The 53545-nt window shown below is 73.0% G+C and carries 37 protein-coding genes and 1 pseudogene (1 of these 38 running past the window's edge); 18 read left to right on the top strand and 20 right to left on the bottom strand.

What is annotated here, in order from left to right:
• Window positions 1-54: 54 nt before the first annotated feature.
• Window positions 55-615, bottom strand: a complete 561-nt coding sequence (locus ACFW3D_RS13395) for an NADPH-dependent FMN reductase (RefSeq protein ID WP_500504238.1) — start codon at window positions 613-615, stop codon at window positions 55-57.
• A gap of 105 nt (window positions 616-720) precedes the next feature.
• Here ACFW3D_RS13395 and ACFW3D_RS13390 point away from each other — a divergent pair, with 105 nt between their 5' ends.
• From ACFW3D_RS13390 to ACFW3D_RS13380, 3 genes are all read left to right on the top strand, one after another.
• Window positions 721-1371: a TetR/AcrR family transcriptional regulator gene (locus ACFW3D_RS13390; RefSeq protein WP_500504237.1), complete on the top strand. Its 651-nt coding sequence runs from the start codon at window positions 721-723 to the stop codon at window positions 1369-1371.
• A 370-nt stretch (window positions 1372-1741) separates the two neighbouring features.
• Window positions 1742-5491: a S8 family serine peptidase gene (locus ACFW3D_RS13385; protein ID WP_500504236.1), complete on the top strand. Its 3750-nt coding sequence runs from the start codon at window positions 1742-1744 to the stop codon at window positions 5489-5491.
• Between the two features lie 187 nt (window positions 5492-5678).
• Window positions 5679-6470, top strand: coding sequence for a hypothetical protein (locus tag ACFW3D_RS13380; protein WP_500504235.1), 792 nt, complete (start codon window positions 5679-5681; stop codon window positions 6468-6470).
• A 76-nt stretch (window positions 6471-6546) separates the two neighbouring features.
• Here the strand turns inward: ACFW3D_RS13380 and ACFW3D_RS13375 are convergent, their stop codons facing one another.
• Window positions 6547-9543 carry a S8 family serine peptidase gene (locus ACFW3D_RS13375; protein WP_500504234.1) on the bottom strand — a complete coding sequence of 999 codons (2997 nt, stop codon included), beginning with the start codon at window positions 9541-9543 and terminating at the stop codon, window positions 6547-6549.
• A 205-nt stretch (window positions 9544-9748) separates the two neighbouring features.
• Here ACFW3D_RS13375 and ACFW3D_RS13370 point away from each other — a divergent pair, with 205 nt between their 5' ends.
• Window positions 9749-10735, top strand: a complete 987-nt coding sequence (locus tag ACFW3D_RS13370) for a helix-turn-helix transcriptional regulator (protein ID WP_500504233.1) — start codon at window positions 9749-9751, stop codon at window positions 10733-10735.
• A gap of 85 nt (window positions 10736-10820) precedes the next feature.
• Window positions 10821-11453, top strand: coding sequence for a hypothetical protein (locus tag ACFW3D_RS13365; RefSeq protein ID WP_500504232.1), 633 nt, complete (start codon window positions 10821-10823; stop codon window positions 11451-11453).
• Window positions 11454-11505: 52 nt separating this feature from the next.
• On the opposite strand, the gene ACFW3D_RS13360 is transcribed toward ACFW3D_RS13365, so the two are convergent.
• The 7 genes from ACFW3D_RS13360 to ACFW3D_RS13330 all read right to left on the bottom strand — a co-directional run bounded on the left by ACFW3D_RS13360 (window position 11506) and on the right by ACFW3D_RS13330 (window position 22714).
• Window positions 11506-13686, bottom strand: a complete 2181-nt coding sequence (locus tag ACFW3D_RS13360) for an alpha-galactosidase (protein WP_500504231.1) — start codon at window positions 13684-13686, stop codon at window positions 11506-11508.
• 90 nt (window positions 13687-13776) lie between these two features.
• A complete protein-coding gene (locus ACFW3D_RS13355; protein WP_500504230.1) occupies window positions 13777-15126 on the bottom strand; it encodes an ABC transporter substrate-binding protein in 1350 nt (449 codons plus the stop codon).
• Window positions 15123-16136 (bottom strand): acetylxylan esterase, encoded by a 1014-nt coding sequence (locus tag ACFW3D_RS13350; RefSeq protein ID WP_500504229.1) that lies wholly within the window; start codon window positions 16134-16136, stop codon window positions 15123-15125. The genes ACFW3D_RS13355 and ACFW3D_RS13350 overlap by 4 nt, the downstream gene beginning before the upstream one ends.
• Window positions 16130-18553: a glycosyl hydrolase family 95 catalytic domain-containing protein gene (locus tag ACFW3D_RS13345; protein ID WP_500504228.1), complete on the bottom strand. Its 2424-nt coding sequence runs from the start codon at window positions 18551-18553 to the stop codon at window positions 16130-16132. The genes ACFW3D_RS13350 and ACFW3D_RS13345 overlap by 7 nt, the downstream gene beginning before the upstream one ends.
• A gap of 28 nt (window positions 18554-18581) precedes the next feature.
• The gene (locus ACFW3D_RS13340; RefSeq protein ID WP_500504227.1) at window positions 18582-19508 is read right to left on the bottom strand and encodes a carbohydrate ABC transporter permease; all 927 of its coding nucleotides are present in this window, start codon (window positions 19506-19508) and stop codon (window positions 18582-18584) included.
• Window positions 19509-19520: 12 nt separating this feature from the next.
• Window positions 19521-20564 (bottom strand): carbohydrate ABC transporter permease, encoded by a 1044-nt coding sequence (locus ACFW3D_RS13335; RefSeq protein ID WP_500504226.1) that lies wholly within the window; start codon window positions 20562-20564, stop codon window positions 19521-19523.
• Between the two features lie 68 nt (window positions 20565-20632).
• Entirely contained in the window at window positions 20633-22714 is a 2082-nt protein-coding gene (locus ACFW3D_RS13330; protein ID WP_500504225.1) for an alpha-galactosidase D, read from the bottom strand.
• 422 nt (window positions 22715-23136) lie between these two features.
• On the opposite strand from ACFW3D_RS13330, the gene ACFW3D_RS13325 reads away from it, so the two are divergent.
• Complete coding sequence (locus ACFW3D_RS13325; RefSeq protein WP_500504223.1) at window positions 23137-24291, top strand: ROK family protein; 1155 nt, start codon at window positions 23137-23139, stop codon at window positions 24289-24291.
• A 223-nt stretch (window positions 24292-24514) separates the two neighbouring features.
• Window positions 24515-25141, top strand: coding sequence for a hypothetical protein (locus tag ACFW3D_RS13320; protein WP_500504222.1), 627 nt, complete (start codon window positions 24515-24517; stop codon window positions 25139-25141).
• A gap of 93 nt (window positions 25142-25234) precedes the next feature.
• Here the strand turns inward: ACFW3D_RS13320 and ACFW3D_RS13315 are convergent.
• Window positions 25235-26008, bottom strand: a pseudogene (locus ACFW3D_RS13315) (DMT family transporter); the annotation flags it as partial.
• A 132-nt stretch (window positions 26009-26140) separates the two neighbouring features.
• On the opposite strand from ACFW3D_RS13315, the gene ACFW3D_RS13310 reads away from it, so the two are divergent.
• Complete coding sequence (locus tag ACFW3D_RS13310) at window positions 26141-27055, top strand: LysR family transcriptional regulator (RefSeq protein ID WP_500504221.1); 915 nt, start codon at window positions 26141-26143, stop codon at window positions 27053-27055.
• Between the two features lie 7 nt (window positions 27056-27062).
• On the opposite strand, the gene ACFW3D_RS13305 is transcribed toward ACFW3D_RS13310, so the two are convergent.
• A complete protein-coding gene (locus ACFW3D_RS13305) occupies window positions 27063-27755 on the bottom strand; it encodes a hypothetical protein (RefSeq protein ID WP_500504220.1) in 693 nt (230 codons plus the stop codon).
• A gap of 109 nt (window positions 27756-27864) precedes the next feature.
• Between ACFW3D_RS13305 and ACFW3D_RS13300 the strand changes: the two genes are divergently transcribed.
• The 4 genes from ACFW3D_RS13300 to ACFW3D_RS13285 all read left to right on the top strand — a co-directional run bounded on the left by ACFW3D_RS13300 (window position 27865) and on the right by ACFW3D_RS13285 (window position 31203).
• The gene (locus ACFW3D_RS13300) at window positions 27865-28758 is read left to right on the top strand and encodes an aminoglycoside phosphotransferase family protein (protein ID WP_500504219.1); all 894 of its coding nucleotides are present in this window, start codon (window positions 27865-27867) and stop codon (window positions 28756-28758) included.
• A gap of 164 nt (window positions 28759-28922) precedes the next feature.
• On the top strand, window positions 28923-29297 hold the full coding sequence (locus ACFW3D_RS13295; RefSeq protein WP_500504218.1) for a roadblock/LC7 domain-containing protein: 375 nt from the start codon (window positions 28923-28925) through the stop codon (window positions 29295-29297).
• Between the two features lie 199 nt (window positions 29298-29496).
• The gene (locus ACFW3D_RS13290) at window positions 29497-29871 is read left to right on the top strand and encodes an ArsR/SmtB family transcription factor (protein ID WP_499515780.1); all 375 of its coding nucleotides are present in this window, start codon (window positions 29497-29499) and stop codon (window positions 29869-29871) included.
• A gap of 45 nt (window positions 29872-29916) precedes the next feature.
• Window positions 29917-31203, top strand: coding sequence for an ATP-binding protein (locus ACFW3D_RS13285; RefSeq protein ID WP_500504216.1), 1287 nt, complete (start codon window positions 29917-29919; stop codon window positions 31201-31203).
• 211 nt (window positions 31204-31414) lie between these two features.
• Here ACFW3D_RS13285 and ACFW3D_RS13280 read toward each other — a convergent pair whose 3' ends face one another.
• The 5 genes from ACFW3D_RS13280 to ACFW3D_RS13260 all read right to left on the bottom strand — a co-directional run bounded on the left by ACFW3D_RS13280 (window position 31415) and on the right by ACFW3D_RS13260 (window position 37719).
• Window positions 31415-33244, bottom strand: a complete 1830-nt coding sequence (locus ACFW3D_RS13280) for an alpha-galactosidase D (RefSeq protein ID WP_500504215.1) — start codon at window positions 33242-33244, stop codon at window positions 31415-31417.
• A gap of 65 nt (window positions 33245-33309) precedes the next feature.
• Window positions 33310-34236 (bottom strand): carbohydrate ABC transporter permease, encoded by a 927-nt coding sequence (locus ACFW3D_RS13275; RefSeq protein WP_500504214.1) that lies wholly within the window; start codon window positions 34234-34236, stop codon window positions 33310-33312.
• Window positions 34233-35201, bottom strand: a complete 969-nt coding sequence (locus tag ACFW3D_RS13270) for a carbohydrate ABC transporter permease (protein ID WP_500504213.1) — start codon at window positions 35199-35201, stop codon at window positions 34233-34235. Before ACFW3D_RS13270 ends, ACFW3D_RS13275 begins: the two co-directional genes overlap by 4 nt.
• Before the next feature lie 20 nt (window positions 35202-35221).
• Window positions 35222-36535 carry an ABC transporter substrate-binding protein gene (locus tag ACFW3D_RS13265; protein ID WP_500504212.1) on the bottom strand — a complete coding sequence of 438 codons (1314 nt, stop codon included), beginning with the start codon at window positions 36533-36535 and terminating at the stop codon, window positions 35222-35224.
• Between the two features lie 8 nt (window positions 36536-36543).
• A complete protein-coding gene (locus ACFW3D_RS13260) occupies window positions 36544-37719 on the bottom strand; it encodes an ROK family transcriptional regulator (RefSeq protein WP_500504211.1) in 1176 nt (391 codons plus the stop codon).
• Window positions 37720-37898: 179 nt separating this feature from the next.
• On the opposite strand from ACFW3D_RS13260, the gene ACFW3D_RS13255 reads away from it, so the two are divergent.
• From ACFW3D_RS13255 to ACFW3D_RS13245, 3 genes are all read left to right on the top strand, one after another.
• Complete coding sequence (locus ACFW3D_RS13255; RefSeq protein ID WP_500504210.1) at window positions 37899-40037, top strand: alpha-galactosidase; 2139 nt, start codon at window positions 37899-37901, stop codon at window positions 40035-40037.
• Window positions 40038-40228: 191 nt separating this feature from the next.
• On the top strand, window positions 40229-44170 hold the full coding sequence (locus ACFW3D_RS13250) for a S8 family serine peptidase (RefSeq protein ID WP_500504209.1): 3942 nt from the start codon (window positions 40229-40231) through the stop codon (window positions 44168-44170).
• Between the two features lie 242 nt (window positions 44171-44412).
• A complete protein-coding gene (locus tag ACFW3D_RS13245; protein WP_326570877.1) occupies window positions 44413-44616 on the top strand; it encodes a cold-shock protein in 204 nt (67 codons plus the stop codon).
• Between the two features lie 110 nt (window positions 44617-44726).
• Here the strand turns inward: ACFW3D_RS13245 and ACFW3D_RS13240 are convergent, their stop codons facing one another.
• Entirely contained in the window at window positions 44727-46721 is a 1995-nt protein-coding gene (locus ACFW3D_RS13240) for an AfsR/SARP family transcriptional regulator (RefSeq protein ID WP_500504207.1), read from the bottom strand.
• 136 nt (window positions 46722-46857) lie between these two features.
• Here ACFW3D_RS13240 and ACFW3D_RS13235 point away from each other — a divergent pair, with 136 nt between their 5' ends.
• The gene (locus ACFW3D_RS13235; RefSeq protein WP_500504206.1) at window positions 46858-47736 is read left to right on the top strand and encodes an alpha/beta fold hydrolase; all 879 of its coding nucleotides are present in this window, start codon (window positions 46858-46860) and stop codon (window positions 47734-47736) included.
• 117 nt (window positions 47737-47853) lie between these two features.
• Window positions 47854-48477, top strand: coding sequence for a DsbA family oxidoreductase (locus ACFW3D_RS13230; protein WP_500504205.1), 624 nt, complete (start codon window positions 47854-47856; stop codon window positions 48475-48477).
• 8 nt (window positions 48478-48485) lie between these two features.
• On the opposite strand, the gene ACFW3D_RS13225 is transcribed toward ACFW3D_RS13230, so the two are convergent.
• Window positions 48486-48674: a hypothetical protein gene (locus ACFW3D_RS13225; RefSeq protein ID WP_018563668.1), complete on the bottom strand. Its 189-nt coding sequence runs from the start codon at window positions 48672-48674 to the stop codon at window positions 48486-48488.
• A gap of 328 nt (window positions 48675-49002) precedes the next feature.
• On the bottom strand, window positions 49003-50202 hold the full coding sequence (locus ACFW3D_RS13220; RefSeq protein WP_500504204.1) for an epoxide hydrolase family protein: 1200 nt from the start codon (window positions 50200-50202) through the stop codon (window positions 49003-49005).
• Between the two features lie 219 nt (window positions 50203-50421).
• Here ACFW3D_RS13220 and ACFW3D_RS13215 point away from each other — a divergent pair, with 219 nt between their 5' ends.
• Complete coding sequence (locus tag ACFW3D_RS13215; protein ID WP_500504203.1) at window positions 50422-53229, top strand: helix-turn-helix transcriptional regulator; 2808 nt, start codon at window positions 50422-50424, stop codon at window positions 53227-53229.
• Between the two features lie 163 nt (window positions 53230-53392).
• On the opposite strand, the gene ACFW3D_RS13210 is transcribed toward ACFW3D_RS13215, so the two are convergent.
• A protein-coding gene (locus ACFW3D_RS13210; protein WP_500504202.1) for an L-dopachrome tautomerase-related protein crosses the window boundary here: on the bottom strand, window positions 53393-53545 show its end. The gene runs 858 nt beyond the window's last position; the window shows 153 of its 1011 coding nt (coding positions 859-1011); the start codon falls outside the window, past its right edge; the stop codon is at window positions 53393-53395.

Raw genomic sequence — 53545 nt, 5'->3', positions numbered from 1 at the left:
GGTGCCGCCCGGCCCCCGCGGGCGAGGCGCCGCGGGGTCGCGGCGTGGCAGGGGTCAGGCCGCGGCGGCGGCTCCGGCCTGGGTGAGCTGGTCGATGACCTGGCTCAGGCCCTCGACGACCTCGGAGTCGTCGGCCGGGTGGGTCTCGGCGAAGCGGACCACGGAGCCCGGGATGGAGAGCTTGGCCTCCGTGAGGACCGAGGCACCGGCGATGCGGGCGGCCTTGCGGGCCTCGTCCTGCGCCCACACGCCGCCGTACTGGCCGTAGGCGGTGCCGACCACGGCGACCGGCTTGCCGGACAGCGCACCGGCGCCGTGGGGGCGGGACAGCCAGTCGATGGCGTTCTTGAGGACGGCCGGGATGGTGCCGTTGTACTCGGGCGAGAAGAGCAGGAACGCGTCGGTCGCGGAGGCGGTCGCCCGCAGGCGGGCGGCGGCCTCGGGCACCGCGCCCTCGACGTCGATGTCCTCGTTGTAGAAGGGCACCTCCGCCAGACCCTCGTAGAGCGTGATCTCGACGCCCTCGGGGGCGTGCTTGACGGCCGCCTCGGCGAGCTGGCGGTTGTGCGAACCGGCGCGGAGGCTGCCGACGAGGGCGAGGATGCGGACGGACATGGGCGATCTCCCTGCTAGGACTGAAAGCGGACCGTGGTCCGGTTGCAAGTTCTACCAGCCAAACGGACCGCGGTCCACTTTCATTCCCGCCGCTACGCTGTGCCCATGACCGAGCCGCCCCGCACCGCCTCCTCCGTGCGCGACGCCTCCACCGGCCCCGCGGACCTCACGCTCACGCCGGCGGGCGAGCCACCACGGCTGCGCGCGGACGCCGCGCGCAACCGCAAGCGCCTGCTGGAGGTGGCGGCCGAACTCGCCGCCGAGCGCGGAGCGGCGAACGTGACCATGGAGGCCGTCGCCGCCGCGGCCGAGGTCGGCAAGGGGACGGTGTTCCGGCGCTTCGGCGACCGCGCGGGGCTGATGCTGTCGCTGCTCGACCACATCGAGCAGCAGATCCAGGCGGCCTTCCTCACGGGCCCGCCGCCCCTGGGGCCGGACGCCCCACCGCTGGAGCGGCTGCGCGCCTTCGGCCCCGCGGTCATGCGCCACGAGCACACCCATAGCGACCTTTACATAGCGGCGCGCCGGGAGCACAGCCGCCGCTTCAACCCGTCGTACCAGGTCAGGCTCACGCACCTGACCTTGCTGCTCCGGCAGGCGGGCGCCCCCGGAGACGTCGAACTGACCGGGCACACCCTGCAGGCCTACCTCGACACCGTGCTCGTCGAGTACCTGCTCTCGACCCGGCGCATGCCCATGGAGCGGCTGGACGCCGGCTGGCACGACCTGGTCGACCGCCTCGGCACCCCCCGCTAGCGCCGGCCGCCCGGCATCGGGCCGTCGCCGAGCGGCGGGTCCGGACGGGCTTCACGCGGTCCCCCATGCCTCCCGATGCGTCGGCATTGGCTCCGCGTGCTCCGAGGGTCCGGCGACCGACGGCCAACCGCCCTATGCTGGACGGGATTTCGTCCGACAGAGGTCCCGCACTGGCCCCGGACGGGACCGCCTGGCGGGACGCGCCCGGCCGGCGCCGTCAACGGCAGCCGCAACTGCGTGCCCCTCGTGTCGTGATCCCGACAGCAGGCGTAAATACGCCGCTGTTCGTGTGCCGTTTACCGGCCCGTTGAATCGTTTAACTCGCTAGCATGCGGCGGACATTGGATGGATCTAACGTGAAGGATCCCCTGTGAGACCGCTCTTCCCGGGCCGAACTGGCCTGCCGATCGTCGCGGGTGTCGCGGCAATGCTGATGGCGATCCCACCGGCGTCTGCCAGTGACCACGCCACGGCCTCCCCCTCGTCGGACCCCGTGGTCGTGACCGGCGGGGCCCACTCCGGCTCCACCCCGCGTACCGTCACCCTCATCACCGGCGACCGGGTCACCGTCACGCCGGGCGGCGACGGCCGCGCCTCCGTGACCGTGGAGGGCCCCCGTGGCCACCGCGCGGACGTCCGCATCACCACGCAGCGCGGCGACACCTACGTCTACCCGTTCGCCGCCGAGCGGTACGTGTCGGCCGGGCTGCTCGACACCGACCTCTTCAACGTCACGCGGCTCATCGCCGACGGTTACGACGACGCGCGGTCCAAGGGCCTGCCCGTCATCCTGACCTACTCCTCCGACACCGGCCGGAGGCTCGCGGCACCGTCCCTCCCCGAGGGGGCCACCGGCGCACGGCCACTGACCAGCATCGACAGCACCGCCACCACCCAGGACCACAACCAGGCGCCGGAGTTCTGGGCCGACCTGACCGGCCAGGCCGCCCCGCAGGACACCCCGCAGGCGACCGCGAAGGCCAAGGCGAGCGGCCTGGCGCTGACCGGCGGCATACGCAAGGTGTGGCTCGACGGCAAGGTCAAGGCCGACCTCGCGGACAGCGTCGCGCAGATCGGCGCCCCCGACGTGTGGGCCGGGGGCGACACGGGCCAGGGCGTGGACGTCGCCGTCCTCGACACCGGCTACGACCCCGGGCACCCCGACCTCGACGGAGTCGTCACCGACTCCCGCAGCTTCGTGCCCGGTGAGGACGTCGACGACCACCACGGCCACGGCACCCACGTGGCGTCCACCATCGCCGGCAACGGCGCCGCGTCCGACGGCAAGGAGAAGGGCGTCGCCCCCGGCGTGCGGCTGCACGTGGGCAAGGTCCTCAGCAACGCGGGCAGCGGTTCCGACTCCTGGATCATCAGCGGCATGGAGTGGGCCGCCCGCGAGGCCAAGGCCCGCGTGGTCAGCATGAGCCTCGGCAGCGACCAGCCCACCGACGGCACCGACCCGATGAGCCAGGCGGTCAACGAGCTCAGTGCCGAGACCGGCACGCTGTTCACCATAGCCGCCGGCAACTCCGGTCCGTACGAGGGCACCGTGGCCGCCCCCGGCGCCGCGGACGCCGCGCTCACCGTCGGCGCCGTCGACTCCTCCGACGCCATCGCCGACTTCTCCAGCCGCGGCCCCCGCTTCCGGGACGACGCGATGAAGCCGGAGATCACCGCACCCGGCGTCGACATCCTGGCGGCCCGCTCGCAGTGGGCGCCCTTCGGGTCCGGCTCGTACGCCACCCTCAGCGGCACCTCGATGGCCACCCCGCACGTCGCGGGCGTCGCCGCGCTGGTCGCGGCCGAGCACCCGGACTGGAACGGGGCCCGGATCAAGGACGCCCTGGTCTCCACGTCCGTCGCCACGCCGGACATCCCCGCCGACTCGGGCGGCAACGGGCGCGTGGACGCGGTGGCCGCCACCAGCAGCACGCTCGTGGCCACCGCCGTCGCCGACGCCGGCATCCACCCCCCGGGCACCACGTCCGGCGAGACCGTGACCCGTACCGTGGAGTGGGCCAACTCCGGTGACACCGCCGTCACCGTGACCCCGCGGCTGGACGCCCCGGGCGCGCCCGAGGGCCTGTTCACCGTGGCGGACCGACAGGTCACCGTCCCCGCCCACGGCACCGCCTCCACCACCGTGACCACCACGCCCGACCGGGCCGCGGCCGGATCACGCTTCACCGGGCACGTCGAGGGCGTCGTCGACGGCAAGGCCGTCACGCGCACCCTCCTCGCGGTGAGCACCCGTGACGAGTACCACCACCTGCGCGTCCACGTCACCGACCGGGCCGGCGACCCGCTGGTCGGCCTGGTGATGTACCAGCGCAAGGGCGACGAGTACGCGCAGGCGCTCTACACCGACCTCGACGGCGTGCTCGACACCGTCGTCCCGCCGGGCACGTACACCGTCTGGACCTGGGGTGCCGTGCGCGGCGTCCACGGCGAGTCCTCCTACGGGCGGGCGCTGCTGGCCAGGACCGGCGTCGTGGTCGGCAACGCCGACACCGACACGACGCTGGACGGGACGAAGCTGCGCAGGACGGAGGTCGTCACGCCGAAGACCTCCACGGACAGCGACATCCGCATGGACTTCAACCAGTCCTTCAAGGACGGCTCCCCGGCGATCACGGACACCGCGACCGTCGGCGACGGCTTCGACAGCGTGTGGGCGCTGCCCATGCCCAAGGCCTCCGGCGGCGACCTGGCGTACACCGTGCGCTGGCGCATGCAGCAGCCGCTGCTGGCGCTCTCCTCCGGCGACCAGGTCTTCGACGACCTGTGGCTGCAGCCCGGCTCCGGCCGTCCCGCCGAGGGCACCAGGACGCTGCCCGCCGTCTTCGCCGGCAAGGGCACCGCGGCCGAGTACGCGGCCGCCGGCGCCAACGGCAAGGTGGCCGTGGTCCGCTACACCGGGGACGACGACCAGATCACCGACGCCAAGAAGGCGGGCGTCGCCCTGCTGGTCGTGGTGAACGACCTGGACGGCCGGCTGCGCGAGCCGGTGCGCCGCACCGACCTCGCCATCGCGGGCATCTCCCGCACCGAGGGCGAGACCCTGATCGGCCGTATCCAGGACAGCGGTTCCGGCTCGGTGCCGATGCGGGTCGTCGGTCACGCCGAAACGGACTACCTCTACGACCTGGTGCACACCTGGCACGGCACGGTCCCGCAGAGCCAGCGCTACGCGCCGGCCGAGCACCGGCTCGCCCGGGTCGACGTCGGGTTCCGCAACGAGCCCGGCACCGAGGTCGACGAGTTCCGCTACGACATCCAGCCGTACCTCGGCGTGAAGGTCGGCGGCACCCGGCTGTCGACGGCCGGCGCCGAGCGCACCGACTGGGTCACCCCGTCCGGCGAGGCGACCTGGATGGAGGAGGCCGCCAACGGCATCCGCTCGATCCAGTTCTCCGGGCTGGTCGGCTACCCGGCGGGACGCACCACCGACGTCCAGTGGTTCGGGCCCGTGGAGCACCCGCGGATGAACGAGAGCCAGTGGCTGCCGCAGCGCAACGGTGACGTCCTCGACGTCACCATCCCGGCCTGGGGCGACGGCGGTCGCGACCACGCGGGTGTGGTCGGTCCGGGCACCACTTCCCAGGTGAACGAGCTCTACCGGGGCGGTGAGCTGGTCACCCGCACCGAGGGCGGCTGGCTGGGCGGCGACGTCCCGGCGGCGTCGGGCCGGTACCGGCTCGTGACGTCCACCGAGCGGACGGAGGGGTACCCGTACTCCACCGCGACGCGCACGGAGTGGGGCTTCTCCTCGGCGACGCCGGGCACGGACGACCCGCAGGTGCTCCCGCTCCTGCAGCTCGACTACGGGATCCGCACCGATGCGGGCGGCGCCGCGCGACGTGACGCCGAACTCACGGTGAGCGCTGCCCCGTTGCCGGGCACGTCGGCCTCGCGGGTCCGTACCGACGCGGTGGAGGTCTCGTACGACGACGGCCGTACGTGGCACAAGTCCGCCCTGCGCGGCGCGGAGGACGGCGCCGCGAGGGTCCGCCTGGACGCGCCGCGGCGTGCAGAGTTCCTGTCGCTGCGCGTGCGTGCCTCGGACAAGCAGGGCAACACGGTGACGCAGACGGCGATCCGGGCGACCGGCCTCGCCTGATCCGCGTCCGCACGCTGCGCGGCCGGTCCCTCCGGGGGCCGGCCGCGCTGTCGTTCGCGGTGCTCCCCTCCTTGCCGCGACACGGCAGGCCGGAGGGGGCGTCCGCTGCCGGCAGCGGGCCTGGGCCGCACTCGGCGCGGCGTGGTCGGATGGGCGGTACGGGGTCGCGCGGGGGTGAGGAGACAGGGTGGGATCGGCGGAGCGGAAGTCACCGACCTGGATATGGCTCTTGATCGCGGTGGCGGCGCTGGCCATCGGGGTGGCAATGGTCTTCCTGACGCGCGACGCGCTGGAGCGGGAGCGTGAGTTCCGGGCCGCGCCGCCGTGCGTCTCCGCACCCGTGGAGGTGTCGGACTGCCGGTGGGAGCAGTCCTTCACCGTGCGGTCGGTGGAGACGCACAGCGGCAAGCGGAAGTCGCCCGAGGCGGATTTCCTGCTGCCGTCCGGCAAGCCGTGGCACCTGACCTTCCGGTGGCCCGGTCCCGTGCTGTCGCAGTTGGAGCCGGGCGACAAGGTCGTCGGCCTGATCTGGCGGGGGCAGGTCGTCGAGGTGCGGAACTCCGCGGGAACCTCGCAGGAGACGAGCGACGGGCCCCTGGAGTGGCCCGAGGACCGCCTCGGCGGCGCGCTCGCCGGCCTCTCGACCGGCCTGATGGCGCTCGTCGGAGCGCTGTGGGCGCTCCTGGCACCGGGGCCGCGGCATGCCAAGGCCGCGAGGGCCGTGCGGTGGCACGGCGTCGCCATGGGTGTCGCGGCCATCGTGACGCTCTGGGTGCAGGCGGCCAACGACTGGCCGATGTGGTCCATCCCGGCGGTCTGGGGGCCGCTGGCGCTGGCGCTGCTGGCCTCGGCGGTGGCCTTCGCCGTCGACGCCCTCCGCGGCGAATCCGACGGCGACGCCTCGCCCTCCACGGGGTCGCCCCGGGCGCCGGAGGGTCTGCCGAGCGCGGGCTCGGGGCCGGGGACCGTACGTCCCTGATCCGGCCGGGCCCCATGACGAGAACAGTGCCGGCCCCCTCGTCACCGAGGGGGCCGGCAGCGTCGCGTGGGGCCCGTCAGCCGATGGTGACGAGGGTGCCCGCCGCGTTGGGGTAGCCGATGTAGGCGGTCGCGGGACGGTCGGACGGGACGCCGCTCCACGAGGCGGTCAGCGTCAGCGGGACGCCGGGCTTCGTGGCGGGGTTCCGCGGTGTCACCGTGAACGTGCCCTGCGTCGGCGCGCTGTCCGGGCCGACCAGGTTGGCCTGGAAGGAGAACGGGAAGTCCGTCAGCTCCGGCTGGCCGCCCAGCGTCATGACGACGGCCAGGTACTTCCCGGCCTTCATGCTCGGCAGGCTCACCACCGGCCGTGTCTGGTCCAGGGCGAGGTCCCCGACGATGTACGGGTCCTGGCCGTCTCCCGGGTCGTACGCGAGCAGCAGGGTGAGGCGGGCCTCGGGGTTGTCGGGCGTGACTAAGAACTGCCCCGCCTGCGTGCCCTCCGGCACCGTGAAGGCGAAGTCCTGCTCGGGCTTGTCGGTGGACACCGCGTTGCGCACCGGGGTGCCCGCGACCGGACCGCGGGGGGTCAGCGCGAGCGAGGTGGTGCCCGGCGTCACCTGGAAGGAGACACTGCCGCTGCCCGCGGTGCCGGACACCTGGTCGGGGGCGATCAGGCTCCACGGGGTAAGGACGACCGGGCTGCGCACGCCGGTGCGGCCGTGCCGCCAGGTGAGGCCACCGGTGACGGTCTCGCCGGACCGCCCGGTCGTCAGCTCGAAGCTGACGGTGAACCTGGCCTTCTGGCCTGCCCTGCTGAAGTGCAGTACGGACGGGTGGACGGTGGCCTTGACCCCGGGCACCGAGATCGAGGCCCGGTAGGTGCCCGGCGTCACGGCGGTGACGGTGCGGGTCACGGTCTGCGAGCCGACCATCCGGCCGATGGCGATCGACGGGTAGTTGAGATCGCTGGGGTCCACGGCCTTCGTCCCGCTGCCGGTGTCGACGCCCAGGCCCTCCAGGTAGCCCAGCCAGTCCTTCTCGGTGGAGTCGTAGACCAGGCCCGGCTCGAACATGCCCGCCGGCCGCACCTCACCGGCGCCCTGCGCGAACAGGTCGGTGTTCTTCGCACCGCTCGCCGTCTTCGTGTCGACGGCGGTCGTCATCATCGCGGACTTCACGGCCATCGGCGACCACGAGGGGTGCTCGGCCAGGTAGAGCGCGGCGAGCCCGGCGATGTGCGGGGTCGCCATCGAGGTGCCGGTCATGAAGTCGTAGTCGTGGCCGAAGTTGGAGGCGGGCGCGACGGCCGCGAGGATGCCGACGCCCGGGGCGGCGATGTCGGGCTTGAGCAGGTCGCCGTTGTTCACGGTCGAGGGACCGCGCGAGGAGAACGGCGCGATCTGCGGGTACGGCTGACCGGTCGTGCCGCCCGGGAGCAGACTCACCTCGGCGCCCGCGGTGGCGGCGTACGCCCGGACGTCGGTGGCACCGGGGGTGTTGAGGTGCACCGTGGGCACCGCGTGCAGGTCGCCGTCGGTGTCGAGGTCGCTGACGTTGACCAGGACCATGCCGACGCCGCCGGCCCGCTGGACCTCGTGGGACTTGTCGACGCGCGGGTTGACGCCCCGGTCGCAGACGACGATCGCGCCGGCGGCCTTCGCCGGGTCGAGGGTGCCGTCCTGGCACAGCGCGGCGTCGCCGGCGGAGGCGGCGGCGTTCTTCACCTTCTCGGCCAGCACGAGGGGCTTCGGACCGAGCGGGGAGTCGACGGTGGTGCTTCCGCCGACGTAGGTGTCGCCGTTGCCGAGGCGCACGGTGGCCTCGTAGGGCGCCAGGGTGCTCGCGGCCACCGTGGTCGTCCACGGGGCGACGTTGTCGGCGGAGGAGACCTCGGGGCCGGAGTTGCCGGCCGCGGTGGCGACGAAGACGCCCGCGGCCGCGGCGGTGCGGAAGGCGGCCTGCACCGGGGAGTCCGGCGCGGTCTCGATGACCGAGCCCGCGGAGTAGTTGAGGACGTCGACGCCGTCGGCGACCGCCTGGTCGACGGCCGCGACGATGTCGGAGGTCATGCCGCCGCTGTCGCCGGCCGCCTTGCCGGTCCAGAACGCCTTGTAGACGGCGATCGCGGCGGCCGGCGCGACACCGGAGACCTCGCCGAGGTGCCGTCCGTCGACGGTGACGTCGACCCCGCTGTCGCCCGCGGCGGTGGATGCGGTGTGCGTGCCGTGGCCCTCGCCGTCCCGCGCGGAGACGTAGTCGGCGCGGCGCTCCGCGGGCACCTGGGCCAGCCAGGCGTCGCCGAACCAACGGGCGCTGATCAGCTTGCTGTTGCAGGCGTCGGCGGTGAACTCCTCGCCGGCCTGGCAGGTTCCGGTGAAGGTGCCGCCGTCCGCCTTCCGCATGACAACCTTGTCGCCCTTGCGGTAGGGGCGGTACGGGTCCTTCGACGTGGGCCGCGCGGTGCCCAGCGGGGCAGCGGCGAAGGAGCGGCTCTCCGGCCAGATGCCGGTGTCGATGTCGCCGACGACGACACCGCGGCCGGCCTGCTTGGTGCCGCCGAGGGCCGACCACAGGCCGTGCCGCCCGGTGAGCCCGAGGAAGTCCTGCGAGTTCCGGTCGTCGGAGACCTTGTTGAGGGTGTCGGGCGCGACCGACAGCACTCCGGGGGCCTTGGAGAGTTCCGCCACCTGCGTGGCGGACAGGTCCGCGGTGAAGCCGTTGGTGACCACGGAGTACCGGTGCTCGATCCGCGCGCCCACCGAGGCCGCCGCGGCGCGCTGGGCGTCGGTGAGGTGGGCGCGGTAGCGCACGGCGTCCGCGTCGGCCAGGTCGACCTTGGCGCCCGGCGCGGGGGCGGTGCCGGGTATGCCGTCGACTCCCCCGCGGTAGGCGGCGATCGGCCGGTCGGCGAGGGTGACGATGTAGCGGCCCGCGACGAGGTGGCCCGCCACCGGGACCGGCTCGGGCCCGCCGGCGGGAGCGGCCTGGGAGGGGACGGCGGACGACAGGGCCAGTGCGAGGGCGGTGGCCGCCACCAGGGCGGCCGGTCTGATGCGTGACTTCGAGGTCACGTTCGGTCCTCCAGAGGGAAGAGGCCAGGGACGTCACCGCGCGTCCGGGCGCGGTGGGGTGTCGGGGGCGGGTAAGGGACCGCCGCTCCCGGTGCGGGTGTGAGGAACGATTCAAAAGTGAACGTCCCACGACCGTTCGATGTCCAGATAATCTTGTGGCGTCTTCGGACAGTTGGCGGACCACGCCATCACGAGGAGCGCGTACGTGCTGCAGGCCCTGGGTATCAACGAGTTCGACGAGGACGTCTACCGCGCCTTCCTCGACCGGGCCGGCCTCGACGCACAGGAGTACGCCGGAACCGCGGGGGTCTCCCCGGAGCGGGTCCGCCACGCCGTGGCACGGCTGGCCGGACTCGGTCTCCTGCGCCGTGACGACAGGGGCGAGTTCCGCCCCGTCGGGCCCGGTACCGCGCTCACCGCCCTGCTCGACCGGCGTCGGCTGGAGGCCGAGGCGGCCTTCGCCGGGGTGCGGTCGGTCGTCGACGACCTCGCCGAGGAGTACCGGGCCGGACGGCTGCGCAGCGACCCCGGCAGCCTGGTGGAGGTGCTGTCGGGACGTGACGTCGTCGCGCCGCGCATCTACGAACTCAACCGCTCGGTCAGCACCCACGTCTGGGTGCTCGACAAGCCGCCGTACCTCGACCGTGCGGACGGGCTCCCCCACACCAACGAGGCCGAGAAGGCGTCGACCGCCGCCTGGGCGCGCGACGGAGTCGACATCCGCTCGGTCTACTGCCCGGAGTCCATGGAGCGGCCGGGCCGTTTCGAGACGGTGCTGGAGATGGCCGCGCTCGGCGAGCAGGCACGGATGCTGCCCAGCCTCCCCTTCAAGCTGCACATCATCGACCGCCGCGTGGCCCTCGTCCCGCTGGTCGGCGGGGTCTACGACAGCCTCGCCGTCGTCCACCCGTCCGGTCTGCTGGACGCCCTCATCGAGCTGTACGAGGCGTACTGGGCCAGGGCCGAGCCGATCGGCGCACCGGCACCGGCGGCCGGCGAGGAGGGCCCCACCCCGGAGGAGGTCGCGCTGCTGACGATGCTCCGTGCCGGGCTCAAGGACCAGGCGATCGCCCGTCAGCTGGGGTTGAGTACACGGACGGCGACCCGCCGCATTGCGGCGCTCATGGCACGGCTTGACGCGAGCACGCGCTTCCAGGCCGGGGCGGAGGCGCACGCGCGTGGCTGGATCTGATCCTTCCTGACGGCACATCACACCGGAATCGATCACAAGCGGTCAAGTGCACACGGAGCGGGCCGAGTCGGGCCACCATCGGTGCATGAACGCATCCGCGACCGCCGCACTCACCCCGCTCCCCGACGGAGTCTGGTCCACCCTGTCCGCCGCCCGTGAGGCGTACCGGGCCGCCGTCCCGGCCGCGTACGACGAGGTGCTGACGGAGGTCGCGGAGCGCGCCCGGGACAGCGGAAGCCTGGGCAAGACGGACATCGCCGCTCTGGTGGTGTGGAAACGGCTGCAGGCGAGCACCGCGTGGGTCGTCGAGCTGATGAACCTGCTCGACGCGGAGGTCCGGGCCGTCACGGCCGCGGCCGTGCACGCGGTCCGCGACCAGGACGCCCCGCGCGGCGCGGCCGCCCGCGAGGGCCGCAGAGCCCTGCTCCCCCTGCCCGGCTGCCGCCACGGCGACGCGCTGGCCTCGGCCCTGCTCACCGCCGCCGCGCCGGACCGGATGGCCGTCTACGACCGCCGCGCCCAGTTCGGCCTGGAGCGGCTGGGCTACCAGCTGACACCGGCGCCGGGCCGCTACGGCCGCTACATGGACCTCCTCGACGACCTGCTCGTCCGCTCCGGCCCCGGCGCCGACGGCTGGACCGCCCGTGACGTCGACACGGCCCTGTACTGGCTCGGCCGCCAGGCCACGGCGGCGCCCGGGGACGCCGAGGACGAGTAGGGGTCCGGGCGGGCACAAAAGCGATCCGGGCCGGGCCGGGGCACGGGACCGGTCAGCCGGCCCGGCGTACCTCGATCAGCAGGGCCTGCTCGGGGTTGAGCTGCGGCATCGGCAGGCCTGCGGCGGTGAGGAGCGCGCCGGGGAGGGTGAGGCGGTCGTCGATCGCCTCGGTGAGCCAGGCCGGGCCGCTCCTCTGGTGGAAGGACGGCAGGCCGAGGTCGGTGCGGACTCGTACACGGTAGCGGAGGGCCGGGTCGAGCCCGGGCAGCGGTACCCGCCCGGACTGGCCCTCCGCGGAGGTCGCCACACGGGCCCAGCAGTAGAGCGCGGCCGTGCTGTCGTGGGCGACGACGCCGTGCAGCAGCGTCGCGTCGCCGGGGAGGTCGGCGCGGACGGTGCGCCCGCCGTGCAGCAGCGGGCGCAGTTCCCGGTACAGGGCGGTCCACGCGGTGAGCCGGGCCGCCTCCTCCTCCGTGCAGCGGGTGATGTCCTGCTCGATACCGGGGTGGCCGAAGAGCGCGGTGGCCAGACGGAAGGTGTCGGAACCGACGCGTGCGGTGGTGTGGCTGGGGTTGGGGCCGACGTGGGCGCCGACGAGCTCCGGAGGGAGCAGTTGGCCCGTCCACCGCTGGATGGACTGCCGCTCCACCGGGTCGTTGCAGTCGGAGGCCCACACCCGGTCGGTCCTGGCGAGGATCCCCAGGTCGACCCGGCCGCCACCGCTGGCGCAGCTCTCGATCTCCAGGCCCGGGTGGCGCTGCCGGAGGGTGTGCAGCAGGCCGTACAGCGCCTCGACCTGGGCGCGCGCCACAGGGTGGTCGGCCGGCCCGCTCACGGCCTCGTGCACCTCGCGGTTGTGGTCCCACTTGAGGTACGCGATGCCGTACTCCGCGACGAGGGCGTCCAGGGCCCCCAGCAGGTGGGCGACGACGCCGGGGTGGGAGAGGTCGAGGACGTGCTGCTGCCGGGCCGGGGGGCCAACGCCGCGCGCGGGGGCGAGGACCCAGTCCGGGTGCTCGCGTGCCAGGTCCGAGTCGAGGTTGACCATCTCGGGTTCGACCCACAGGCCGAACTCCATGCCCAGGGAGCGCACGTGGTCGGCGAGCGGCGCCAGCCCGGCGGGCCACACCTTCCGGTCGACCGTCCAGTCACCGAGGCCCGCGCGGTCGGAGCGGCGGCCGCGGAACCAGCCGTCGTCCAGGACGAAACGCTCGACGCCGACCTCGGCCGCGCGGTCGGCGAGCCGCAGGAGGCGTTCCGGGTCGTGGTCGAAGTAGACGGCCTCCCAGCTGTTGAGGATGACCGGGCGCGGGCGGCGCGGGTGGCCGGGGCGGTCCCGGAGCAGGGTGTGGAAGCGGTCGGCGAGCCCGTCGAGGCCGTTGCCGGACCAGGCGTAGTGGCAGACGGGGGTGCGGTGCGTGTCGCCGGGCGCGAGCCGGACCTCGCCGGCGCGCAGCAGTTCCCCGCCGCCGAGCACGGAGGCGTGGACCCCGGCGCCCTCGGGCAGTTGCTCGACGAGGTAGCGCTGGTCGCCGCTCCAGGCGACGTGCACGCCCCACACCTCGCCGTCGCGGAAGCCGAAGCCGGGTACGCCGACGGCGACGAGGTACGGCGAGTCCAGGCCGGACTTGCCGCGCCGGACGTCGCGGGCGTAAGTGCCGTGGGCGAGGGGGCGGCGCTGCGGGGAGCGTTCGCGGCTCCACTTGCCGGTGAAGTCGAGGATCTCGCCGGCCCGGCGGGGCAGCGGGAGCAGCGCGGTGACCTGCGCGAGGTCGTACGGGGCCGGGTCAGCGGCCGGCTGCCGGGTGAGCTCGCTGTGGACGGCGAGCACGCCGGAGGGCTCCAGCCGGTAGGTGATCGTGATGTCGAGCCCCGCGGCGGCGTCGGTGAGGGAGACGGCCAGTTCGCCGCCCTCGGCGTCCTGGCGGACGGAGGTGCCGGTGGTCGTCGGGCGGGGGGCTCCGGCGCCGCCGTCGAGGTGCCCGTGGTGCGCGGGGGTGCCGGCCCAGCCGTCCGCCTCGGTGGGCCAGACGGTGAAGCGGCGGGGCAGGTCGAGGGAGTTGTTGAGGACCGCGGGCTCCGCGGTCAGGCTGAGGACGGCCAGGTCGTCGGCGGACAGCGGCCCGAGGTCGGCCCCCCAGTGGAGCACCCTGGGCACCGGCTCGGTGAGTTCGACGACGAACGCGGTGCCGGCCGCGCGCAGCGCGACGATCCGAGCGGTGCTGTCTGCCATGGGGGGGGAGTCCTTTCGGTGTGCCGCGCCGCCGAACGGCCCCGGGTGGGGGCGCGTCCGGCGGCGGGGGCTCGGTTCGCTTCCGGTGGCTCAGTTCTTCGCGAGGAGGGTCTTGCTCTGCTTCTGCATGTCCGCGAAGACGGAGTCGTCCTTCTGCCCGGCGAAGTAGCCCTCGAACAGCGGGTTCAGCGCGTCCTGCACCGCGGCGCCGTTGCCGTAGACCGGGGACGGGTACAGGACCTTGTCCTTCAGCATGCTCGTGAAGACCGACAGGTCGACCCCGTCGGTGGCCAGTGCCTTCGTCGCCGCGTCCATGGAGGCGGGGATGGACGGGAAGAACGTCCCGGTGAGGGACGCCTTGGACTGGCAGGCCTCGGAGCCCATGTAGGACACCCACTTCCAGGCCAGTTCGGGGCTCTTGGTGCCCGCCCAGATGTTGTTGCCGTTGGAGTTGCTCATCACGGCGCGGGTCTTGCCGTCGGGGCCGTAGGGGGGCGCCGCGATGCCGGTCTTGACGCCGGGGATCTTGGCGAAGGTGGAGGCGGACCAGGAACCGCCGATCTCCATGGCCACCTTGTGGGAGGAGAGCAGGTCGACGTCGCTGACGCTGGAGGTGAACTCGCCGATCTTCGGCGCGTAGCCCTTCTCCGTCAGGGAGCGCGCCCAGTTGAGCGTCTTCACCAGCCGCGGGTCGGCGTAGTTGAAGACGGTCGGCCAGCTCTCCTTGTCGCCGAGCCGCCACCCGGTGCTGGAGGCGAACGGGCTCCAGGAGGTCTGGCCGATGAAGTCCTTGGCCGCGATCTGGCCGAAGCCGAAGGTCTTGACGTGGGCCTTGTCGAAGCCGCGCTCGTCGCCGCGGCGTCCCTTCTCGTCGATCGTGAGGTGGGCGATCATCTTGCCGAACTCGCCGCCGTCGTCGGGGTTCCACGTCACGGAGTCGACGTCGCTCTTGCTGTAGCCCGCCTTGGTGAGGGCGTCCTGGTCGTAGTACAGGCCGGCCGCGGCCCAGTCCAGCGGCAGCGCGTACTGCTTGCCGTCGGTGAACTTCCAGGCGTTCACGCCGACGGAGAAGCGGGACAGGTCGAACTTGTCCTTGGCGATGAAGTCGTCCATCGCCAGCAGCTGGTGCTGGCCGGCGTACGCCTGGAAGAACTGCACGCTGTTCTGGAAGGCGTCGGGGGCGTTGCCGGCGACGAAGCCGGCGGTCAGCTTGGTGAAGTAGTCGTCGACGTTGTACTGCGAGATCTTGACGGTCGTGCCGGGGTTGGCCTTCTCGAAGTCCGCGGCGCAGGTCTTGTACGCGGCGGCCTGCTTGTCGTCCCAGGTCCACCAGTTGACGGTCTTCGAACCGCCCGCGGTGTCCGAGCCGGAGGAGCAGGCGGACAGCACCGCGGCGAGGGTGAGCGTGGCCCCGAGGGCGACGACTCTGCGCATTCTCATGATTCCTTCTTTCGGGACGGTTCCTGGTGAGGGTGGTGGGACGACGTCTTGAGGAGCGCGCGGAAGGCGCTCAGGGCGATGACCAGGTCCTCGGGGCCGCCGGCGTCGTGGCCGTTGAACTCCCACAGCCGCATCTGCTTCGGCCCGCCGTAGCGGTGGTAGGCGGCGAGGGTGGTGGCCGGCGGGCAGACCTCGTCGCGCAGGCCGGCGGAGAACCAGGCGGGCGCGGTGGCGCGGCGGGCGAAGGCGAGGCCGTCGAAGTAGCCCAAGGTCCGGAAGGTCTGCTCGACCAGGTCCCGGCGCGCGCCGAGGTAGCCGATGAGCTCGGCGTACGGCTGCTCGCCGGTGAGCCGGACGGCCTGCCGGATGTCGCACAGGAACGGCGCCTGGAAGTGCGCCGCCCGCAGCCCGGGGACGAGACCGGCGACCGCGAGGGCGATCCCGCCGCCCTGGCTGGGGCCGGTCACCGCGACGCGGTCGGGGTCGGCGTGCGGCGAGGTGCGCAGGGCCTCCACGGCGCGTACGGCGTCGGTGAAGACGCGGCGGTAGACGTAGGTGTCCTTGTCCTCGACGCCGCGGGTGAGGAACCCGGGGTGCGACGGGCCGCTGCCGACCGGGTCGCCGGTGGCGCCGCCGCCCGCCCAGGCGCCGCCCTGGCCCCGGGTGTCCACCAGCAGGTGGGCGTAGCCGGCGGAGGCCCAGAGCAGGTCCTCGACGGGGGCGCCGCGTCCGCTGCCGTAGCCGTGGAACTGCACGACGGCGGGCAGGGGGCCGCCGCGGTGGCGGGGCAGCCGGAGCCAGCCGTGGACCGGGTGGCCGCCGAAGCCGGGGAAGACGGCGTCGTAGACGTCCACGGTCTCCAGGTCGGTGTCGACCGGGGTGAGTTCGAGCCGTGGCTCGTGGACGCGGGCGGCCTCCAGGGTGTCCTTCCAGAAGGCGTCGAAGTCCGCGGGCTCGCGGTACGCGCTGCGGTAGGCCCACAGTTCGGGGACGTCGTCCTCGGTCAGCACGGCCGGGCCTCCTCGTGCGGGGTGAGGCCGGCGTCGAGAGTGACGGCGGCGCCGGTACGGACGCGTACCCGGGTGGTGCGGTCGCCGTGGCGGACCGTCACCGGCTCGGTGTCGTCCCCGGCGAGCCGGCGCAGGGTCACGGTGGTGAGGGCGCCGTCCTGCCAGCTGAAGTCGGCCGCCAGTCCGCCGCGGCAGCGCAGGTCGGTGGCCTCGCCCTCGCGCCACTGCGCGGGGAGCGCGGGCAGCAGGCGGACGGTGCCGTCGTGGCTCTGCAGCACCATCTCGGTGAGCGCGGCCATGAGCCCGTAGTTGCCGTCGATCTGGAACGGCGGATGGGTGGAGAAGAGGTTGGGGAGCAGACCGCCCCACTGCGAGCCGTCGACGGGCGCGTCGGTGTCCGGGTCGCCGGTGAGCGGCCGGCTCGCCTCCAGGAGGAGCGAGCGGGCCGTCGCGGCGTCGCGCAGCCGGGCGCGCAGGGCGATCTTCCACGCCCAGGACCAGCCCATCGCGCCGGGACCGCGCCGGTCCAGCAGGGCCGCGGCGGCGACGGCGAGTTCCGGGGTGCGGTCGGGGTCGACCTGGCCGAGCGGGTGGACGGTGACCAGCTGGGAGAGGTGGCGGTGGTGGGGGTCCTGTTCGGGGAGGTCGTCGGCCCACTCCTGGAGCCAGCCGCCCGCGGCGATCCGGGGCGGGTGCAGATGCGGCAGGGTGGCGGTGATGCGGCCGCTCAGCGGGGTGTCGATGCCGAGGAGCGCGGCGGCGCGCAGGGTGCGTTCGAGGACGGCCCGGGTGAGTGCGGTGTCCATGGTGGAGGAGCGGGTGAGCGCGGCCATGGAGCCGTCGGGGGTGAGGTAGTGGTTCTCCGGCGAGGTGGAGGGGAGGGTGCCCAGCCGTCCCGTTCCGTCGTCCACCAGCCAGTCGAGCAGGAACTCGGCGCAGCCGCTGAGCAGCGGCCAGGCGCGTTCGCGCAGGAAGGCGGTGTCCTGGGTGAACTCCCAGTGGTCCCACAGGTGCTGGGCGAGCCAGGCGCCGCCCATCTGCCAGATCGCCCAGGACGCGGCGCCGTGGCCCATGCCGACGGGCAGCGCCCAGCCCCACATGTCGGTGTTGTGGTGGGCGACCCAGCCGCGGGCGCCGTACAGCTGCTCGGCCACGCCCCTGCCGTGCGCGGCGACGCGGTCCAGGAGGTCGAACAGCGGCTCGTGGCAGGGGCCGAGACCGGCGGCCTCGGCGCCCCAGTAGTTCATCTGGGTGTTGATGTTGATCGTGTAGTTGGACGACCAGGCCGGGCGCAGGTCGGCGTTCCAGATGCCCTGGAGGTTGGCCGGCGGGCCGGTGTGCGGGCGGGAGGCGGCGGCCAGGAGGTAGCGGCCGAGCTGGAACAGCACGGTGGCGGTGAGGAGTTCGTCCTCGCCGGAGAGGATGTCGCGGGCCACGTCGTAGGTGCCCGAGCGGCGCGGTCCGATGCGCAGCGAGGTGCCGCCGAGGAGGGCGCGCAGGTCGGTCTCGTGGGCCTTGAGCAGGTCCTCGGTGCCGCGTTCCGCGGCCCCCGCGGCACTGTCGGCGGCGGCGTCGAGGTGTGCGGCGCGGCCGGAAGGGGCGTCGAGTCCCTGCCAGTGGCGCCGCGCCTCGGTGGAGCTCGCGACGACGGCGAGGAGCCGGGTGGCGCCGGTGACGCGCAGGGCTCCCCCGTCGGCGGTGACCTCTCCGTCGGTGGTCACGCGCAGGGCGAGCGCACCGAAGGGGTCGTAGCCGTCGACGGGGCCGTCGGCGTACCGCAGCGGCTCCGGGACGTCCGGTTCGTGGGCGGGAGCCCCGTCGACGGGGATCTCCACGCCGATGACGACCCCCTCCGGACCGGCGGCGCGGTGCACCTCCCGGAGCGGGGTGGTGAGTTCCAGCCGCAGGTCCACGGAGCCGCCCCGCGCGGCCAGGGCGGTGCACAGCGTGCCGGTGGTCGCGTCGGCCCAGGTACGGCGGCCGACCGAGGTGCCGGAGGGCAGGTCGAAGGCGTCCTCGGCGATCCCGCTGTCGAGGTTGAGGGTGCGGCCCCGGTAGGTGGCGTCCTGCGCGCCGCGCACCGTCAGCCACAGGTCGGCGTAGGGCAGGTACTCCTGGCTGTACGGGCCTTCGAAGGCCATCAGGAGTTCTTCGGCGCGGTGCGGGTCACCGGCCCGGAGCGCGTCGCGGACCCGGGCGAGGCGCCCCGGGCCGGCGCCGGCGGCGACGACGTCGGCAAGTGCCTTCGCCGGTCCGCCGGGTGTGCCGGACCACACGGTGGAGTCGTTGATCTGGATCCGGGCCCGGTGGGTGCCGCCGAAGACCGCCGCGCCGAGCCGTCCGTTGCCGACGGGGGCCGCCTCGTTCCACTCGGCCGCGGGAGCGGGCCAGCGGAGCAGCAGGTCAGTGTCGTTCATGGGGTGCCGTCCTGGGGCGCGGGCGTGCTCACTTGAGCCCGGAGAAGCCGATGGAGTTCACGATCCGCTTGCCGAAGGCGAGGAAGAGCAGCAGCATCGGCAGCGCCGCGATGAGGGCGGCGGCCATCAGTCCGGCCCAGTCGGGGGCGGCCTGCGGCGAGGACTGCTTGAACACGCCGAGCGCGAGCGTCAGCGGCTGCACACTGGCGTCGTTGGTGACCAGCAGCGGCCACATGTAGTCGTTCCAGGCGTTGACGAACATCAGCAGCGACACGGTGGCGATCGGCGCCGCCGACATCGGCAGGATGATGCGGTAGAAGATCCGCAGCGGTCCCGCGCCGTCGATGATCGCGGCCTCCTCGATCTCGCTGCTCAGGCCGAGCATGAACTGCCGCAGGAAGAACACCGTGAACGCCTGGAAGAGCCCGCCGGGCAGGATGAGGCCGGCGAAGGTGTTGGTGAGGCCGAGGTCCTTGATGAACACGAAGTTCGGCAGCAGCGTGAAGACGCTCGGCACCATCAGGGCGCTGATCAGGATGCCGAACACCAGGTTGCGGCCGCGCCAGTGCAGTCGGGAGAAGGCATAGGCCGCGCAGGCGGAGAACAGCACGATGAGCACGGTCTGCACCGACGCGTAGATCACCGAGTTGCGCAGGTAGAGCGCGATGTCGAGGGACGCGCCCGAGCCGCCCTGGGCCTGGGCCTCGGCGAGGGAGGCCAGGCCCAGCGCCCGCTTGAAGGCGCCGAAGGTGAAACCGACGGGCAGGGGCGAGGAGGGGTTGGTGGCCAGCTGGTAGTTGTTGGACAGCGCGGTGCGCAGGATCCAGTAGAAGGGGAAGAGCGTGATCAGCGAGACGACGCCGAGGTAGGCCCAGGCCGCGATCCGGCCGGGGGTCGCCTTGCGGGCGCGGGGGCGCCGCACGCTCGTCGTACGGGGTGCGAGGGGGAGCGTCATCGGGGGCCTCCTTCAGTTCAGGTCGGATTCGTCGGCCCGCGCGAGCCGGAGCTGGGTGAAGGTGACCGTGATGAGCAGGGCGAACAGGGCCAGCGACATCGTCGCCGCGTAGCCGAAGTCGAACTGGCGGAAGGCCTTGTCGTAGATGTACATCTGCAGCACGTTCGAGGCGTTGGCGGGGCCGCCCCGGGTGGTGACGGCGACGATGTCGAAGACCTGGAAGGCGTTGATCACCGTCAGGACGACCACCATCACCAGGATCGGCCGCAGCAGCGGCACGGTGAGGCGGCGGAACATCTGGAACTCGCTCGCGCCGTCCACCCGGCCGGCCTCGTAGATGGTGGACGGGATGGTCTGCAGCCCCGCGAAGATCAGCAGGGAGTAGTAGCCCATCCATTTCCAGACGCTGATCGCGGCGAGCGAGGGGATCGCCCAGGGACCGCTGCCGAGGAAGAGCACCGGGTGGCCGATGACGTGGTCGAGCACGATGTTGACGACCCCGAGGTGCGGGTCGAGCATCCACTGCCACACCAGCGCGGCGATCACGTTGGAGATCAGGAACGGCAGCAGCATCACGCCGCGCAGCAGCGAGGAGTCGGTGACGCGGTGCAGCACCACCGCGGTCGCCAGGGAGATGAGCGTGCCGAAGACGACGGAGAGGACGACGAACCAGAGGGTGACGAGGAGGGAGTGCCAGAAGACCCCGTCGCCGGCCATCTCGTGGAAGTTGGCCAGGCCCACCCAGCGGGGCGGGGTGAGGACGTGGAACTCGGTGAAGCCCAGGTAGATGCCGCGCAGGGTCGGGTAGGCGTAGAAGATCGCGAACCCGACCACGGCGGGCAGGATCAGCAGCAGCGCGACGGGCAGGTCCCGCCGGCGGGCCGCCGCGGACCGGGTCGCGGTCACGCGCCGGGGCCGGCGGCCGCCGGTGTCCTTGCGGACCTTGACGGGTCCGCGGGTCTTCGGGCGGGAAGAGGCCGTGGTGGCCCCCGTACCGGCTGCGCCGGACGGTGGTGCCACCGGCGTCGTGTGGTTGCCCTGCGATGTGACCACCACGGCACTCTCCTTCGTGTGCGTCGGGTCGGACGGGTGGGACGGTGTCCCGTTGCCGGGCCGGCCGTCGGTCAGACGGTGATCCGGTCGACGTCGGACACGTAGTCGGACGGGTTGCCGAAGGCGATCGTGTTGGCCCCGGCCTTGAGGTGGACGGGCACGGTGACCGATCGCGGGCGGCCCCAGTCGTTGTCGTTCCCGCCGTGCAGCGGCAGTTGGAAGGCGGTGCCGTTGACGGTGACCACGGCCGTGCGGCCCGAGGATCCGTCGGTGAAGTCCAGCTTCATCAGGTAGGTGCCGTCCTTCGGCGCCGTCACGTCCTTGATCGTCACGGAGGCGTCGACGCCCAGGTTGCCGACCTTCTTGCCGCCGGAGCAGCGGGAGCAGTCACTGATGCTCGCGTTGCCGGTGCGGGGGTTGCCGGACGCCTCGGCCTCGTAGGCGGTGGGCCCTTCGGCGGCGGGCGTGGTCAGGGAGACGGCTTTGCTCGGTGCGGACGTACGGCCGCGGGCGTCGTGGGCGACCACGGTGAACGTGTAACCGGTGGCCGCGTGCAGGCCGGTGACCGTGGCGGAGGTGCCGTCGACGGTGGCGACCCTGGCGCCGTCGGCGTAGACGTCGTAACCGGTGGTGGCGGTGCCGGTGTTCACCGCGTCCCAGGCGAGCGAGACGCTGCCGGCCGTGGAGGCGGTGGCGTGCACGCCGAGCGGTACACCGGGCTTCCCGGTCACGCTCGCCGGGGTGACGCGCAGCAGCCGGGAGCCGTGCGGGGGCAGGTTGTCGGTGAAGCCGTCGGCCACCTTGCCGAGGTTCTTGCGGCTCCACAGGTCACGGACGGCGGGCTTGCCGCTGATGCCCAGTTCGCTCCAGTCGGCGGTGACGTCGGAGTAGCCCTTGCCGAGGTTGAACAGGGCCACCGTGTAGCTGCCGTCGGCGTTGCGGGCGTACCAGACCTGCTGCGGGGTGTCCTGGCTGAGCGGCCTGGCGGGGTTGCCGGCCTGGTCGACGGCGATGACCTCGTCGTTGGTGAGCAGCGACAGCCCGTACGCGTCGAGCTTGGTGAGGTCGTCCCCGATGTAGAGCGGGGCGCTCTCGATGGCCCAGAGCGTCATGTAGCTCTGCCGCTCGACCTCGTTGAGTCCGTCGAGCGGGCCTGCGCCGACGTCGAGGGAGTCGAGGTTGTTCCAGTGTCCCGGCCCTGCGTCGTCGATCCACGGGACGACGTCGTTCCACCGCTGCTTGACCGAGTTGTTCCAGGTCACCAGGGTGTCGCAGTAGCACTCGACGTCGGTGTCCACGCGCCAGCCGTTGGAGTTCTCCTTCCAGACGTCGGCCTTGTCGTGGCTGAGCGACCAGGACAGTACGAACTGGATGGGGCGCCCGGTCCGCTGCAGTGCGGCGTGCCAGGTCTTGATGTCGGGCACGTTGTCGTGCGCCTCGTCGCCCTGGTTGGAGCCGGGGCCGACGCCGTCGATCTTCAGGAAGTCGACTCCCCAGCCCGCCAGTTGGTCTGCCACGGACTGGATGTACTTCTCGGTGCAGGGGCTGGCGAAGTTCAGCTGGTAGGAGACGTTGTCCCAGCCGCTGGTCTTGCGCAGGTCGGGGTAGACGATGTCCTTGGTCGTGCACCCCGGCGCGTCGTGGATCGGCGTCCTGCCGTCGTTGTACGTGTCGATGTACAGGCCGACCGCCAGGTAGAGCCCGAACTTCAGGCCCTTGGCGTGCAGCTGGTCGCCGAGCCACTTCATGCCGTGCGGGAACTTGACGGGGTCCGCGACGGGCCGGCCGTACTCGTCGGCGAGGCTCTTGCTGGTCTCGCTGCCGACGTTCCAGCCGGCGTCGACGTTGACGTACTCGTAGCCGTGCCGCTTCAGCTTCGAGGCCAGGATGTCGGCCTGCTGCAGCACGTGCGGCTCGGTGAGCCAGGAACCGCCGTAGCCGGGGAAGTTGGTGGACTCCAGGCTCCAGCTGCTCCAGCCCATGTAGGGCTTGGCGGCCACCGCGGGGGTGGCCGCGGAGCCGGCGGCCTCCGCCCGGTACGCGGCGGACGCGGCCGCGTCGGACGCGGGTGCGGCGGGAGACGCGGCGGCGGGTACGGCAAGGGCCGTGGCGAGCGCGCCGGCGACGAGCGCGGGCACGGCGGCCCTGCGCATGCCGCCGCGCCTGCGTGGCGCGGGCCATCTGAGACGTGCGAGTACAGCTGAACGAGCCATGGGGGCACTCCATCCCGGCGCGACGGCGTCCGCTTCGAGTGGGCAGGGGGTACGGGAGGCAAGGGGCGTCCCTCGGTGGCGGTCGTCCCGGAACACCACCGAGGGCGGGCGTGCTGCGACCGGGGGAGGCTCCGGTCGCGCTCCTCGGCCGGGGGCGCTTCGTCCGCTCCGGCGAGGAGTGCGGCGAATGTAGCCAGGCTTTCCTTCCAGCGTCAACATATTCAGCGGCAAAAATCGGATGTCTGCCCCGTCAAGTCGTGGCCTTCGCCGCAAAATTCGCGCCGAAGACCAACCCTCCCCAGCCAAAGATGGGATGAGTGGGCCCCTTCCTTACTTTCCATTGGAAAGGTATGGTCCCGGGCATGAGCCTCGCCGACCAGCCCCCCGCCGCCGTCCTGGTCTTCCAGACCCTTCTCGTCCACGGCCCCCTCACCCGGGCCGAGATCGGGCGGCGCACGGGGCTGTCGGCGGGTGCGGTGACCAAGGCCGCCACTCCCCTGCTGGCGGACGGCTGGATCACCGAACTCGGCAGGCCGGCCGGGGAACGGGCCAGCGGCCGCCCCGCCACGCCGATGGCCGTGCGCGCCGACCGTGCGCGGTTCGTCGGCGTGAAGGTGACCGGCGACGAGCTCATCGGCGTGCTCACCGACCTGACCGCCCGGCCGCTCGCGTCCCGGCGCGCCGCACTGGACTCCCGGGACGTCGGGACCGTGGTGCTGGCGATCGCCCGGCTCATCGGGCAGCTGCGCACCGCGGCGGGAGCGGAGGAGGACGGCGCCGTCCACAGCGTCGGCATCACGATCTCCGGCGACGTGGACGGGCAGACCGGCACCGTGCAGTATTCACCGTTCCTCGACTGGCGCCGCGTGCCGCTCGCGCAACTGGTCGAGTCGGCCTCGGGCATCCCGACCGTGATCGAGAACGACGTGCGCGCGCTGACCGTCGCGGAGCAGTGGTTCGGCGCAGGCGTGGGGCTGTCCTCGTTCGCCCTGGTCACGGTGGGCGCGGGTATCGGTTGCGGGCTGTCCATCGGCGGCCGGGTGGTGTCCGGGGCCCACGGGGTGTCCGGAGAGGTGGGACATCTGCCGGTGGGCGGCACCGACCGCACCTGCACCTGCGGCAACACCGGGTGCGTGGAGACCGTGGCCTCCACGCACGCCATCACCGAGCAGGCCCGGCAGGCCACGGGCGACCCCGCGCTCACCATGGAGGAAGCGGTACGGCTGGCCCACGCCGACAACGCCGCCGTCCGCGCGGTCTTCTCCCGCGCGGGGCATGTGATGGGCCTGGCCATGGCCTCGGTGGCCAACCTCATCGGCCCGGAACGCATCATCATCTCCGGCGAGGGCGCGGCCTCCTACGACCTGTTCGCCGACCAGATCCGGCAGACCTTCGCCGACCACGCCTTCGGCGCCGCGGCCGACTGCGACCTCGTCGTACGTCCGCTGCCCTTCGAGGAGTGGGCACGCGGCGGCGCTGCCGTCGCCGCGCAGCGGGTCTTCGCCCCCGCCAAGTGACCGCACCGGCGTGAACTCCCCTCCCCGGATGGGCTGGTCGCCGTCAGGAGCCGGACGGCGACGGCCTCATCGGGCGCGGTGACGGCGGGCCCGGCACCGGCTGTGGGCCGGCGAGCTGCCGTCGGCGGCCGCGCGCCGCTTCGGCCTTCGGCCTCCCGGCCGGACGCGCGGACCTCGGGAAAACGGGAGGCGCCCCGGCCGCGTGCCGGTGCGGACTCGTGCGGTGATCGTCGTACAGCCCGTACTGGAGATCGGAACCACGGACGGCTTCGCCCTCTGGCCGGTGGCCGAGTGGGAGCCGTTCACCTTCATGCCGCTGCACGGCGCGCTGCCGGCGGCCGAGTTGGGTACGGCCGTGATGACCGTCGCCGCCTACAACGGCCTGGCGGCGGACGATGCCGACCTGCCCGACCGGTCCCGGGATCCGGTGGAGGACTTCCTCCAGGGGCTGCTCACCGAGGACGAGGTCCAGGCGCCCGGCGGACTGCGGGTCACCGACACCACCGACGGGTCCGTGTTGCGGCCCGGCTGCTGCAACGGGCTGGAGGACTGGCGCGAATGGCTCGACGTCCTCGACGGTACCGGCGACGTATGGCTCGGGCACGACCCGTCACCGCTCGCCGAACGGCACGGCGACGTCGTCCGGTTGACCGTCGACGCCGGGCGGGACGACAGCCCCGCGTTCGACGTCGCCGCCGACGTGCTGCGGGACGGGATCACCGGCGACGAGCGGGACCTGGCGGAATTCCTCCGTGCCGCCACCGGCTGGGCCGCCGTCCATGTGCCCGGCCACACCCCCGCGCTCGTCGCCGCACTCGCCCGCGCTGTCGGCATGCCGCCGCCGGCGTAGGCGCGGCCGGCGAAGGCGCGACCCCCGCGACCGTGTGAGCCCGACCCCGACGAGGACGACCAGCATGCCGGCCACCACCCGTCCGTCCACCGACTCGTCGAGCACGAGCGCACCGAGCCCCACCGACACGACGGGGAGCAGGTAGCCGACGGTGGCCGCGTCGGTCGCGCCCTCGTCGGCGATGATGCGCACCGTCAGGTAGAAGGTGACACCGGTGCACAGGACGCCGAGGACGAGCACCGCGAAGGCCGAACGTACCGTCACCGCGACCCCGTCGCTGCCGTTGACGAACCCGGTGACGAAGAGGGCCGGCACGCTCAGCGCGGTCGCGGCGCTCAACTGGGCGGCGGCCGGCGGCAGTGCCCCCGTACCCGTGGCGACGAGCCTGCGCCCCATGTAGGCGAAGGCGAGCGCGTAACTCGCGGCCGCGCCCAGCAGGGCCAGGGCGCCCCAGCTCACGAGGCCCGAACGGTGCCAGGGGGCGAAGATCAGGAGGACGCCCGCGAAGCCGGCGAGGAGCCCGCCGAGGCGGGGTCCTCGGATGCCGCGCTCCGTGCCCAGGGCGAGACCGATGAGCAGCGACCACAGGGGCGTCGTGGCGTTGAGCACGCCCGCGACACCGGAGTCGACGCTCTGCTCGCCGACGCTGAACAGGAGGAAGGGCAGGGCGTTGCAGAGCAGGGCCGCCACCGCGAGGCGGCTCCAGAGGACCCGCCCCCGCGGCAGGCGCAGGCCGGAGCGGCGGCAGAGCACGAGCAGCAGGGCCGCGCCAAAGGCGCAGCGCAGGAAGGTGACCCAGGCGGGCGGCAGTCCCTCCAGAGCGATCTTGATCCACAGGAAGGTCGACCCCCACAACAGGGCCAGCATCCCCAGCCTCAGCAACGCCCTCGCACCCACCCCGGCCTCAATTCGTCGCGCGTCATCGTCTGTCCGACGCTCCCCCACGGCATCCTGGTACCACAAGCGAAGATTCGCGCATCCACCGTTAAGCTGAGCTACATGCTTGACGTGCGCCGCATGCAGGTCCTCCGGGCGGTGGTCACCAGTGGGTCGGTCACCGCGGCCGCCACCCACCTCGGTTACACGCCCTCGGCCGTCAGCCAGCAGATCGCCGTCCTGGAGAGGCAGGCCGGGATCCCGCTGCTCGAACGCGTCGGTCGCGGGGTGCGACCGACGCCGGCCGGGCTGCTGCTCACCGAGTACGCCGCGCGCATCGGCAAGGAGGTGGCGGAGGCCGAGACGGCACTGGCCGATCTGCGCGAGGGCCGCACCGGCAGCCTGACGGTACGTTACTTTTCCACGGCGGGGGCCGACTTGGTGGCCCCCGCCGTCGCGCGGCTGCGCCGCGAGCACCCGGGGGTGCGGATCGACCTCGGCCTGGTCGACCCCGGCGATCCGCTGCCGGAGGTGGAGAAGGGCCGTGCGGACCTCGCGCTCGTGGTGCGGCCCCGCGGGCAGGACCGCGAGGGCCTGCGCCTGGTGCACCTGCGGGACGACCCCTACCGGGCGGTCCTCCCCAAGGGCCACCGCCTCGCCGCGAAGCGGGTGCTCGACCTCACCGACCTCGCGGGCGAGCCGTGGGTGGGCAGCGAGTCCCCGCACGGCTCGTGCCTGGAGCTGATCCTCCAGGCGTGCGCCGCGGCCGGCTTCAGCCCGGACGTCGTCGTGCAGAGCGAGGACTACCCCACCGCCCAGGGGTTCGTGGCGGCCGGGCTGGGGGTGAGCCTGCTGCCGCTGGCCGCCCTGGCGCACCACCACCCCGGGGTCGTCGTACGGAGGGTGCGCGGCCCGGAGCCTGTCCGGGCGGTCCACGCCGCGGTCCGGGAGACGTCGCTGCGGCAACCCGCGCTGCGGGCGCTGCTCGACGCGCTGCGCGACGTCGCGCTGGGCGCCGCGGGCCCCGCCCGATCCTGACCGGCGGTCAGGCGGCGTCCTGCGGATAGCCGATGTTCGCGACGTCCTCGGCCAGCGCCTCGACCGTCACCTCCGGGTTCAGCCTCGCGACGACCTCCGGGGTGAGCGGGCGCAGCGCGTGGACATGGCGTACGGCGTCCAGGTCGACCGGCACCTCGTAGTAGTCCTCGGCGAAGGAGCGAAAGGCCTCGGGGGAACGGTCGGTCAGCAGCTCGAACAGATGCGATGCGCCGTCGGCGTCCTCGCGGTCCGTCGGCAGGTCGACGGAGCCGTGCCGCCACGCGTCGTCGCCGGCGCCGCGCCACAGGCAGACGGTCGCGACCGGCACCCCCTCCTCGTCGCAGAACGCGGGCTCCTCGACGTAGGGCCGGAACACCTCGGGAACCTCGTCGACGACGCCCGGCCAGGGCTCGTGGTCCTCCGAGCCGTAGGGGCTGACGGGCGACTCGTGGTCGAAGCCGCGGATGAAGGCCCCGGCGGCGGAGAACACGATCGCGTACTCGTCGCCCGAGCCGTTGCGCAGGGAGGCCATCTCCTCGCCCGTGTCCCATGCGTCGTCGAAGGAGTGGAACCGCATCTCCCATTCGGGGCTGAGGATCGCGTCGAGCATCGCCAGGGCGCGGCAGTGGTCGCGCAGTTCGGCGATGGAGGGCAGCCGGGGGGCCACGTCGTGAACGGTCACGCGCACATCCAAGTCCATGGCTCCGACATCCCCCCGCCCGGGGCTCCCCGCGCACGCGGAAATCCGTTGCCGCCCGCACCCGCTGTCCGCTCATCATGGTCCCGCGAGACCACTTCGGAAGGCGGACATGCCCTCACGCACCCTGAACGGCGACCAGACCGGGATCGACGCGGCGCTGGTACGCCGGCTGCTGCACGCGCGGTTCCCCCACTGGGCGGACCTCGCGCTCACCCCCACCGGGTCGGCCGGAACCTCCAACGTCATGTACCGCCTGGGCGGCGACATGGTGGTACGGCTGCCCAGGACCGCGGGGGCCGCGGGCGACGTGGACAAGGAGCACCGGTGGCTGCCGCGGCTCGCGCCGGGGCTCCCCGCGTCCGTCCCCGCGCCCCTCGGCAAGGGCGCTCCCGCCGACGGCTACCCGTGGCCGTGGTCGGTGTACAACTGGCTGGAGGGCGAGAACCCGTCCCCGGGCCGCCTCGCCGAACCCGGCGCGCTCGCCCGCGACCTGGCGGCGTTCGTCGCCGCCCTGCAGCACGCCGACCCCACCGGCGCACCGCCCGCGTACCGCAGCGAGCCCCTCGCGGCGCGCGATCGCGCGACCCGCTCCGCGATCGGCGCGCTGCGTGCGGAGGTCGACGCGGCGGCGGCCGGCGCGGTGTGGGAGACCGCGCTGGCGGCACCGGGACCGCAGGGGCCGCCGGTGTGGGTGCACGCCGATCTGCAGCCGGGCAACCTCCTGGTGGCGGGCGGACGGCTCTCCGCGGTCATCGACTTCGGGTGCGCGGGCCTCGGCGATCCCGCCGTCGACACGATCGCCGCGTGGTACGTACTGCCCGCCGCGGCCCGTGACACCTTCCGCGCGGCGCTGGGCCCCGACGACGCGACCTGGGCGCGTGGGCGCGGCTGGGCGCTGTCGATCGCGCTGATGGAGCTGTGGCACTACCGGGACACCCATGAACGGATGGCGTCGATCGCGCGGCACGTCCTCGGCGAGCTCCTCGCCGACGGAGAGCCCTGACCCGCAGGGGGCGGCGCATCCTACCCGGGGGTTCCGGGCCGCTCCCCGGCATCGCCGATTCCCCCACGGGCCCCGTCACTTTCAGTAGCTTCTCCGTCACCAACCGGGGCGGCGGCGCGCGGACGCGCGGACGCCGGGAGAGCGACGGCAAGGAGCGGACGCCGATGGCGAATGTGGAGACCTCCCTCAAGGAGACGATGACGTCGATCGAGGGCAGCGTGGGCGCTGCCCTGGTCGACTACACCAGCGGCATGGCGCTGGGCACGATCGGTGGCGGCAAGGACCTCGACCTGAGCGTCGCGGCCGCCGGCAACACCGACGTGATCCGCGCCAAGACCCGCACGATGAAGGAACTGGGCCTCAAGGAGGAGATCGAGGACGTCCTGATCACCATGAACACGCAGTACCACCTGATCCGGCTGCTCAAGAGCCGCGACGGCAACGGACTGTTCCTCTACCTCGTGCTCGACCGGCGGAACGCCAACCTCGCGATGGCCCGGCACCGGCTCCGGCGCATCGAGGCCGACCTCGAGTTGTAGCGTCCGTCCCTTCCCCGGGGTTCCGTGCGCCCGGGAATTGAAGAATCCTTCAATTCGGCACATCCTGATCAGCACAAGCACGGCGGTGCACGGGCCCCGGAAGGGGAAGGATTGGACGCGGCGTCGCGCCGGCGGCCGCGGGTGCGGCCGCCGGCGCGTGCGGGAAGGGCCGTCGGAGACCGGGCAGGAGCGACACACCATGCAGGTACCCCTGTACCAGGCCAAGGCCGAGTTCTTCCGCATGCTCGGGCACCCCGTGCGGATCAGGGTCCTGGAGCTGCTCCAGAACGGCCCGGTGCCGGTACGGGACCTGCTGAACGAGATCGAGATCGAGCCCTCCAACCTGTCCCAGCAACTCGCTGTGCTGCGCCGGTCCGGCATCGTGGTGTCGATACGCGAGGGCTCCACCGTCAGCTACGCCCTCGCCGGCGGGGACGTCGCCGAACTCCTGCGCGCGGCCCGCCGGATCCTCACCGAACTCCTCGCGGGCCAGACCGAACTGCTCGCCGAACTCCGCCAGGCCGACGCCCCGCCCGGACGCGCGGAGGAGCAGGTCGGCCACCCCGCCGGCTGAGCGCTCCGGCGCCGCCTGGGCCAGAATGGTCGGGAGGTGAGCGCGATGACGCCCTGGCGGGTTCGTGATCTGGAGGAAGGCGACCTGGACCAGGTCGTGCGGATCTGGGAGGAGTCGCGCGACACGGCCGAGGACCCCGCCGTGACCCTCGCGGAAGTGGTCGGCGCGCTGCGCGCGGGGGCGCCCGCCGTGGTGGCGATGGTCGGTGACCGCGTGGTGGGCGCCGCGATGTCCTCGACGGCCCAGGAGCGCGCCTGGGTGCTGCGGCTGGCCATCGCCCGGCAGTGGCGCCACCACGGGATGGGCTCGGCGCTGCTGGCCGCCCTCGAGGACAGCCTGGGCCGGGCCGGGGTGCGCCGGATCGGGGCGCTGCTGCCCGAGGGTGAGGTCGGTGAGCAGGCGTTCCGGAACTCCGGGTACTCCTTCCGCCCGGGGCTCGGCTACTTCGAGAAGCTGCTGTCGGCCGACTCGGCGCAGGACACGCTGCTCGACCAGCTCGGTGGGGCGGTCCCCGAGGTGGGGCTGTGGGACCGCATCGCGGGCATGGCAGCGGAGAAGACGCTCATCGAGCGGCGGCTGGTGCTGCCGCTGGAGAATCCCGGGGTAGCGGAACGCTACCACCTGGTGCCGCCGCGTGCCGTGGTCCTCTTCGGTCCGCCGGGCACCGGAAAGACGACGTTCGCCAAGGCCGTGGCCTCCCGGCTGGCGTGGCCGTTCATCGAGGTGCTGCCGTACCAGCTGGCCGAGGACGCGCACGGGGTGGCGGACGGGCTGCGGCGGCTGTTCGCCCGGGTCGAGCACCTGGAGCAGGTGGTGCTCTTCTTCGACGAGGCGGAGGAGATCGCCTCGGAACGGCAGGACCCGTCCACCCTGGCCCACCGGGTGACCAACGAGCTCCTCAAGCTCATCCCGCAGTTCCGGCGCGGCGAGCGCCGGCTGCTGATCTGCGCGACCAACGCGGTGCGCTCGCTGGACCCGGCGTTCCTGCGCCCGGGCCGCTTCGACTTCCTGATCCCGGTGGGCCCGCCGGACCCCGCGGCCCGCCGGGCGATCTGGATCCGCTACATCGGTCCGGACCGGGTGACGGACATCGACCTGGACGCGCTGGTCGAGGCCAGCGACCGCTTCACCCCGGCGGACATCGAGTACGCGGCCCAGGCGGCCGCGCAGACCGCCTTCGAGCGGCACCTGGCGACGGACCCCCGCACCACGGCGGACCTGACGCACCGCACCGAGGACTACCTGCAGGCGGTCGCCCGCACCCGCACCACCCTCACGACCGAGGACATCCGGGCCTTCGACCACGACCTGCGCTCCGCCGCCCGGGTGTGAGGCCCGCGGGGCGCGGCGGACGGGCGGTGACCGCTCCGCGCCGGCTTCGTGGCCGAATCCGGCGGACATCCGCGATGCCCGGGCGGCGACCCCCGTCGGGGCCCTATGGTGATCGTGGGTCGGCAGATACGCGCTCCCCCGTCCGTGTCTGCCGGCCCGTCCTGCCTTCCGGCCGCCGCGGGGCCCGGCGCGTGCCGGGCCCCGCGGGGTGTCAGGACAGCTCGGGGACGTCGATCCGGTCGATGTCCGGGGCGTACCAGGAGCCGCTGTCGAAGGTGATGGTGTTGGCGCCCGCCTTGAGCGTGACGGGAAGGCCGACCGTCTCGGCGGTGCCCCAGTCGCCCGTGGACGCGAACTTGTGGCCGGTGGCGGTGCCGCCGTTGGCGGAGACCTGGACGGTGCGGGCGTCACCGCTCACGTAGGCGACCTTGACCAGGTAGGTGCCGGGCTTCTTCACCACGACGTCGCCGAAGGTGAGCGAGCCCCCGAGGTAGAGGTTGCCGACCTTGCGGCCGCCGGAGCAGGCGGAGCAGTCGGCGACGGTGGCGTTGCCGGTCAGGGTGTTGCCCGCCGCCTCGGCCTCGTAGCCGGTGGCGGGCTGCGCCGCGGCACTGTGCGGGGTGACGGTGAACAGGCGCGAGCCGTGCGCGGGAAGGGACTTGGTGACCTTGTCCTTGTACGCGCCGAGGTTCTCGTGGCTCCACAGGTCGCGGACCGAGGCGCGGCCGGAGAAGCCGAGCGAGGCCCAGTCTGCGGTCACGGCGGCGGGGGCGCCGCCGAGGTTGAACAGGGCGACGGTGTAGCTGCCGTCGGCGTTCTTCGCGGCCCAGACCTGCTGGTCGTCGGCGGGAGTGACCGGGCGGGCCGGCGGGGTGCTCGACTGGTTGAGGCCTATGACCTCGCGGTTGGTCAGCAGGGACAGCCCGTAGTCGTCGAGGCGGGTGAGGTCGTCACCGGTGTACAGAGGGGATTTGGCGATGGCCCACAGGGTCATGTAGGTCTGCCGCTCGGCCTTGGTGAGGCCGTCCATCTTCCCGTTGCCGACGTCCAGGGAGTCCAGGTCGTTCCAGCCGCCGGGGCCGCCGTGCCGGCTCCAGGCCGCGGCGTCGTCGAAGCGGTCGTCGACCGAGTTCTCCCAGCTGACGAGCGTGTCGCAGTAGCACTCGACGTCGGTGTCGATGCGCCAGCCCTGCGAGTACTTCTTCCAGTCGGCGACGTGGCCGATGTCCAGCGACCAGGACAGCTCGAGGTGGATGGGACGGCCGGTGGCGGCGATGGCCTTCTGCCAGGCGGCGATGTCCGCGCGGTTGTCGTAGTTGTCGCCGCTCTTGAAGGAGCCGGGGCCGACGCCGTCGATCTTCAGGAAGTCGTAGCCCCAGTCGGCGATCATCCGCGCCTGCGAGTCGACGTACTTCTGCGCGCAGGGGTTCGAGAAGTCGATCTTGTAGGAGCTGTCCCAGCCGTTGGTGGTGCGCAGGTCGTCGTAGACGATGTCGGCGGTGGTGCAGTCGGTGGTGTTCCAGATCGGCACCTTGCCGTCGCCGTAGCCCTCCTTCTCCAGGCCGACGGGCAGGTAGATGCCGGCCTTGAGGCCCTTGCCGTGGATGTGGTCGGCGACCGCCTTCATGCCGCGCGGGAAACGCTCGGGGTCGGGGGTCTGCCGGCCGTAGGCGTCGAACTCGGGCTTCCAGGACTGGTCGCGCCACCATCCGGCGTCGAGGTTGACGTAGCTGTAGCCGTACTTCTTCAGCTTGGCGGCCATGGCGTCGGTCTGCTTGAGGACGTTCGCCTCGGTGAGGTAGCTGTAGTCGCCGGTGGGGTTGAGACCGGGGTACTTCGAGGACTGCATGCTCCAGCTCGACCAGCCCATGTAGGGCTTGGCGGCGATCTGGTGCGCGGCGGCGGTCGTCGCGGCGGGCGCGCTGTCGGGGCCGGCCGCGCCGGCCGCGGGGACGGCCGCCGACACACCCGCGGTGAGGGCCAGGACGAGCAGTGTCCTGGCGGCGGTCGAGGGCAGGGTGGAGCGCGAGGGTGACCGCATGGGTCGGGCCTCCTGATGGTGGGGGGTACGGCGGGTGCGGTGCGGGGTGTTCCGGGCCCGGGGTGTCAGCCCTTGCCCGAGCCGATGGTCAGGCCGCTGATGAACTGCCGCTGGAGCGCGAAGTACACCAGCAGGGTGGGGACGGCGGTCATCAGTGCACCGGCGGCGATGAGGTTCGGGTTGGTGAAGTACTGGCCCTGCAGGTTGGCCAGGGCGGAGGTGATGGGGCGCTTGTCCCCGGTCTCGATGAGGGCGAGCGGCCAGAAGAAGTCGTTGTAGATCCAGATCGACTCCAGGGTGGCCAGCGCGGCGAAGGCGGGCCGGCACAGCGGCAGGATGATCTGGAAGAACTGCCGCCACACCTGGGCGCCGTCGACGAGGGCGGCCTCGGAGATCTCCCCGGGGATCGTCTTCATGTAGTTGCTCAGCACGAAGGTGCAGAAGCCGCACTGGTAGGCGATGTGGATGGCGATGATGCCCCAGGTCGAGTTGTACAGGAGCAGCGAGTCGCTCATCCACGCCGGCAGCGGGACCAGCAGGTAGAGCCGGTAGAGCGGGGTGATGAGCACCTGCGCGGGCAGCAGGTTGCCCGCGGTGAACAGCATCAGCAGCGCGATGTTCCAGCGGAAGTCGAAGCGGGAGACGAAGAAGGCGACCGCCGCGGAGAACAGCAGGGTGCCCAGCACGGACGGGACGGTGATGAGGACCGAGTTCCAGAAGAAGTGCGGCATGCCGGACTGGTTCCAGGCGTCGGTGTAGTTCTGCAGGCTGACCCCGCGGGGCCAGGACAGGTAGCCGTGCTTGCTGGTGTCCGCGTAGGGGCGCAGCGAGGTGTAGACGGCCCACAGCAGCGGCAGCAGCCACAGCAGCGCGATCGTCGCGAGCATCAGGTGCCGGCCGGTCTGCCGCGGGGGCTTGGACACGGCGCCGCCGTGCGGCGGTTCGTCGCGGGGGCGGGCCGGGGTGACGGCCGGAGTGGCGGTCGTGGTCACCGGTCCTCCTTCCGGAAGTTCTGGACGAGGAAGGTCCCGATGGCGGCGAGGGAGACCAGGAGCAGGACGACCGCGAGGGCGGAGCCGTAACCGATGTGGCTGGACTCGCCGATGATGTTGTCGGTGATCAGCAGCGACAGCAGTTCCATGCCGGGCTTGCTGCCGACACCGCCGCCGAGCACGTAGACGACGTCGAAGGCCCGCAGGGACTCCATGACGGTGACGACCAGGATGATGACGTTGACCGGCTTGAGGGCGGGGAAGACCACCTTCAGGAAGGTCTGGCGGCCGTTGGCGCCGTCGAGGGCGGCGGCCTCCTTCAGGGCCGGGTCGAAGCCCTTCAGCCCGGCCAGGTAGAGGATCATGATGTAGCCGGTGTGCCGCCAGGCCGAGGCGACCAGGACGGCCCACAGGTTGAGGTCGGGGTCGCCCAGCCAGTCGATGTGGTGGCCGGGGGCCGCCGCGCCCAGGATGCCGTCCAGCAGGCCCGTGTCGGGGTTGTAGATGATCTCCCAGATGAGGCCGACGACGGCGAGGGAGAGCACCATCGGCAGGAAGATCGCCGTCTGGTAGACCCGGGTGAAGCGGAGCTTCCGGTCGAGCTGGTAGGCGAGGAAGATCCCGAACGGGGTGGGCAGCAGTGCGGTGAAGAGCAGCCAGATGACGTTGTGCCGCACCGCCGGCCAGAACGGCGGGTAGTTGGTGAGGATCTGGTGGTAGTTGTCGAGCCCGACCCAGTGGATGTCGGACAGGTAGATGCCGTCCCAGCTGGTGAACGACAGGCCCATGGAGGCCAGGGCCGGCAGCCAGACGAAGACCAGGAGGGCGAGCAGCGGTACGCCGACGACGACCGCGAGGAAGAGCCGGTCGCCGGGGCCGAGCCGGCGGGGGCGGCGCCGGGGCGCCGCGGTGGCGGCGGCCCCGGGAGCGGCGACGGGGGGTGCGGTGGGGGACGCGGAGGGCACGGTGAACCTTCCCGGTCCGGTCAGGAGGTGAAGAAGCGCGAGCGCTGCGACTCGATGCGCTTGAGCAGGGCGGCGCCGTCGTCCGGGTGGCCGAGCCACTGGGTGAGTCCGGGCAGGACGACCGTGGAGATGAAGCCGGGGTCGCTGTCGCGGTCGGCGAACTGCGTGATGTGCTTGGCGGAGGCGATGAGTTCGGCGGACTTCTTCTGCAGCGGGTTGTAGGAACCCGTGTCGGCCTGCGCGTGGACGGCCACGTTGCTGGGGTCGACACCCATGTAGAGGCCCTCGGCCTTGGCGCTGCCGAGGAACTCCAGCAGCTTCTTGGCGCCCTTCTCGTTCTTGGGACGGCGGCTGAGCATGAAGCCGTCCGTGGGCGCCTCGACGGCGTCCTGCCCGTTGGCCGGGTCGATCTCGGGGAAGGGGAAGAAGTCGATGTCGGCGCGGAGCGCCTCGTCGGAGACCTGCTGGCCGAGGAAGAGGCCGATGACCGCCATGCCGGACTTCTTGTCCAGCAGCGACTGGGCCGCGTCCTGCCACGAGCGTCCGCCGGCGCCCTGCTGGTAGTAGGGGCTGATCTCGCGCCACAGGTCGAGGGTGGCGGCGGCGCGCTTGTCGGTCCAGGAGACCTCGCCCCGCATCAGGGACATGTGGAAGTCGTAGCCGTTGGCCCGCAGGTTGAGGTAGTCGAAGGCGCCGAGGATGCTCCAGGCGTCGCCGCCGCCGTAGCCGGAGGCGATCGGGGAGAGGCCGTCCTTCTTCATCCGCTTGGCGAGCGCGGTGAACTCGGACCACGTGCGCGGGACGGTGTAGCCGCGCTCCTTGAACAGGCTCTTCCGGTAGAAGACGCCCCACGGGTAGTTGTACAGCGGGACGAAGTAGAACTTGCCGTCCTCGCCGCGGGAGAGCTGCTTGGTGGCCTCGCTGAAGCCGCCGCCTATCTTCTCCCACACGTCGTCGAGGGGGGTGGCGAGGCCCTTCTTGGCGAAGTACTGCATGCGGTAGCCGGCGAACCAGGTGAAGACGTCGTCCGGAGTGCCCTGCAGGTAGCTGGAGATGCCCTTCTGGAAGCTGTCGTGGTCGACGGTGTTGGTCTTGACCGTCAGGCCGCTCTCCTTGGTGAAGGCCTTGGTCACCGCCGCGTAGGCGGACTTGGGCGTGGCGTCGGCCCCGTTGGACCCGAAGGTCACCGTCTTGGGGTCGGCCGCCGCTCCCCCGCCGCAGGCGGTGAGGAGGGGGGCGGCAAGCGCCGCGGCACCGAGCCCGAACAGCCCGCCGACCACGGTGCGGCGGCTGGGCTGAGGCGCGGTCAGGACGGTGCGGCTCTGCAGCGTCATCGCTACTCCTAGTACGTGTCTGATCTGATGAAGGACTGGATCGCGGTGGCCGCGGCCCCGCGCGCCCACTCCTCGAAGGGCAGCGGCCGCGTCCGCAGGTCGCACTGCCCGGCGGTGCCGAAGGCGGAGGCGGCGAACGCCTCGAGGATCTGGTCGGCGAACAGGTCGTGGGCCACCAGGCCCTCGCCCGAGATGATCACGCGCTCCGGGCCGAAGAGGTTGGCCACCGAGCCGATGGCCCGGCCGATCGCCTCACCGGCCCGCGCGTACACCTCCCTGGCCCCCGGGTCGCCCCCGTGGGCCAGCCGCAGTGCCTCGGCGGCGTCGGCCACGGGGGTGCCCGTCACCTCGCGGACGGCGCGGACGATGGCGGGGTCCGCCGCGATCGCCTCCACGCAGCCGCGGTTGCCGCAGTGGCACAGCGGTCCCGCCGGGTCGATGGACAGGTGCCCGATCTCACCGGCCACCCCGTACGCGCCCGAGACCACCCGTCCGTGCACGACGAGACCGCAGCCGATGCCGGCGCCGACCGTCACCACGGCGAAGTCGGACAGGCCCACCCCGGCGCCGAACCACTGCTCGGCGACGGTGAGCGCCCTGACGTCGTTGTCGACGGTGACGGGCAGGCCCGTGGTCATCCCCGCCAGTTCCGCCAGCGGGATGTCGCGCCAGTCGAGGAACGGCGAGTAGCGCACCACGCCGCCGGCCCGGTCCACGTCACCGGAGACCGCGATGCCCAGCCCGCTGACGGGCACGCCGAAGTCGTTGGCCTCCGCCAGCAGTTCGTGCACCAGCGCGGCCGCCGACTCCAGGACGGCCCTGGGGCCCGGGGCCGCCAGCGGCACGTGGCGGGAGGTGCGGATCCGGCAGCACAGGTCGGTGAGCACGCCGATGATCTCGTCCCCGGTGATCTTGAGGCCGATGAACAGCGCCCGGCCGCCGTCCACCCGCACGGGGTTGGCCGGCCGCCCCAGGGAGGGGCGGGCCTCCTCGTCCACGTCCTCGACGAGGTAGCCGGCCTCGATCAGCGGCCGGACCGCCTTGGTGACCGCGGCCGCGGACAGCCCGGCACGCTTGGCGACCTCGGTGCGGGTGAGCGGACCGTGGCACAGGACGGTGGTGAAGATCTGGGAGGCGGCCGGCGTGTGGGCCGGGAACGCCTCCCCCGGCAGGATCGAGCGCATGGCCGGGAACCTAGGTGGGTTCTTTTCTGCTGTCAATAAAAGAAGCAAGGTTCCTCGGAAGTTACCCCCGTGAGGCATCGTCAGCTTCAAAAGTGCGGATCAGGGTGGGTGTTGACATCTGATCCAAGGTAAGGATTGGCTGCCACCTGTCCCCTGGCACCACCCGAACGTGAGGACCCATGCCCGTGATCTCCCATGCCCCGGACACCGGGATCTGGCTGCTGAGCACCCCGCGCACGTCGTACGCGCTGCGCATCGACGCCACCGGTGCCCCCTGCCACGTCGCCTGGGGCCCGCGGCTGACCCTCGAGGAGGCGGCGGAACTCGCCGTCCCCCCGGGGCCGGACGCGAGCAGCTTCGAGGGCCGGTCCCCGGTGGGCGAGGAACTCCCCGTCGACGGCGGGGCCCGCTTCGGGCCGCCGTCGCTCCAGGTACGCTTCGCCGACGGGACCCGGGCCTTCGAGTGGCAGCCGGTGGGACACGACGTATGCGAACCCATGCCCGGTGCGGCCGAGTTGTCGCTGCGGTTCCGCGACCGCCTCCACCCGCTGGAAGTCACCCTGCGGTACCGCGTGCACGACGACAGCGACGTCATCGAACGGCGCACCGTCCTGCGCAACGCGGGCGACCGCCCGCTCACCGTGCTCCGCGCCGACTCCGCCGCGTGGAGCCTGCCGCCGCTGCCCGACTACCGGCTCAGCCACGTCACCGGCCAGTGGTCCGCGGAGACCCGACTGCGCCGGGACCGCCTGCCGTACGGCGAGACCGTGCTGACCAGCCGCCGCGGCATCACCAGCCACCACGCCAACCCCTGGGTGATGCTCGACGCGGGTGACGCCACCGAGACCCACGGCCGGGTGTGGAGCGCCGCCCTGGCCTGGAGCGGCAGTTGGCGGATCACCGCGCAGCGGACCCCGGACGGCCGGGCCGGTTTCACCGGGGGCTCCGGGCACGACGGCACGAGCGTGCCGCTCGCCCCCGGCGAGGAGTTCACCACGCCGGCCTTCTCCGCGGTGTGCACCGACGGGGGGTTCGGCGCCGCCAGCCGCGCCTGGCACGCCCACACCCTGGCCCACGTCCTGCCGCACCCGCGGGAGATCGCGCCGGTGCTCTACAACTCCTGGGAGGCCACCGGCTTCGACGTCGACGAACCCGGTCAGATGGCGCTCGCCGCGCGGGCCGCCGCGCTCGGCGTGGAGCTGTACGTCGTCGACGACGGATGGTTCGGGGCCCGGCGCGACGACCGTGCGGGGCTGGGCGACTGGACCCCGGCCGCCGACCGCTTCCCCTCCGGGCTCGCCCCGCTCTCCGACGAGGTGCACCGGCTCGGGATGCGCTTCGGCCTGTGGGTGGAGCCGGAGATGGTCAACCCCGACAGCGACCTCTACCGCGCGCACCCGGACTGGGTACTGCACGTCCCGGACCGCACCAGGACCGAACTGCGCAACCAGCTCGTCCTCAACTTCGCACGGCAGGACGTCGCCGACTGGGCGTACGGCTGGCTGACCCGGCTCGTCGCGGAGAACGGCGTCGACTTCCTCAAGTGGGACATGAACCGCGCCTTCAGCGAGGCCGGCTGGCCCGGCCGCGAGGACGGCGCGGACCGGCTGTGGACCCGGTACGTGGACAACCTCTACGGGGTGATCGACCGGCTCCGCGCCGACCACCCGCGGCTGCGGATCGAGTCCTGCAGCGGCGGCGGGGGTCGCGTCGACCTCGGCATCCTCTCCCGCACCGACCAGGCGTGGCCCTCGGACAACACCGACGCCGCCGACCGCGTGGCGATCCAGCACGGCTACGGCCAGATCTACCCCGCGCGCACCATGGCCGCCTGGGTGACCGACGTACCGAACCAGCTGACCCACCGCACCGTGCCGCTGCGCTTCCGCTTCCACGTCGCGACGGCCGGGCTGCTCGGCATCGGCGGTGACCTCACCCGCTGGTCCGAGGAGGAACTGACCGAAGGCGCCGAGCTGGTGGCCGAGTACAAGCGGGTCCGCCACCTCGTCCAGCACGGTGCGCTGCACCGGCTGCGCGGCCCCGGGGACGAGGGCCCCACCGTGGTGCAGTACGCCGCGCAGGACGGGAGCGAGGCCCTGGTGCTCGTCTGGCAGGGCGTCCGGCGGCACGGCGGCCCGCGGGGACCGGTTCGGCTGGGCGGCCTCACCCCGGGTGCCCGCTACCGCGACACGCGCACGGGGACCGTGCACCACGCGGCCGTGCTCGCCGGGTACGGGCTCACGCCCGACCTGCCGCCCGGGGACTGGGCCAGCTCGGCGGTGCACCTGGTCCGCGTCGCGGAGCGGGACGGCGCGTGACCGCCCGGCCGGGCCGCGCCCCGCGCATGTGGGCAACTGCACAAACCCGCAGCTCTCGGAGCTTGTCCGGTGTGACGTGACACCGTCAAGGTGAGCTCCGTCCCGCGTCCCGAAGACCCGCCGGCCCTCTGCGCGTTCCTCACCCGATCATCGAAGGGCGTTGCATGTCCCACCGCTTCAGACGAGCACGCTTGACGGCGCTCGCCGCCCTGTTGTCCACGATCGCCGCGCCTTCCGTCGCGCACGCCGCGGACCCGGACGCCCCGGCGTCCCGGTCCGCGGCGCACGCGGCCCCCGCGGCCCACTCCCTCACTCTCGCCGACGGCTCGGTCCTGCGCTGGTCCGACGACGGGTCGGGCTCCCTGACCCGCAAGGACGGCACCACCCGGGCGTTCCCCGTGGCGGCCGGCAAGGGCCGCAGCGCGTTCGGCGACCCGCTGACCCCCTCGGCCGAGATCCTCCGGCGCCGGGCCGACGCCGCCGCGCTGACGCCGTACAGCGTGGGCGCGTCCACCGGCCCCGGCTCCGCGGTCGCCCCCCGCACGATGAACTCCGGTGCCGTGCAGCTCCCGAAGGAGGTCCTCGCGGCCGTCGGCGCCCTCGGCGACCGGAGTTCGGCCCGCACCGCCGCTCCCTCCGGGGCCACAAAGGACCTGCCCGCCAACGAGGGCCTGACCACGTCCTTCCAGTCGTACCTCAACGCGGGCGGCGTCAACGCGGTCGGCGCCTTCCAGGACACGGCCACGTACCTGCGCGCGTTGCCCGGCGAGGGCCAGATCGTCACCAACGTGTCGCTGGGCGACCTCACCGACCAGGCCATGGCCGACGCGGGCGACGAGTACGTGCGCCTCAACGGCCCCACCACGGTGCTCCGTGACGGCAAGCGCTACCTGGACTTCCCCTCCCTGCCGCTGATTCCGACCTACACCAGCGACAACAAGGGCCGCCTCGACCCGGCCGGCGCCATCGAGGGCCAGGACCCCAACCTCGCCGAAGTGCTGCTCGACTTCTCCATGATGGCCCCGCTGCCGCACGACCGGCAGCGCCCGGAGGCCACCGGGAGCGGCGCCACCGACCTGCTGGGCATCGCGCCCGGCGCGCAGTACCGGCTCGTGATCCCCGAGGAGCCCTCCGCCGTGGGCATCGCCGCCGCACTGCGGGCGGCGGCCGCCCAGAAGCCCCGGCCGGACGTCATCACCGCGAGCCTCGGCTTCGGCACGGACGGCTCGATCGGCTTCCCCTCGCGGTGGCTGGAGGACGACCCGGAGATCAGGGACACCCTGCGCTCCATCGTGGACTCGGGGATCGTCGTGGTCGTGTCGTCCAACGACGGCACCCGCCTGGGGCTTCCGGTCTCCGTCGGCCCCGACGGCGGCAGCACCCCGACCGACGTGACGTCGAGCAGCGGCGCGCAGACGTCCATCGACGACGTCGCGCCCACCACCACCCCCACCCTGGTCCGTGACACCGGGGTGATCGCCGCCGGCGGCACCACCGTCGACGACACCCTGAGCTCGGACGACGTACGCACCGCCGTCTACCCGACGACCCGCTACAACGGGTCCGCCGGCTACTCCTCCGGGTTCGGCAGCAGGATCGACCTGGCGGCGCCCGGCGACAACCTGCCCTCGCTGATCCACACCCCGGACGGACCGGGCGTGGTGCTCAACGGCGGGACCTCGGCCTCCGCCCCGATGATCGCCGCCGCGGCGGCCAACGTGCTGGCGGCCGCCGAGGCGACCGGACAGAGGCTCAGCCCGCGCGAGGTCAGGAAGCTGCTGGTCGACACCGGCCGCCCGATCGCCCAGCCCCCGCAGGCCGACCGGGAACTGCGGATGGGCACCCAGCTGGACGTGACCGCGGCGGTGGAGAAGGTGCTCGCCAAGCGCCACGACCTCACCCCGGCCGCGGTGCGGCTGTCCGTCGCCGAGCGGCAGTTGCTGTCGGTGTCCCCGACCACCTCCTTCGTCGAGGCCACCGATCCCTCCGCCATCGACCTGGCGGGCCCCGCGGACGCCTGGGGCAACCCGTCCGGGCAGAACGCGGTCTCACCCATCACCTTCGGTCTCGACCTCACCGGCGGGCACCGGAAGCTGACGTACCGGCTGCGCGTCGGCGACCACGGCACGATCCCCTCCGCCGGCCCCAGCCTGCGCGTCCTGCCCGGTGAACTGCTGGGCGCCGCCGGGCTGCCGCCGGCCTCCGGCGGACCGCGCAGCGTGCAGGTGACGTTCGAGGCGCTCTCCGGCGGCAAGGTGGTCGCCTCGGCCGGGAAGCGGCTCACCTTCGGCGCGGCCGACGGCACGTACGTGCAGCCCAAGGCCCCGTCCGCGCCCGGCTCCTCGCCCCTGGGCAAGCCGGTCACCGTGCACTACGACCTCACCGGCCTGCGGGACACCACCTCCCCCGAGCTGGTGCTCTCCTCGGTCGGTCACTGGACGCCCTTCACCACCAGCGACAAGTGGCGCGCCCAGTGGCGCACCCCGCTCACCGGGACCAAGGGCACGGTGACCATCCCCGCCTCCGCCTTCGAGCCGGGCGGCGCCGGTCTCTACGGCATCGGCGTCACGCTCTACGACGGCGAGCTCTTCGGGGACTTCCGCGCCCTGCGGGTCGGACCCGGCGCCGACCAGCGGCCGCAGGCACCCCTGCTGGGGCTCGGGAAGTCCGCCACGGCGCACGCCGTCGAACTGAGCCGGCCGGCACCGAAGCTGACGGTCTCCTGGGACGCCTCCTCGGTACGCCACGCCGACGGCGCGGCCATCGAGTTCCTCACCCCGGCCCCCACCCTGTACGGGGCGCTCAACACCGCCACCAACCAGAACGGCAGCGGCCGTGACGACAACGGCGTCGACCACGCCTCCACCCTCTTCCGGCCCCTGCCGTCGGTGAAGGGCCGGACCGTGCTCGACCTGAAGGCGCTCGGTCTGCCGACCGGACTGCAGTACCCGGTCCGGATCCTGCCCACCCGGGCCGGCAAGCCCGTCGGACAGGCCTCGCCCACGTCGTTCGTGCAGTACCTCGACGGCGACACGGTCTCCGGCACCCTCGAGAACATCGAGGTCAGCGACGGCAAGGCGCTGCTCGCCACCGACGAGTTCGCCGAGGGCGAGGACGGCTGGATCCACCTGGAGGGCTCGGCCACCACCGCGTACTCGCTCTCCGAGGGCACGCTCGGCACCACGGTGTCCCACGAGAGAGGCACCTCGATGATGCAGGAGGTGCTGGGGGCCGACCCCGGCACGGGGCACACCCTCATCGGCCACCGGCCGTTCGACGGCGGCGTCCTCCCCGAGGTCGACCTGCGCGACACCGCGACCGGTGAGCGCGTGAAGCTCAGCACGCTCGACCCGGGCACCGGCTCCACATCGGTGTACTACCAGGGCGGAGCCGTCGACCCGGCCCGGCACCGGGCGGCCGTGACGACCTTCGACGGGGTCACCGGAGTGGCCTCGCTGTGGACCGTCGACATGGCCACCGGCGAGGTGTCCGCGCCGATCCCGCTCAACGCGGACAACCCGGGGCGTGCCTTCGGCAACGTCTCCGTCGACACCTCGACCGGCACCTTCTTCGTCGCCACCACCGGCACCATGGGCCCCTGCCTGTCCGGGCGCGTCCCCTACTGGGCCGTGTCGGTCGACGCCGGCAGCCGCAAGGTGTCGCCGCTGACGACCATGCCTGCCTGCACCGCGGGGCTCCTGCCCGACGGCAAGGGCGACAAGGTCTACGTCGCGGCGGGACCCGCCACCCCCAGCTACACCACCGGCGAGTTCCCCACCGGCACCTGGCGTTCGGCCGACCAGAAGACCCTGGCCACCGGCGCCCCGGCCGACCTGGGCACCCGGGGCGTCATGTGGCCGGTGCTCGACACCCGGCACCACGTCGCCCTCGTCGCCCACCTGTACGAGGAGGCCACCACCGGCGACAACAACGCCCTCAGCGAGATCACCGTCCTCGACCCCGACACGGGCAAGGTGCTCTCCCGGCACCCCGTCGCCAACCTCGTCAACTCCACGCTCAGCACCAGCAACTTCGACTTCACCAGCCGGCGCGGCCTGTTCGTCGACCCCGCCACACGCACGGTCTTCCTGGTGAACCCCTGGGCCAACGGGCTCCAGCGCTTCACCTACTGACCGCAGGACCGAGGGGCCGGGTCCGCCGCCAATACGTGGCGGGTCCGGCCTCCCGGCCGGCCGGCGACGCATGTGCTAGGTTCGTCGCGTTGCAGTTTTGGTACCCATGAACTTCTTGTGCACCTGCCGGGATGTAACCGTCAGGTGCATTTTTTGTTTTTCCGGTCTTTCCGGAGGGGTCATTGCGGCGACGGGAGTCCGCAAAGTGCGGACTTCATGTACTGCTCCCAAAGGAGATTCCCATGGCGACCGGCACCGTGAAGTGGTTCAACTCGGAAAAGGGCTTCGGCTTCATCGAGCAGGACGGCGGCGGCGCCGACGTCTTCGCCCACTACTCCAACATCGCCACCCAGGGCTTCCGTGAGCTCCAGGAGGGCCAGAAGGTGAGCTTCGACGTCACGCAGGGCCAGAAGGGCCCGCAGGCGGAGAACATCCTCCCCATCTGACCCATCGGGGATGTACGGGCCGGCACCTCACGGGGTGCCGGCCCTTCCTCTTTGGGGCACCGCGGGCGCCACGGGTGCCGTGCGCGCCACGGGTGCCGTGCGCGCCGGGTCTACCGGGCGAGGGCCGCGGTGACGGCGGCCAGGCGGCGGTCCACCGGGCCCGCGGTGAGCAGGCCGCTGCCGGCCCCGGCGAGTTGGCCGGAGGCGGGAAGCAGACGGGCATGCACCGTTTCCAGCGTGTCGCGGTCGCCGAGTTCGACGGCGAGCACGGACTGCAGGCAGCACAGCGCCTCGTACAGCAGGTCGGGCGGCGGCTCCGGCAGCGCCCGCAGGGCCGTCAGGGCCTCGGCGCGCCGTCCGGCACGGAGCAGCACGAAGGCGTCCGCCCACGGCCGGTACGGTCCCCAGTCGGCGGCCGGGTCCACGCGTTCGGCGATGTGCGCGGCCGGGGCGGTCCCGTCGGCCAGGTCGAGACAGAGCAGCGCGAGCGGCAGCAGTCCCCGTTCGACGCCCGGCATGCCCGCGCCCTCCAGCCGTGCCGCGGCCGCCCGGTAGGCGGCCCCGGCCCGCGGGCCGCCCGCGGAGGCGGCCGTGCGCAGCGCGCGGTACCACTGCGTGAACACGCCCGCCAGGGGCAGTTCGTGGCGTTCGGCGAGGACGTCGACCTCGGCGGCGTGCACATCGGCCCCGGCGAAGTCGGCGAGCGCGCTGCGGGCCTGGACGCGGATCAGGTGCCCGAGCACCTCGTACGTCGTCAGGCCGTGCCGCCGGGCCAGTGCGACCAGTTCGGCGCCGACCGCGTCCCGCCGCGGCGCCAGGCCCGCCCGGGTGCACGTCTGCATGAACACCCCGTTGAGGGCGAAGGCGAGGAGCGCCGGGTCGTCGAGCCGGCGGGCCGCCTCCTCGGCCTGCCGCGCCGCCAGCGGTCCGCGCCGGGAGCGGATGCCGCGCGACTCCACCGCGACCGTGGCCAGCAGCCGGCAGCGGGCCGTCTCGTGCGCGGCGTCGGCCGGCAGGGCGGCCAGGGTGCGCTCGGCGGCGGCGACGATGCGCCGGGCCTGTTCCGGGTCGTCGCTGCGGGTCCAGATCGCGGGCACGTCGTACGCGCCGATCACCCGGGCGGTGAGCTCCGGGTCACCGGATTCCTCCGCCGCGACGACCGCCGCCAGGCGGTGTTCCCGGGCCGCCTCCAGGCCTCCGCCTCCGGTCAGCGCGAGATTGCGGAGCAGGCCGACCGTCGACTCCAGCCGGGCGCGGGACCCGGCGGCGACCGTGCGGTCGTACGCCTCGGCCGCCCGCGTCCACACCCTGGCGGCCGTGTCGCCCGGGCCCGCCCGCGGGGGCTGCGGGTCCAGGCGCGGGTCCTGGGCGAGCACGTCCGCCTCCAGGCGGCGCAGCGCCGGTCCCGGGTCGAGGCCCAGGCCCTGGGCCAGCAGCGCCCGGGCCCGGCGCAGTACGGCGAGGGCGTCGCCCTGACGGCCCGAGCGGTACAGGGCGAGCGCCAGGAGCCGCCAGGCGTCCTCCCGCCACGGGTGCTCGGTCAGGTGCGCGTCGAGTTCGGGCACCGCCTCGGCGGCCAGGCCCAGTTCCAGCCGGGCCCCGGCACGCCGCTCCACCGTCCGCAGCCGCAGTTCGGCGAGGCGGGCCCGCTCACCGCGGGCCCATTCCCGGTGGGCGTACTCGCCGTACGAGGGGCCGCGCCACAGGTCGAGGGCCTCGCCGAGCCGCGTCAGCGCCCGGGCGGGCGGCAGTGCCGCGGCGGCGTCCACGGCGGCCTCGAACCGCCAGGCGTCCACCGTGTCGGGGTCCGCGCGCAGCGCGTACCCGGTGCCCGCGGTGACCAGGAGCCGGGCGGGGGTCCGGGGCGGCCGGTCCGGTTCCAGCTCGCGGCGCAGCGCGCCGACGAAGGTCTGCACGGCCCCGACGGCACCGGCCGGCGGCTCGTCCCACAAGTCGGCCACCAGGCGGTTCACCGGTACGACCCGACGGCGTGCCACGACCAGCCGCGCCAGCACCTCCCGGTGCCGCGGTCCCTTGAGCGCGAGCGTCCGACCGTCGCCGTCCCAGGCGACGACCGGCCCGAGCACACCGAACGCGACCCGCACCCTGCCCACCTCTCCGGCCGTCCTCCCCGCTGCCACGGTACGCGCTGACCGGTTGCTGATTCGCGGGCGGGAGGCTCGGGGCGTCCGCAGCCGGCGGGCACTCCACTCCCCCACCACCGAACGAGAGCAGCGCACCATGACACCGGTCGTCCCCGGATTCGCCTACCACCGCATCCCCGTCGCCGACGGCGTCGCCCTCAACGTCGCCGTCGGCGGCTCGGGCAGCCCCGTCGTGCTGCTGCACGGCTTTCCGCAGACCCATCTCATGTGGCGGCACGTCGCCGCCGACCTGGCCGCCGACCACACCGTGATCTGCCCCGACCTGCGTGGTTACGGCGCCAGCGACAAGCCGGCGCCCGAGGGACCCGACACGTACGCCAAGCGCACCATGGCTGCGGACGTCGTGTCGCTGGCCCGTGCGCTCGGTCACGACCGCTTCGCGCTCGCCGGCCACGACCGCGGCGCCCTGGTCGCCTTCCGCGCCGGGCTCGACCACCCCGAGGCGGTCAGCCGGCTGGCCTGTCTCGACGTGCTGCCGACCCTGGACATGTGGGACGTGATGCACGGGGCCGGTGCGGCCGTCGGCTTCCACCTGTACCTGATGGCGCAGCCCCCCGGCCTGCCCGAGGAGATGATCGGCGCCGCCCCCGACGCCTTCTTCGGGCACTTCCTCGACGCGTGGAACCGGTCCCCGGGCGCCGTCCCTCCGGCGGTGCGCGCGGCCTACCTGGACGCGTGCCGCGCGGCCGTCCCCTCGATCGTGGCCGACTACCGCGCCTCGGCGACGGTCGACGTCGACCACGACCGCGCCGACCGGGCCGCGGGCCGGCGGCTGCGGATGCCGGTCGCGGTCCTCCAGCGGGACTGGGGAGCCGCCCTCGGCTACGAAGCCCGCGCCCTCTGGGAGGCCTGGGCACCGGACCTGAGGCACACCACGGTCGGCTGCGGCCACTTCATGGCGGAGGAGGACCCGGAACTCGTCGCCACGGCGCTGCGGGCACTCGTCGCCTCCTGAGCTCCCGCACGCGGCGGCGGCCCGGGGGCGGGAAGACTTCGTGAGTGAGTTACGTTACAGCCGTTTGAAGTAACGTAACAGTGGTAACACATCCCGCGAACCCGTGAGGAGCATCGGATGACCGCCACCCCGTCCCCCGGGACCTGCTCGCCGCGGCACACCGCGACCGCCGAGCACTGGTTCGACTTCGCCTGCCCCTACTGCTACGTGGCCCAGGACCGCACCCGGATCCTCCACGAGCACGGCATCCGCGTGATCGGGCACGCGCTTCGGATCCACCCCTGGACGGGGCCCGGCGACAGCCCGGCCGGCCGGCACGGTGACCCCGCGTACGCGTTCCTACGACACGAGGCGGAGGCTGCGGGTCTGCCGCTGCGCCGGACGGACCGAGTCCCCCGCTCGCGCCCCGCGCTGGCGGCCCACGAATGGCTCGCCGCGAGCGACCCGGAAGCCGCCGGCCGCTTCGCCACCGCGGTGTTCGCGGCCAACTTCGCCGATGGCCTCGACATCGGGTCCCGGGAGCTGCTGGTCTCCCTCGCGGAGGAGGCCGGGGGCGACGCGGACGGGCTGCACGCCGCCTGGGGCTCCGCGGTAATGGCCGAAGGGCTGGCCGCGTCGGAGCTGCTCGCCTGGCGGCACGGCGTCCACGCCGCACCCACCTGGGTATCCGGACGACACGGGATCGCCGGGCTGCGGCCCCCGCAGTCCTTCCGCGACTGGGCCGCGGCCCTCGGCTCGTGAGGTACGGCCTACTTGAGCAGCGCCTCCATGTGGGCCGCGGCCTCACGGGCGGCCTCGTCCGGGGTGCGGCCCTGCTCGCGGGCGAACAGGTAGGCGGCGTACCAGTCCCACCAGTGGTGCTCCGGTGCGGTCGCCTCGTAGGCGCCGTGGCGGTCCTCGGTCTCGTGCAGGAGCCCGGCGAGGGTCGGGACGTCCATGGCGGAACCTCCTTCGTGATGGGGCCAGGGATCCCACCGTCCCCGCGGACGGTGGGATCCCGCAACCCCGGGGGGGCTACGCCGTGCCGTCACATGCCCGCCTGCCCCGCGCCGCCCGGCACGGCACTCCCCCAGCTCCGCTGGGAGGTACCCCCACGCTGCGTTGTCGAATCGTCCGAGTAGCCCACTACGAGGACGACTCTCCGCCTTGCGATGCACCGCACTGGGGGCACCTCCCAGCGCAAGCTGGGGGAGCCGTTGGGCCCGCCCTTCGGGCGGTGGGGGCACCTCCCAGCGGTAGCTGGGGGAGCTCATGTGACGACACGCCCTACCGCATCGGGCGGAAGCCCGTGCGGACCTCGTTCACGAACAGCTCCGGCTGCTCCCAGGCGGCGAAGTGCCCGCCCTTGGGGAGCCGGTTGTAGTGGACCAGGTTCGGGTAGGCCTGCTCGGCCCAGCTCCGGGGAGCCTGGTACAGCTCGTCGGGGAAGACGCTGACGGCCACGGGCAGCTTGACGCCCTTCGCGCCGAAGAACGGGGTCGTGTTCTCCCCGTACAGGCGTGCCGCGGAGACGGCGGTGTTCGTGAGCCAGAACAGGGTGATGTTGTCCAGGACGTCGTCGCGGGACAGGCCCTCGCTCACACCGTTGAAGGAGCGGGTGATCAGCTCCAGGCTGGCCTTGTCGTGGTCGAGCAGGAAGGCCGCCAGGCCCACCGGGGAGTCCGCCAGGGCCGTCAGCGACTGCGGGCGCGAGCCCATGATGTACGCGTAGTAGACGTGCCGGTACACGAAGTCGAGCTGCTCGACGGCGGCCTTCTCCTCGTCGTTGGCGAGGACGACGTCGGACGGCAGCGGGTTGCCGGCCACGATCGCCTCCTCGATCGCGGGCGGGATCACCTTCGGCATGTTGGTGTGGATGCCGACCAGGCCCTCGGGCTCCTGCACGCCCATGAGGTCCGTGACGACCGCACCCCAGTCGCCGCCCTGCGCGACGTACTTGGTGTAGCCCAGGCGCTTCATCAGCTCGCCCCAGGCGGCGGCTATGCGCTCCGGGCCCCAGCCCTTGGCGGTGGGCTTGCCGGAGAAGCCGTAGCCCGGCATCGAGGGGATCACCACGTGGAAGGCGTCGGAGGCGTCGCCGCCGTGGGCCGTCGGGTCGGTGAGCGGCTCGACGATCTTCAGCTGCTCGACGATCGAGCCCGGCCAGCCGTGCGTCACGATCACCGGCAGCGCGTCCGCGTGCTTGGAGCGGACGTGGATGAAGTGGATGTCCAGCCCGTCGATCTCGGTGATGAAGTGCGGCAGGGCCTTCAGCCTGGCCTCGACCTTGCGCCAGTCGTACTCCTCGGCCCAGTAGCGGGCGAGCTCCTTGACGGTGGCGAGCTGGGTGCCCTGCGACTGGTCGCCGACGGTCTCCTTCTCGGGGAAGCGCGTCGCCTCGATGCGCGCGCGCAGGTCCGCGAGTTCCGCATCGGAGAACTCGAATGTGAACGGACGGATCTCCGGGGTCTGCGGAGTGAAGGACATCAAGGTCTCCTCGTCGTTTGCGGCGACCCTGCGTCGCCGGCTCACCCAAGGTCATCCGAAAGGGGCGGGCATCGCCCCGGGGAAAACCCCGGGGATCGGCCCGGGGCCGCCCCCCGGGCACGTGGGCGACCCCCGGGACCGGACTCCGTACCAACCCACTCGAAAACCGCGAAAGGACTAAAATGAGCACGTCACGCAGGAGATCAGGAAGATCGACCCATGGGCGTGCCCACCGTCGACGCACAGCTCGCGCTGCGGGGCCGGGACCGGGAGCTGGCCGCGCTGGAAACCGTGCTGGCCACGGCACGGGCGGGCAGCAGTGCGGTGCTGGTCGTGCGGGGCGAGCCGGGAATCGGCAAGACCGCGCTCCTCGACCACGCGGCGGCCCGGGCCACCGGCTTCCGCACCGCCGCCATCGCGGGCGTCGAGGCGGAAATGGAGCTGCCGTTCGCCAGCCTCCACCAGCTGTGCGCTCCGCTGCTGGGCCGGCTCGACGGACTGCCCGGACCGCAGCGGGACGCCCTGTCCGTCGCGTTCGGGCTGCGGGAGGGCGCGCCGCCCAACCGGTTCCTGGTGGGCCTGGCCGTGCTGAGCCTGCTGGCGGGCGCCGCGGAGGAACGCCCGCTGGCGTGTTTCGTCGACGACGCGCAGTGGCTCGACGACGGGTCCCGGCAGGTGCTGGCCTTCGTCGCCAGGCGGTTGATGGCCGAAGCGGTGGCGATGGTCCTCGCCGTACGCGAGCCCGACGACGACGGGGAACTGGCCGGACTCCCCGCGCTGGCCGTGGCGGGCCTCAGCGAACCCGACGCGCGCGCCCTGCTGGCCTCTGCCGTCCGCGTCCCGCTCGATCCGCTCGTGCGCGACCGGATCGTCGCCGAGGCCCACGGCAACCCGATGGTCCTGCTGCATCTGCCGAGCACGCTCACCCCGTCCGAGCTGGCGGGCGGCTTCTGGCTCCCCGGCAGGCGTCCGGCGGCGGGACACGTGGAGAGCGCGTTCCACCAGCGGTTCCTGTCGCTGCCGCGGCACTGCCGACAGCTGCTGCTGACCGCCGCGGCCGAGCCGACCGGCGACGTGGAGCTGCTGTGGCGTGCGGCCGCCCTGCAGGGGATACCGGCGGACGCCGCGGGACCGGCCGAGGCCTCGGAGCTGGTCGAGTTCGGCGCCAAAGTGCGCTTCCCGCACCCCCTGGCGCGCTCGGCCGTCTACCAGCGGGCGCCGGCACCGGAGCGCCGGGCGGCGCACCACGCACTGGCCGAGGCCACCGATCCCGGCCTGGACCCCGATCGCCGGGCCTGGCACCGCGCCCACGCCGCCGCGCGGCCCGACGAGGGCATCGCCTTCGACCTGGAACGCTCGGCGTGCCGGGCGCAGGGCCGGGGAGGGGCCGCCGCCGCTGCCGCATTCCTGCGTCAGGCGTCCGAGCTCACGCCCGATCCCGCGCGCCGCGCCGGTCGTGCGCTGGCCGCCGCCCAGGCCGCCATCGACGCGGGCGGGGTGGACCGGGCGCGCACCCTGCTGGCGACCGCCGAGGCCGGCCCGCTCGACGACCTGCAGCGCGCCCGGCTGGAACGGCTGAGGGCCCGCCTGGAGTTCTCACAGGTGCGCGGGAGCGTCGCGCCCCGCCTGCTGCTCGACGCGGCGCGCCGGCTGGAACCGCTCGACGCCGCCCTGGCCCGGGACACCCTGCTCGAGGCGGTCGGCGCGGCGATCTTCGCCGGCGGACTCAGTGAGGGGCCCGGGCTGCGCGAGGTCGCGGAGGAGGCCCGCGCGGCACCCGGGCCCCCGGTGCCGCGGACCCTCGACGTGCTCCTGGACAGCGTGGCCGCCCTGGTCCTGGACGGCTTCGGCACGAGTGTGGACGCCCTCAGGGACGCGCTGGGGCGGGTCCGCCAGGACCTGCGCTCCGGCACCGTCCGCGCGGACGGCGACCGGCGCTGGCTCTGGCTGGCCTGCCCGGTGACACCCGAACCCCTCGCGCTGGAGCTCTGGGACGACGAGGCGTGGCACGAACTGGCCTCCGGCGCGGTGGGCATCGCCCGCGCGGGCGGAGCGCTCGCCGTCCTCCCGATGGCGCTCAGCTACCAGGCGTGCTTCCACGTGCACGCCGGTGAGTTCGACACCGCGGAGGCCCTGATCGACGAGGCGACCGCGATCTCGGAGGCGACGGGGAGCGTGCCGATGATGTACACCTCGCTGCTGCTCGCCGCCTGGCGTGCGCAGGAGTCCCGGGCGCTGGACCTGATCGAGCACCACATCCGGGAGGTCGGCGAGCGCGGCGAGGGGCGCGCCCTCGGCCTCGCCGAGTACTCGACCGCGGTGCTCTACAACGGACTCGGCCGCTACGACGCCGCGCTGGAGGCGGCGACGCGCGCGTGCCGGTACGAGGACCTGGGCTTCCTCGGATGGACGCTGTTCGAGCTGGTCGAGGCGGCCGCCCGCAGCGGACGGCCGGAGGCGGCCGCCACCGCGCTGGAGCGGCTCTCCGAGCGCACCCGCGCCAGCGGCACCGAGTGGGCGCTGGGCATGGAGGCCTGCGCACGCGCTCTGCTGAGCGACGACGACCGCGCCGACGCGTTCTACCGGGAGGCGGTCGAACACCTCGGCCGCTGCCGCATCGCCGTCCATCTGGCCCGCGCCCGCCTGCTGTACGGGGAGTGGCTGCGCCGCCGGAACCGCCGCCAGGAGGCCCGCACCCAACTGCGCGCCGCCCACGAGGTGTTCAGCAGGCTCAAGGCCGACGGTTTCGCCGGGCGCGCCCACCGCGAGCTGCTGGCGACCGGCGAGACCGTACGCAAGCGGACGGTCGACACGGCGAACCGGCTCACCGGCCAGGAGGCCCAAATTGCCGCCCTGGCACGGGACGGGCACACCAACTGCGAGATCGGCGCCCAGTTGTTCATCAGTCCGCGCACGGTGGAATGGCACCTGGGCAACGTCTTCACCAAACTCGGCGTCTCCGGGCGCCGGCAGCTCCGCACGGCGCTGTCGCCCACAAGGCGGGCGACCCGGCAGCCGGGGCTGTGAACCACCGGGCGCGTCAGACCGCGTTCACCGTACGCACAGGTCCGCCGTCGGCCGGGTGCAGCTCGCGCACGTGGACCCCGTCGCCCTCGCCGGCGCCCAGGGTGACGCGGACGCCTTCCGGTGCCTCCCGGTTCGCGCCACCCGTGCGGAAGATCCTGAGGCCCTACCGTCGGGCGGGGCCACCGTCGACGGGGATCCGGTAGAGCACGTAGGGCTTGCGCCGAAGATCGACGCCGGCGTTGTAGGCGGCCTGCCGGTTGAGCTGGTTGGCCATGACGTACAGGTTCCGGTCGTAGCCGATCGACAGGGTGTCGGG

The organism is Streptomyces sp. NPDC058864 (assembly GCF_042742985.1).
Lineage (GTDB): Bacteria > Actinomycetota > Actinomycetes > Streptomycetales > Streptomycetaceae > Actinacidiphila.
This window is presented reverse-complemented; position numbering and strand designations above follow the sequence as displayed.

Coding starts and splice junctions, on each gene's coding strand:
- ACFW3D_RS13395 (WP_500504238.1), bottom strand. CDS start 615: ATGTCCGTCCGCATCCTCGCCCTCGTCGGCAGCCTCCGCGCCGGTTCG.
- ACFW3D_RS13390 (WP_500504237.1), top strand. CDS start 721: ATGACCGAGCCGCCCCGCACCGCCTCCTCCGTGCGCGACGCCTCCACC.
- ACFW3D_RS13365 (WP_500504232.1), top strand. CDS start 10,821: ATGAACGCATCCGCGACCGCCGCACTCACCCCGCTCCCCGACGGAGTC.
- ACFW3D_RS13360 (WP_500504231.1), bottom strand. CDS start 13,686: ATGGCAGACAGCACCGCTCGGATCGTCGCGCTGCGCGCGGCCGGCACC.
- ACFW3D_RS13355 (WP_500504230.1), bottom strand. CDS start 15,126: ATGAGAATGCGCAGAGTCGTCGCCCTCGGGGCCACGCTCACCCTCGCC.
- ACFW3D_RS13345 (WP_500504228.1), bottom strand. CDS start 18,553: ATGAACGACACTGACCTGCTGCTCCGCTGGCCCGCTCCCGCGGCCGAG.
- ACFW3D_RS13340 (WP_500504227.1), bottom strand. CDS start 19,508: ATGACGCTCCCCCTCGCACCCCGTACGACGAGCGTGCGGCGCCCCCGC.
- ACFW3D_RS13330 (WP_500504225.1), bottom strand. CDS start 22,714: ATGCGCAGGGCCGCCGTGCCCGCGCTCGTCGCCGGCGCGCTCGCCACG.
- ACFW3D_RS13325 (WP_500504223.1), top strand. CDS start 23,137: ATGAGCCTCGCCGACCAGCCCCCCGCCGCCGTCCTGGTCTTCCAGACC.
- ACFW3D_RS13310 (WP_500504221.1), top strand. CDS start 26,141: ATGCTTGACGTGCGCCGCATGCAGGTCCTCCGGGCGGTGGTCACCAGT.
- ACFW3D_RS13305 (WP_500504220.1), bottom strand. CDS start 27,755: ATGGACTTGGATGTGCGCGTGACCGTTCACGACGTGGCCCCCCGGCTG.
- ACFW3D_RS13300 (WP_500504219.1), top strand. CDS start 27,865: ATGCCCTCACGCACCCTGAACGGCGACCAGACCGGGATCGACGCGGCG.
- ACFW3D_RS13295 (WP_500504218.1), top strand. CDS start 28,923: ATGGCGAATGTGGAGACCTCCCTCAAGGAGACGATGACGTCGATCGAG.
- ACFW3D_RS13290 (WP_499515780.1), top strand. CDS start 29,497: ATGCAGGTACCCCTGTACCAGGCCAAGGCCGAGTTCTTCCGCATGCTC.
- ACFW3D_RS13285 (WP_500504216.1), top strand. CDS start 29,917: ATGACGCCCTGGCGGGTTCGTGATCTGGAGGAAGGCGACCTGGACCAG.
- ACFW3D_RS13280 (WP_500504215.1), bottom strand. CDS start 33,244: ATGCGGTCACCCTCGCGCTCCACCCTGCCCTCGACCGCCGCCAGGACA.
- ACFW3D_RS13265 (WP_500504212.1), bottom strand. CDS start 36,535: ATGACGCTGCAGAGCCGCACCGTCCTGACCGCGCCTCAGCCCAGCCGC.
- ACFW3D_RS13260 (WP_500504211.1), bottom strand. CDS start 37,719: ATGCGCTCGATCCTGCCGGGGGAGGCGTTCCCGGCCCACACGCCGGCC.
- ACFW3D_RS13255 (WP_500504210.1), top strand. CDS start 37,899: ATGCCCGTGATCTCCCATGCCCCGGACACCGGGATCTGGCTGCTGAGC.
- ACFW3D_RS13245 (WP_326570877.1), top strand. CDS start 44,413: ATGGCGACCGGCACCGTGAAGTGGTTCAACTCGGAAAAGGGCTTCGGC.
- ACFW3D_RS13235 (WP_500504206.1), top strand. CDS start 46,858: ATGACACCGGTCGTCCCCGGATTCGCCTACCACCGCATCCCCGTCGCC.
- ACFW3D_RS13230 (WP_500504205.1), top strand. CDS start 47,854: ATGACCGCCACCCCGTCCCCCGGGACCTGCTCGCCGCGGCACACCGCG.
- ACFW3D_RS13225 (WP_018563668.1), bottom strand. CDS start 48,674: ATGGACGTCCCGACCCTCGCCGGGCTCCTGCACGAGACCGAGGACCGC.
- ACFW3D_RS13220 (WP_500504204.1), bottom strand. CDS start 50,202: ATGTCCTTCACTCCGCAGACCCCGGAGATCCGTCCGTTCACATTCGAG.
- ACFW3D_RS13215 (WP_500504203.1), top strand. CDS start 50,422: ATGGGCGTGCCCACCGTCGACGCACAGCTCGCGCTGCGGGGCCGGGAC.